The sequence below is a fragment of the Nocardiopsis chromatogenes YIM 90109 genome (genome assembly GCF_000341185.1).
Taxonomy (GTDB): domain Bacteria; phylum Actinomycetota; class Actinomycetes; order Streptosporangiales; family Streptosporangiaceae; genus Nocardiopsis_A; species Nocardiopsis_A chromatogenes.
Genome location: NZ_ANBH01000314.1, coordinates 1 through 54,974, shown reverse-complemented (window position 1 = coordinate 54,974; position 54,974 = coordinate 1). Strand labels below are relative to the sequence as shown.

The window sequence follows — 54,974 nt, the reverse complement described above, 5'->3', positions numbered from 1 at the left end:
AGGGCAGATGCAAGCAGCGCGATCAGAGGCGTCCCCCGCCGCGAACGTCCTCGCACGGCCGCACGGCGGCCCCACCGTCCTGAGGATCCTGCTCGGCACGCAGCTGCGGCGGCTGCGCACTCTCAAAGGGATCTCCCGGGAGGACGCCGGATACGAGATCCGCGCCTCCCACGCCAAGATCAGCCGTCTGGAGCTGGGCCAGGTCAGCTTCAAGGAGCGCGACGTGGCGGACCTGCTCACCCTGTACGGCGTCACCGACCCCGACGAGCGGGAGAGCCTGCTGGGCCTGGCCCGGCAGGCCAACTCGCCCGGCTGGTGGCACAAGTACAGCGACGTGCTGCCGAGCTGGTTCGAGGTCTACGTCGGCCTGGAGGAGGCCGCCTCCATCATCCGCACCTACGAGCTGCAGTTCGTTCCGGGGCTGCTGCAGTCGGAGGAGTACGCGCGGGCGGTGGTGATGCTCGGCCACGGCGAGGCCGCCGAGGAGGAGGTCGACCGCCGCGTGGCGCTGCGGATGAAGCGCCAGCAGCGGCTGACCGGGCCGGAGGCGCCCAAGTTCTGGGCGGTCGTGGACGAGGCCGCGCTGCGCCGCCCGCTCGGCGGCACCGGGGCGATGCGCAGACAGATCGAGCACCTGATCGAGCTGTCCACGCTGCCCAACGTGACGCTGCAGATCGTGCCGTTCGCCAAGGGCGGGCACGCGGCGGCGGGCGGGCCGTTCTCGATCCTGCGCTTCACCGGCGGCGACCTGCCCGACGTGGTGTACCTGGAGCAGCTGGCGAGCGCGGTGTACTTCGACAAGCCGGAGGAGACCGACAAGTACATGGTGGTCATGGACCGCCTGTGCGTGGACGCGGCCCCGGCCTCGGAGACGGCCCGCTTCCTGAGCGCGATCCTGAAGGACTTCAGCTAGAGGCCGGTTCCCGGCCCACGGCGGCCCGCACCCCGAGGGTGCGGGCCGCCGCTCTCGTCTCCGTCGTTCCTCCCTCCGCCGTCCGTCCGGCCGCGGGCGGACGGCGCGTCAGGCCCGGTCGGGCCCCCGGCCGCCGAGGACCGCGAGGTCGATCGACTCCGCCACCGCACGCAGGCCCGCATCGCCCGGGTGCAGATGGTCGCCGGAGTCGTACTCGGGCAGCAGCCGCGCCGGGTCGGCGGGGTCGCGCAGCACCGCGTCGAAGTCGAGTACCGCGTCGAAAGGCCCGTCCGCGCCCCCGCGGATGAAGGCGTTCACCCTCCGCCGGTCGCGGTCGACCTCCTCGGTGCAGTCGCTCCACCCCTTGCAGGGGGCGATGGTGGCGGCCACGACCCGCAGCCCGTGGGCGCGGGCGCGGTCGGCCACCTCCTCCAGTCCGGCGGCCAGCTCGTCGGGGGTGGTCCCCGCCCGTACGTCGTTGACGCCCTGGAAGAGAACCACGGTGCGGGCGCCGGTCTGCGCGAACACGTCGCGGTCCAGCCGGTTGACGGCGGCCACGCCGCCGGTGTCGCTGCTGACCCCGTCGCCCCCGTAGCGGTCGGTCACCACCCGGTTGGCGGAGATGCCCTGGTTGAGCACCCCGTACCGGGGCACCCGGCTCTGCTCCCGGAGGCGGTCGGACAGCACGTCGGGCCACCGGCGGTCGGTGCCGGGGGTGGTGCCGACGCCGTCGGTGATGGAGTCGCCCAGGGCCACGACCGATCCGGTGTTCCCCGGCACGTCGATGCCGGCGAGGAAGGGCCAGGAGTCGACCGGGCGGATGAAGGGCTCCCCCGACGCCGTCCCGGTCAGGTCTCCGGCGCCGGGCTCCGAGGCGTAGTTGTCGCCGGTGTTGGCGGTGTGCACGGGCGCGGCCACGACGCGGCCGGGCAGGTGGATGCTGACCGCGAGGCGGGCCCCGGCGGGCACGTCGAAGGCGACCGGGTCGGAGGTGGCCTGGCCGCCCGCGGGCAGGGTCACCGAGCGCTCCCCGCCGAACGGGACCGGGACGGGCGCTCCGTCGGCGGCGGCCCCCTCGCCCTGCAGGGCCACCGAGACCGCGCCGATGTCGACGGGCCGGGCCGCGAAGGTGTTGTCCAGGCGGATACGGGCCCCGGGGCCGCCTGCGCTGGAGCGGACGACCAGGCGCAGCGTCTGGTCCTCCCAGGGGCCCACGGCGGCGTAGCCGGAGGTGGAGGCGGACCAGGTTCCGGTCCACCCCCGCTCGACGGGCCGGGCCGCCACATCGAAGACGTGCATGCGGGCACCGCCGGACACCGTGGGCAGCTCGATGCGGGCCAGCGGGCGGTCGCGGTCGACCGGCACGGTCACCGCGTACAGCCGGACGGGGGCGCCGGTGGTGCCGCCGCCGGTGTTGGCGTGGTCGAGTTCGACGGCCTTGGTGGTGAGCGGGCCGGTCTCCCAGTCGGGGGCGGTGGCGGTGAAGTCGGCGCGGGTGCCGTCGGCGTAGACGATGCGCCCCTCGCCTTCGGCGTCGCCCCCGGTGGCGGCGGCGAGGAGGGTGACGGCCTCGGCCTTGCCGCGCAGCGGGACGCGCTGGCCGTCGGCCACGACGTTGTCGGGCTCGCCCGGACGGGTGTCGGGCATGGCCAGGCGGGTGCCGTGCAGGGTGAGGTCCTGCCCGGGGCCCCACCCGGCGCGCTGGAGCGCCTGCGCGGACAGGCTGCGGCCCCGGCCGTCGAGGTCGGCGGCGCCGGGGTCGGAGTCGTCGGAGATGCCGCGGTTGTCGTAGAGACCGGCCAGGGGCGGGGCGGGGGCCGCTTCGGCGGGCGGTGCCGGGGCGGCGGCGCCGGCCAGCATCGCCAGGGGCAGCCCGGCCGCGAGGAGGATCCCGACGGCCCTCCCGGGGCGGCCGGACGGGCACCGTTCCCGACGCCTCGGGGAACGGCGGGCGCGGTGTCCAAGGGCGCGTTCGGAGGCGGTCCCGTTCCCGGTGGCGCGGTCGGGCGGCGTGTCCGGGCTCGGTCTGGGGGATGTCGCGGGCATGCGGTCGTCCTCTCCGGAAGGGCGGGCGGCGGACGGGCCGCATTCTCTCCCGGCCGACTCCCGCCCCGGTGGACACCGGGGGAACCACGGAGGAACGGCGCCCGCACGGTCCCCCGATCACCCCGGGGGCCCAGCCCGAGCCTGCGCACCCGCCTTCCCCCCGCTTCTCGGCCGGTTTCCGGCGGCCCAGCCAAGGTTACGCTGCGCATCCTAAAGTCGACACTATGTGAGTGTTATATCCGGGAATCATGCCGATAGGGCCGTTCGTCGCCCGGTGGGTGACAACACACCGTTCGCGAACCGGAAAGGCGGCGACGGCGGGTGCGGGGCGGTCCCGGGCGGGGGTGAGGGCCCATCCCCCGACACCATCGGCAAGGCCGACGCCGATGCCCTCCCCTGCTCATCCCGGGGCGGCGTCCACACGGCGCGCCGCGGCCGTCAGCGCCCTCTCGAACTCCTGCGCCGCGGGGGACGGGGTCCTCCCCTCCGCCGTCGCCGCGTAGACCGCCCGCGCAGGCACGTCGCCCTGCTCCAACGGCACCAGCGCCACATCACCGGCCATCCGGCGGAAGCTCTCCGCCGCCAGTGCCGGGACCAGGGTCGCCCCCAGGCCCGCCGCCACGTATCCGGCCTTGGCCACCCATTCGGCCACGACATGCCCCACCTGCGGGCGCAGTCCGCGCTCGGCGAGCGGCGCCAGCAGGGTCCCCTCCGGGGAGCGCCTGCCCGCGATCCACACCTCGCCCTCGATGTCGGCCATGCCGACCCCGTCACGTCCCGCAAGGCGGTGCCCCGCGGCGACCGCGACGTACATCCCCTCGTCCAGCAGATGGACCAGCCGCACCCCGCGCGGCTCGCGCCCCGCCGTCGAACTCACCACCGCGATGTCCACCTCCCCCTCCCCCAGCCGCCGCTCCAGTTCCGGGGTCCGCGCCTCCTCCGCGGTCGCGTCGACCCCCGGATGCCGCGTGCGCAGCGCCGCGAGCGCCCGGGGCACCAGGCCGATGTTGGCGGTGGGGAAGGCCCCCGCGCGCAGGCGGCCCCCGTCCAGTTCACGCAGGGCACGCAGGTCGCGGCGGGCCTCGTCGAGACGGCCGAGCACCGCCTCGGCGTGGCCGAGCAGGGCGCGGCCCTCGGCGGTGGGTCCGACCCCCCGGGCCAGCCGGTCGAACAGCGGCGCACCCGCCTGCCGCTCCAGGGCCGCGATCTGCCGCGAGACGGCCGACTGGGTGTAGCCGAGGCGCTCGGCCGCCGCGGTCAGCGACCCGGTCCGGGCCGCCTCGCAGAACACCGCCAGCCCGGCCAATGACACGCCATGAGGATCCAGCATGGCTCCCATGCTAGACATTCGCTGGTCACATCGCTCACGGCCCCCTAGCGTGAGCGGCATGTCCGATTCACACACGACGCCCTCCGCCCGCATCGCCTTCCTCGGCCTGGGCGCGATGGGCCTGCCGATGGCCCGGCGCCTACTCGCCCAGGGCGCCCACCTGACCGTCTGGAACCGCACCGCGGCCAGGGCCGAGCCCCTGGCCGCCGAGGGCGCCCGCGTCGCCGCCTCCCCCGCCGAGGCCGCCGACGGCGCGGACACCGTCATCACCATGCTCTCCGGGCCCGGGGCGGTCGCGGAGGTCGCCGACGCCCTGCTGCCCGCGCTCGCGCCGGGGTCGGTCCTCGTCGAGATGTCGGGGATCGGGCCGAAGGCCGTACACGGGCTCGCCGCCCGCCTGCCCGAAGGGGCGCACCTGGTCGACGCCCCCGTCATGGGGAGCGTCGACCGCGCCGCCCAGGGGGCGCTGTCCGTCCTGGCCGGAGGCCCGGTGGAAAGGGTCCGCCCGGTCCTGGAGGCACTGGGGAACGTGCGCGAGTGCGGCCCGCTCGGGTCCGGGGCCGCGCTCAAGCTCGTGCTCATCAACGCGCTGATCGGCGGCGTCGCCGTGGTCGCGGAGGCCATGGAGCTCGCCGACGCCCTCGGGGTGCCGCGGGGGCGCGCCGCCGAGGCGATGGCGGCCACTCCCATGGCCGGTGCGCTGGCGCGGGCGACGTCGCGCGAGGCCGACTTCGCCGTCCGGCTGGCCGCCAAGGACGTGCGCCTGGCGACCGGGGCCGCGCACCTGCCGCTCCTCGAAGCCGTGGGGGCCGCGCTCACCGCCGATCCGTCGATCGAGGACGCGGACCTGTCGGCCCTGCTGAAGGGGGCGGCGGCCACCGCGTGAAGGGGCGCGCACGCGCGCCCCTCATCACCATCGCCCCGCGATCGAAGACGCCTTATCGAAGGCGCCGTCCTGCTCATCGCCGACTCCGCAGCCAGCGCAGGCGCCCCGCGCTTCTCAGGCGCCTGCGTGCGGATCAGCCGCCTATCAACCGCCCACCGCCTCCACCCGTATCGGAGTGAGCCCCCTCATGAAGGCCGAGATGAAGGCCGAACTCGCCGACCCCGAAGGCGCGCCGCCGCCCGCAGGCCCCTACTCGCAGGTCGCCCGGGTCCCGTTGGGTGCCGCCGGGACGCTGCTCATGGTCTCCGGTCAGGTCGCCGTCGCCCCGGACGGCTCGGTCACCGCCCCCGGCGACATGGCCGCCCAGTCCGAAGCGGTCCTCGACGCCCTCGAAGCCGTCGTCCGCGCCGAAGGCGGCACCCTCGCCGACGTCCTCAACATCCGCACCTTCATCACCGACATGGACGCCCTGCCCGCCTACGCAGCCGCCCGGCGCCGCCGCTTCCCCGGGACCCCGCCCACCAGCACCACCGTCGCGGTGAGCGCCCTGTTCCGACCGGGCGCCGTCATCGAGGCCGAGGCCGTCGCCGTGGTCCCCGCGCGCCGGGCCCCCGGCACCCCGGCCGGCGCCCCCGCGCCGGAGTGACGCACGGGACCCCCGGCCGCGAAATAAGGAGGCCGGACGGTCGGTTGGGCGATAGGCGGCCCACGCGGCCGCCCGGCCGCGCCGGTCCCTCCGGCGGCGGCCCCGCCCGACCACATCCTCGGAGAAAGGCCGCCCGCCGTGTCCGAACCACTCCCGCTCTCCATCCTCGACCTGGCGCACATCCCCGAGGGGGGCACCCCGCGGGAGAGCCTGGAGGCCAGCGTCGCACTGGCCCAAGGCGCCGACGAGCTGGGATACCGGCGGATCTGGTACGCCGAGCACCACAACATGGCCACCATCGCCTCCTCGGCCACCAGCGTGCTCATCGCGCACATCGCGGCGCACACCCGCCGCATCCGGCTCGGCGCGGGCGGCGTGATGCTGCCCAACCACGCCCCGCTCACCATCGCCGAGCAGTTCGGCACCCTGGAGACCCTGCACCCGGGCCGGATCGACCTGGGCCTGGGCCGCGCCCCCGGCAGCGACCAGAAGACCATGCGCGCGCTGCGCCGGGACCCCTCCTCGGCCGACACCTTCCCCGACGACGTGGTCGAGCTGAAGGGCTACCTGACCGGGAACTCCGTCATCGCCGGGGTCGACGCCACCCCGGGCAAGGGCACCGACGTGCCGCTCTACATCCTCGGCTCGTCGCTGTTCGGCGCCGGGCTGGCCGCCGCCCTGGGCCTGCCCTACTCCTTCGCCTCCCACTTCGCCCCCGGGGCGCTGGAGGAGGCCGTCGCGCTCTACCGGCGCGAGTTCACCCCCTCCGAGCAGCTGTCGGAGCCCCACGTCATCGCCGGGGTCAACGTGACGGCGGCGAAGACCGGCGAGGAGGCCCGGGAGCAGGCCCAGCAGGCGCGGCGCCGGATGGCGGCCCAGCTCCTGGCCCGCGGACGCACCCTCACCCCCGAGGAGGCCGACGCGGCGCTCGCCTCTCCCGCCGGGCGGCACATCGACCAGATGCGCACCTACTCGGCCGTGGGCGACCCGGGGGAGGTCGCGGCGTACCTGCGCGACTTCGCCGCGCACGCGCAGGCGGACGAGCTGATCGTCGCCTTCCAGGCGGGGGACGACGAGGCGCGGCTGCGGTCCATGCGGCTGACGGCCGAGGCCACCGGCAACGCCTGACCGGTGCGGGCCGGGCGGGCGCGTTCCGCCCGGCCGCCGCCGGGGTAGACCAGGGGGACCGGGCGAGGGGGTGTCCGCCGTGGAGGATCTCGGACTGTCCTGGCTGGCCTGGCTGGTCTCCATCGTCGCGGCGGTGGCGGTCCCGGTCGGAATCATCCTCCTGGTCGTGGGCCTGTTGACCTACGCCCGGCGCGACGCCGAACGCCGGGGCGGGGGGCCGGTCCCGCAGGACGGGGACACGGACGGCGGCGCCCCGGAGCCGGGCGGGGGCGAGGACGACGGGCCGGACGGCGAGGGGGACGACGGCGGGGGGCGCGGGCGGCCCTGATCCCCGCGCATGCCGAGGACGCCGCCGCACCGCCCCTCAGGCGGGCCGGTGGTCCATGGCCACGAGGCCGAATGCGGTTCCGTCGGGGCCGGTCCCCGCGTTCTCCCGGCGCTCGCGGACCACGAACCCCGACGCTTCGTACAGTGAGCGCGCGCGGCGGTTGTCGGCCTTCACGTCCGACACGTCCGACCACACGCCCCGCGCACCTCGCCGCTCGTACGCCCAGGCAGGAACGGCCTCCAGCAGCTCGCGCCCTCGCCCGGTCCCGCGATGAGCGGAGGCGACCACGATCCGGCGCAGCTCCACCGCCCTGTCGCCGGCGCGGTCTGAGCGCCCTTCCCCGGTGCCTGTCGCTCCGTCCACCGTGTGCAGCGCGGTGAGGTGTTCCACATCGGGGGCGGACAGGGCCCGGGTGTGCCACGCCGTCCCCGTCTCCCCCAGCCATGCCGAGGTGTCCGGCTCTCCCACTCAACGGGCCGGAGCAGGTCCTCAGCGACGGTCGGGCGGAGAGTCAGCATGGCGGAACGCTGGCAAGCGTCCGCCTCCAGGGCCTGAGCCCGACCCGCCTCCGCCCGCCGCAGGACCCCTGCGGCGGGCCTCATCGACGGTCTAGGCTGAGGGGCCATGCCCCTCCAGAGAACAGCCCTCGTCACGGGCGCCTCATCCGGCATCGGCAAGGCGGTCGCCCGCCTCCTCGTCGCACGCGGCTACCGCGTCTTCGGTACCAGCCGCGACCCCGGCGCCGTGTCCGACCCCGTTCCCGGTGTGGAGTACCTCGCGCTCGACCTGGCCGACGATGCGTCGATCTCGGCGTGTGCCGAGGCCGCCGGTGAGGTCGACGTCCTGGTCAACAACGCCGGGGAGAGCCAGAGCGGCCCCATCGAGGAGCTGCCCCGCGTCGCCTTGGAGCGCCTGTTCCAGGTGAACGTCATCGGCGCGGTGCGGCTGACCCAGCTCGTCCTCCCCGGCATGCGCGACCGGCGCTGCGGTCGCGTCGTGATGGTCGGTTCGATGCTGGCGAGTTTCCCGCTGGCCTTCCGCTCCTCCTACGTGGCCTCCAAGGCGGCGCTGAAGGGCTTCGCCAACGCCGCCCGGCGCGAGCTGGCGCCCTACGGCGTCGGCGTGACCACGGTCGAGCCGGGCTCCATCAACACCGGCATCAGCGAGCGCCGCACCCAGTACATCGCCGCCGACTCCCCCTATGCAAAGGAGTACCGGACGATGCTCACGGCCCTGAACGCCAACGAGGCGAAGGGCATCCGGGCCGGGGACGTCGCCGCAACCGTGGTCAAGGCGATCGAGGCGCCCCGCCCCAAGCCGTTGTACGCGGTCGGCAGCAACGCGCCCCTCGTGTTCGCCCTGCGGCGGGTGTTGCCCCGCACGGCGGTCGAGCGGATGGTCTACCGGAAGCACGGCCTGTAGGAACGTGGGTTCCTCCCCCGGAAAACCCGTGGAACGCGACGGCCCCGCGCACTAGGGTTCCGATCCGGCACGTCCTCCCCTGGGTGGAGCGCACCACTCCCGCTCAGGGGATTCGTCGTGTCCGGACCACCTGCACCCACGACAGTCAACAGGAGTCGTCACCATGGACGAGCCCTCCACCGGCACGCTCCGCGTCCCCGGCGCGGCGCTGCACTACGAGACCCGCGGGGAGGGCCCCCTGCTCCTGATGCTCCCCGGCGGGTCCGGGGTCGGCGAGCCGTTCGACGGGATGGCCGAGCGGCTGGCCGCGCACTTCACCGTCGCCGTCCTCGAACCGCGCGGCGCCCCGCGCAGCCCCCTCGACGACCCCGACGCAGAGCAGAGCGTCGAGGAGCACGCAGACGACGCCCTGCGGCTCATCGACCTGCTCTCGCCGGACGCCCCCGCGTCCGTGTTCGGGTCCAGCTCCGGGGCGATCACCGCGCTGGCTCTCACGGCGCACCGCCCCGACCGGGTGCGGCGCACGGTCGCCCACGAGCCCCCGGTGGTCGAGGTGCTGCCGGACGCCGACCGGCACCGCCGCATGTTCGACGAGGTCCACCGGGCCTTCCGGTCCGGAGGCGTGGAAGCCGCCATCGCGGTGATGGCCGAGGGCTTCGACGCCCCCGCGGAGGCCCCGGCACGCCCGCCCGGCCCGGAGGCGATGGCCCGCATGCACGCCGGGATGCCGTTCTTCCTGGACCGGATCGTCCCGCGGTTCACCCGCTTCGTCCCCGACACCGAGGCCCTGCGGGCCTCCGGCCGCCTCGTCCCGGCCCACGGGGCGGCCACCCGCGGCCGCCTCCCGGCCCGCCCGGCAGAGCGGCTGGGCGACCTGGTCGCCCACCCGTCCACCGAACTCCCGGGCGGCCACCTCGGCTACACGGCCCATCCGGAGGAGTTCGCGGAGGCGCTGCTGCGCCTGCTGCTCGAGGACGGCCGCTGCCCCGTCGGCACGGACGGGATCACCGACCTGCCCTGACCTCGCCAAGACGATTACAGGCGCGGCCCGGTCCCTGCTTATGGGCAGACTCCGGTCATGCCGAATGAACCCACTACCTGTGAGGCCCAGCCTCCAACGCCGGGCGAAGAGGATGTGCGGCAGTGCCCGACGCCGCTCCAGACCGACTGGCTCCCTGCCGATGTGGGCCATTTCGTATCGAGCGCGCAACACGCTCCTCTGACCCAGAGGACGCACCACGGCATCGCGCTCATCACCGGTGGACCCGGGGTCGGGAAGACGTGTCTGGCCATCCGATGCGCCCACGCATGGGCGAAGTACTTCCCTGACGGACGCCTGATCGTCGACATGCACGGGTTCTCCCCCGGAAACCCGGTGTCCACCGACAATGTCACTATGGCGCTCTTGGAGCAGCTCGGCGAGGCGCGAACGACCGCAGGAGAGAGCCGCGAAGGGCGCCGCATGCGGTTCCTCAGGGCCGCAGAGGCCCGAAGGCTCATCATCGTCCTCGACAACGCCCCGGACGGCGAAAGCGTCCTCCCGCTCGTTCCGCGCAGCGGGAATCAGGTCACAATCATAACGAGCCGCCGCCCGTTGGGCGGATTGATGGCCGTACAGATGCCCCGGAGGAAGGTCGTCCACATCCGACTGAAGCCGCTCTCGGACTCTGAGGCCCGTGAACTCTTCGCGGCCCACCTCGGCGAGGAACGCATGGCCTCCTCCCCCGAAGCGACGGAGATCCTTCTTCGGGTGTGCGGCGGAATCCCCCTGGCCATCACGATATTGGCCGCGCACCTGCGCCTGTATCCGGACGACCCCCTGTCATCGTTCACCTCAGGGCTCTCTGAAGCCGAGGGAAGGCTCGATCTCCTCGATCTCGACGAGCCCCGCTCCAGCATGAGGACGGTCTTCTCCTGGACGTACGAGAGGCTCGACCCCGCCCTCCAAGAGGCATTCGTCCTATTCGGCGCAGCTCCGGTACGGCGCCTGGATGTCAGGGCGGCCGAAGCCCTCTTCAGCACGACGGCCGCCGACAGGCGGCTCCGCCGCCTGCGCGATCTCCATCTCGTGCACAAGGATGCCGACGGCCGGTTCCGCATGCACGATCTTCTCCGCGACTACGCGGTATCGCTCCACCGCGCCGGGCACTTCGGCCGGGCCGGCGAGCAGGGCAACGAGAGGCTGATCCGATACTTCGCCGAGCGGAGCGCACCAACGGCGTCGGAGTCCGAACGGTGGACCGACCCCGATTTCGACGCACTCGTGACGGCCGCCACCTACGCCGCCGACCACGAGCAGGTCAGTGAGGCGTGCATCATCGCGGAGGCGATCACCGAGCCCCTGTGGCGACAGGGGAGGTCGGCCGAGTGCGCGGACATGCTCCGGCACATCATCGACGCCCTATCCCCCTCCACACCTGCGGTCCGCACCGCTCACTTCCTTCGGCAGTTGGCCATCTCCCTGCGCCGGACAGGCCGCTTCGAGGAATCCGCGGAGTTCGCCGAGCGGTCCCTGACCGTCTTGGGACCAGACCCCGATCTGCGATCGTCCACGGAGAGCCACTATGTGCACGCTGTCGCGCTCTCGTACGGCGGCAGGCACGGTGATGCCGTCCCCGCCTACCGAAGGGCCCTCGAAGGGTTCCGACAGACCGATGACCAGAGCAGCCTGGGCGATGCGTTGAACGGCCTGGGGTGGAGTCTGGCCGAACTCGGGGCCCCGTCGGCGGGACTCCCCTACTGCCTCCAGGCCCTCGACATCCATCGCCGATTGAATGACGAGAACAACGAGGCTGCCGACCTCGACAGCATCGCGTGCATCCACGGGCGCCTCGGTGACCACTCGGCGGCGCTCGCGTACTTCGGCCAGTGCCTCGACATCTACCGCCGGATCCGCCACCGCCCGAACGAGGCGCGGACCCTGGACGGCATGGGAGACGCGAGCAGCGCTGGAGGCGACCCTGAAGCGGCGCGCACGTCATGGCTGGATGCGGCCGCCATTATGGACGAAATCGACCGCGATGCCGCGAACGAGATCCGAAACAAGGCCGACGGCACACAGTTTCCCCCATCATCGGAACGCGGTATCCCGTGAGCCGACCGCATTTTGTCGATAATGTCTGCACGCGCAGGCACCATGGCGTAGATTCGAGCCCTCACCGGGCGATTGTGTTCCGCGTTCGGGGAGGTCGACCTGTGCCCGGCACACCGAGAGGGGAGATATGGACGAGCGACGCCCCACCAACCCGAAGAAGCCCCCGAAGAGGGCGTGACCGGCCGGGTGGGGCACCCCTCACCCGGCCTACGACTCGCCCTCGATCTCCCGGAGGAGTTCGAGGGCTTCGACGACCCGTGAGTGCTCCATTCCGACATGCGGTTCGGCCCGGTTCACGAGTTCACGCAGTTCTGCTTCGGCCTCGGCGCCCCGGCCTACCTCCTTCAGCATCCCGGCATAGTCCACCCAGATCTTGAGCGTCACCCTGTTCGCTGAGGTCAGGACCTCCTTGGCACTGAGAAGCAGGGACTCGGCCGCAGCGATCGCCGACTCCCTGTCACCGGCCTTCCACTGCTCCCGGACCTGGCGCAACCTCACGTTGGCAGACCTGTTGTTGAGGTCCGGTTCAGGGACGACGGCCGCCGGAGCCCTGAAGGCCCCGGTCTCGGCGTCCCCACGAGGGAGAGGGCGACACGGTTCCAGAAATGGCCTGGTGAGGTCATACGAGTCCCGCCCCACGAACCCATTCCCCCGAACAGGGATGTGGTCGATCACCCGTTCATAGACCTCCCAGGCATCGCAGGGGCGTTCCTCGGGCTCCTTGAGCAGCATCTGGTCCACGAGTCCGGCGAGTTTCGGCGGAACGCTCGAGTTCCTATCGAGGAGAGGCACAGGGGTCTCTGTCATGTGCGCCGCCATCTCCGCCTCGGTCGACCCCTCGAAGACCGGTCCGGCGCTCAGGGCTCTGTACATCACGCAGCCCAATGAGTAGAGATCGGACGCCTCGCTCACCTTCGCCTTGGCCCTGTTCTTCCTGTCGTAGGACTCGGGCGACCTGTAGCCCACCGTCCCGGGGCTCGGCTGTGACGTCCTCGTCATCCTGGCTATACCGGAATCGGTGGGAGTGGCGATCCCGAAATCGACGACCTTGACAAGACCAGCGCGATCCACCATCAGGTTGTCGGGTTTGACGTCTCGGTGGACGACTCCTTCGACATGCGCCTGAGCGAGGGCCGAACACACCTGAGCCGCGAGACATGCCGTCTCCTCCACGCAGAGTGAATGGTGCTCATCCAGGAGGTCACCGAGGGACCTGCCTTCGACGAACTGCATCACGATGTACCGACGCTTCAACCTCTTGTCGGGCTCATCGGCCACCAGGTCAAGGACTGTGGGGATCCCCGGGTGCTGAAGACGGGCCATGACACCCGCCTCGTACAGAAACCGCTCTTCCAACTCCTGGTAACTCCACCCGGCGTCCGCGAACGTCTCAGAGAAGTCCTCCTCCTTCAAGAGGAACTTCATCGCGACGTCCCGCTTGAACCGTTCGTCTCTCGCCCGCCAGACCTCCGCCATGCCGCCTTGCCCCAGCCGGGACAGCAGCGTGTACCGCTGGTCGGCCGTTCGCTCCCCTCGATCCACAGCACCCTCCCGCTTCAGACCCGGCCATTGACGAGTGGACTCTAGGGCACACGAAGAAGAATCCTGAAATCTTCCGCAAAGCGACCACGACGCGTGGCCACCCATGCCACAATCGCCCACCGGGAGGAACCTTGCCTTACCGTCCAATAGTCCCGAATCACCCAGAACCGGTCATGCGCATATATAGCGGATCCGCATACACCACGAGGGAGGAATGCCCGAAACACGTAGCCGCAAAGGCCGACTACGCCATAAAACGATCGAAACGCCGCGAGTCCCCGCTGCTCGCCGACATGGCCTTCGAGCCGCTCACCGCCGTTCTCGACCTCGTCGAGCATCGTGGGTACTCGGTCGAGGACGCCTGCGCCGCATTGCCCTCACCGGCGGACGGCCCCAGGATCCTCGTGAACGATCGCGTCCGCCCTCCCCATGAAGGCCTGCTGGCGTGGACCCGCCATGCCGCACGGGCGTACCTGGACGCCCTTGCCGCGGATGAGGACAGGGACGGACGGCAGCGAACCCCTGCCGCCGATCCATGGGTCCACCAGTATCTTCCGGGGAACGGTGAGCGCCCGCGCGAACTCTGCGCCTGGGGGCGCCGATACACGTTCCACGACAACGGAGAAACCTTCCGTGAGCTGCGCATCCCGGTCCTGGGCTCGCTCGAGCGGCGCCAAGGCGACAGGACGGCCAAGACCGCTGTCGAGGCCTTCGTCCTCGCGACGGGGACGCCTGTGGACAGCGATGTGCTCGCATCCGAGCCAGGACGGTACTGGGGTGGTGTTCCCTTCCCGATGCGGCACCCCGATGGGCGATCCCCTGAGGCGGCCCCCGGTCCCCGGCGGGTCCGCATCGTCGAAGTCTCCTGCCTGGACTCCGCCGTCTCACCGCCGTTGTTCGAGGGGGATGTCTCCGAGGCGAAAGCGTTCTACGCCGCCGAAGGGCGGGGGAGACTACGCACCGTGGTCCGCGCCGATGCGCGCGTTCCGGGCTCCGACTGTGTGTCCTGCAAGGTGCACCCGGGCTGCACCGCGCTGCCGAGCGTGCAAGGGCTGCTCGGTGTGTCAAGCAAGCGGCGTCCCCGCAGGACATGGTCGGTCACGACCGGGCGCTACTACGAAGACTGCCCCGCCAAGGCGCACTTCCGGGAACTCCGGCTCCCCACCGAGGCCGGCGTGGAATACCCCGCGCCCGTCCGACAAGGCCACGCCGTCCACGCCTGGCTGCAGCGGCTGCATGAACGCCGCCCCTTCCGGCCGTGCACCGCAGACGACCTCCCGGAGGATCCCGGATCCTGGTCCGCAGGCCAATGGCTCCTGGAAGGCGAAGACGCCCGCCGGGCAACCGAGATGCTCGCGGGACACATCGAGGTGTGTCCGCTCAAGGACGTCTCCCCGATCACGGACGTCCGGATGGAGCAGACCCTGGCCGCTGAAGACCCGGAGGCCGACGTCGTCGTCCTGGCCAAGGCCGACATGCTCTTTCACCGCGACGGCTCACTGGTCTACCACGAGCTGAAGACCAGCGGCTCCATCACCCCATTCGGCAGCCGCCGACTGATGTGGAGACATCCTCAACTCGCCCTGGCGGTCCACCTCTTCGCCCGCGGGGTCATCGAACCAGGCCCGATGTCAACGGTGGAACTCGAGACGCTCACACCGAGCGGCCCTGACGTGCGGACCATCGACCCGCGATCAGAATCGGCCCAGGCCCGAGCGGCCGAGGTCGTCCATGGGCTCACCGCCCACTGGTACGGCGAGGAGCGTTTCCCGCCCGCCCCGGATCCCAAGGTCTGCGGCCGCTGCCCCTACCAGCGGTGGTGCCCGTCCGCCGATCCCGGAGAGGATCCGGAAGAGCGGTGAACGAGCCGAGTACCGATGCCCCGAAGAGCACCGCGCTGCAGGACCTCTTGACCGGAGGCCCCTACGACGACCAGACCGCCGAAGAGGTTCTGCGGATGGTCGCCCTGACCGTCGTCGAGCTCGCGGATCTGCCCGGCAACATTCCTCTCGCTCCGCCTTACCCCCGGACGGCGCAGATGGTCATCGACCGCATCTGCCTGCTTGGGGCGTACCGATACCCGGAAGCCGGCCCCGGAGAAGGCGGAGGTGGACGTTATCCGCGCGGTCTCACCGACCTCCTGGCCTGGTGCCGGGACCGCCCCCTGTGCGACTGGACCTTCCTGGAACTGCCCGAGAGGTTCGACGAGGTCACAGAACGGCTCATCGAGACCGGCCCGCTACGCCCCTCGCCGCTGTGCCTGCGGCTCTCCTACGGGGTCGACACGAACACACCCCGCCGTGAGGTGGAGAGGCGGGTCATGCGCGCGGTTCTCGATGCCTACAAGGAGACCGGCAGGGACGAGGGATTCACGGAGTTCCGGAACCGGATCATCGAGTGCCCCGTCCAGTCGGGCCGGGACTACGCCTTGTCGGCGCTGCACCCCATCGGCGGCGTCCACCCCCAGGACCTCCCGATGGACCTCGTCTACACACCGGTCCACGACAAGTACTTCAGCTCCGCGGGGGAGGCCAGCACCTGCCGGTACTGCGGCCTCCTTCTCATCCCCAAAGGCCGCGGCTGGACATGCGAGATCACCTACTGCCGCAGCCGCACACAGGCCGCGGTGGACCGCGTCCTGCACCGCGACGACGGCATGCCGCTCCACGTCGTGCGCCCCATCCGCGAGCTGATCGTGGCACCCGCCCGGATCCACGCGTCGGAACGCGAATCCCCCCATGTCCCCGCCCCCGACCGAGAGCTCTGACCCCGAAGGATCCGATGCGCGATATTCGAGCCCACCTAGAGGCGGCCTCCGGCCATCTGTCCAAGGCAGAGAAAGGCGTATTCCAGAGTCTCCTCAAGCACGGCACCCCTGAGCCCCTCGACTACACCATCGAGCTCGGCCTTCGTGTCCTGGAAAGAGTCGCGTCGCTCTCGGACTCGGCCAGGGAGCTGCGCGCCATCGACGGATGGACCCTCTTCGGCGGGTACCCCTTCGCCCGCGAGGCCGGGATCATCACCGGGCCTCGGTCCGATGAGATCGTCGGGATCCTGCGTGCCGCCCGTCACCACCTCGAAGCCATGCACCGGCGGGCGACCTGGCACTCCGGGCTTGAGCGCTACCTCACGCTCCCCGAGCTCGTCCGCGGTTACTCCATCCCAGACCTCTCCCGTCCGGCCGAATGGCGCTCACCCTCACGCGCCGCGAACCGTCGCGACATCTACGACGTGCTTCTCTCGTCCTCGCCGCCCTTCAGGACGAGCCCTCTGAAACCCGCCGAGCCGGGCCCGCACCGGTTCCGCAGCCCTCGGATCGGAACCGAGAACGTCGTCATCCCCGACGATCTTCCGGACACCGACGTGTCCGAATTCGACCTGACTTCCTCGCCCTCCCGGGCGGAGTTCACCGTTGCGGTGAAGGAACTGGAGGATACGGCGCGCGCCATGGTCGGACTCGACCTCCGGGAGACCTCCGAGGGCGAGCGGAGACACGACGACTGGGAGCGCCGGTTCCACAGCATGGAGCTGTTCACCATGGACGGCTCGGAGGATCGCTTCACAAAGGCCGACAAGCTGGTCGTGGACGGTCTGCTGCACCTCATCGGCATCCCCGGGGTCGGGAAGAGCACTCTGCGCGACATCGTCGCCGCGCACACCGTGGTCGACAGGCACGAACACGTCACCCTGGTCGTCGGAGACGTCTCCGAGGCGCTCCGAGTCGTCGAGCGCTTCAACCGGATGGGGCGAGCCGCCCGGCAGAAGGTCCTCGAAGGCGATGCGCGCTACGAACGGTGGGCCCGCCTGCACGCCGCCCCGATCATCGGTTCGTCCACCCGCGAGCAGCACACCGCCCGATTGCACCGCCGGGTGGGCCAGATCTACGACAGCCCCTTGGCCCATTACGACGAAGCCTTCGCCCACATGAGCACCGCCTGCCCTTTGAGTGCGCTCCGCGGCACAGAGGCGAGCGACCCGCTGCCATTCGCCGATGCACCATGCCAGTCGCTGATCCCGATCAGTAGGCCCGATTCCTCAGGCCCCCTCGCCGAGCCCGAGGAGCTCGGCGTCAGGCGCGGCTGCCCGCTGTGGGGCCGCTGCCCCCGCCACGACACCTCCCGCGACCTTCGGACGGCGACGATCTGGGTGGCCACGCCCGAGTCCCTCGCCATCACCTCCCTGCCCCGGCACCAGAACGCCGAGCGCGTCCGCTACCTGGAGCTGGCCTGCCACACCAGCGGAATGTTCATCGTCGATGAGGCCGACCAGGTCCAGATCCGCCTGGACCAGGTGTTCGCACCGACCGCGACGCTGTACAAGCCCGGGAACGACTCCTGGCTGGACGAGCTCGACCGTCATAAGGTTGCGGAACTGGCGCAGGCGGGGCGCGTCCAGCTCGCCGACGGCGACGTCGACCAGTGGACCTCGGCCCTGGACACCGTCTCCACCACGGCCGATCGTATCTACGCGATGCTCGTCAAGGACGAGCAGTTGAGGACGTGGGTGGGCGCGGACTTCTTCAGCGTGTGGTCCTTGCAGTTGGAGCTGGTGAATCGGTGGCCGACGACCAGATCCTCCGACGACGTGATGCGCGCCGAGAAGGTCGGCACAACGCGGGCGGAGACCGCGCGACTTCTCGACCGCCTCTCCCCGGACCGCGTAGCGGCGCCCGACAGCGAGCAAAGAGAGCACACCACCGGTCCGAGATCGGACGACACGCGACAGGCCGGGCGCAAAGAAAAGCGCGACGAAGTCCTCGCCATTCTGGACGGTTTTAGGGACGATCCGGTCGGTGACAGGGACGAAGCGCTATCCGACGACCCCGAACCGGATCCGCAGTCCCTCCGCCTCGCCGATCTCGCACGCCGCCTGCTCACCAACAGGCCTGGGAACCCGCGCGTCGCCCGAGAACTGGAGGCGGCCCTGTGTGCCCTGACCGGCCTACGCAATCCGGGCACGATCCCTGACGCGGAGTGGGGGAGCGCTGAAGAGCGAAACAACGTTCGGTCCGAGTTCGAACAGGAGCGGCGCAGGTTCGAGTTCACCCTCCTCCTCGCGGTCATGCACGACCGGTTGAACCTGCTGACGATGCTCTGGCCACGGGTGGAGGCGGCACTCAAGCTCGAGGCGTCCGGGAATGAGCTATACCGCAGGTCACCTCCCGACTACGCGCCCCACATCCCCGAGTCCCCGATGGGCAACATTCTCGCCTTCCAGTTCTTGACCGAAAGGTTCGGGGACTCGGCCCATACGGGGGAGCTTCGCTTCTTCCAATGCACCGGAGTGGGACGGGAACTGCTGCGCGCGTTGCCCTCCCTGGGGTCGGCCGACGGCGGCAGAGGGCCGAACGTGATCCTGATGTCCGGAACGAGCTGGGCCGGTGCCTCCACCCGCTATCACGTGGCTGAAGACGTGCGAGCCGTGTTGAGCGCCCGCCCCGACGAGGGTCGGCGGTCGACGGCGAGTGGAAACGCGCTTCCGTCCAGGAACCGCACGCCTGAGGATGCCTCAGGTCCGAGAGTCACCATGCACCCGGCCTTCGTTCTCGGCCGACCTCCCTCGTCCCCGCCTGACGCCCCGAAGCGGCCTCTACGGCTCTCCGGCACGCCCCTCGAAGACCGGAACGACATTCTGCGACAGATGGTCCGCGGGCTCGCGCGCCCGGATCCGGAGAGCACGGACGGCAGGTCCAGGTTCAAAGCAGAGATCGCTCTGCTCCCCCTTCAGCGCAGGCATCTCCTCGTGCTCGTCGGCAGCTATAAGGACGCGCGGCTCGTCGCAGAGGAGATCAACGCCACCGCCGATTGGCACGGCAAGGTGTGCGCCCTGATCTCGGACGACGAGGACCTTCCCACGGACTCCCGATCCTCCGATCCCGACGTCTCTTCGTCCGTACCCGTTCTCCGCCGTGGCGACCTCGCCGGCTTCCGGGACACCGGACGCACGATCCTGGTGGCCCCCCTGCTCTCCGTGGAACGCGGGCACAACATCCTCAACCGGAGCGAGGAGGCGATCTTCGGGTCGGTCTACTTCCTCTCCCGCCCCTTCCCCCAGCCAGGGGACATCGGAGTGCTCGTGCACGCGCTCAACGACCTCACCGTACGGCGGACACTTCCGGGCGGCCGGTTCGGCGACGTCGTCCAGCAGCACGAATACCTCGACGATGCCGGGCTGGCCTGGCGCCGCGAGGCCCGGCGGGAACTGCGAAGGCTCGCCAACCGCCAACTGTCCTGGAAGAGCCTGTCCGAGGAGGACCGCGAGTATCTGACCTGGGACCTCCTCGTCGTCCTGTGGCAGGTGATCGGCCGCCTCACCCGAGGCGGGGTGGACGCGCGGGTGCACTTCGTCGATGCGGCCTTCGCCCCGAACATGGCCGAAGGCGGAGCAAAGGACACCGCCCGGACCAGCCTTCTGGTGAGCATGCGCGACGTGCTCGCCCCCTATTTCGGAGACGCTCCACCCCGGACCAGAGGCGGAACGCCACAACACCGCCTGCCGGTGCGCCCTTCCACCGAGTATCTGGCCGGTGCCCTCTACCGGCCGCTGTACAACGCCCTGGTCGAGCTTCTGGGCCGACCGTCGCCCGCTACCGAGCGCAGCGCACGAGGAGCACGTTGACGTACAAATCCATCACGCTCACCGCCTACCTGCCGTCAGCGGAGCGGGAACTCGTCCATCCCTTCCACGTCCTCCCCCTACCGGGCACCCTCCGGGAAGCCTTCGCCGAGTTCCACCGCACCAGGTTCAGCAAGCCCGATGAGCACCTGAACGAGAGCTTCCCCATCAAGCGGTTGAACAGCGTTCTGGCTGCGGCCGCACCGGACATCATCTCCGTCGCCGCCCCCGTCGCCGTCGAAGATGACGCACCGTGGTTGTTCGCCCACAGGCCCGTGGATCAGTTACTGATCAGCGGCATTCTCAAACTCTGGCTGAACCGGACGAAGCCCGTCAGTTCCGGTGCGATCGATCCCACGGACACGTTCGACCTCATCGATGCCACTCCTCTCACCTGGGAGGAGCAGCACATCGACCTGAGGAAACAGACCGTCAACGCCCAGTCGACCGCCGAGCCCGCTCCCCGCCTCTACCACCTGCTCCCTGACTTCCTGGCACGGCGCATCAGGGCCGCCGGCCCCTTCATCGGTGGCAACGGCCAGGCCCACCACTTCCTCGAGACCCCGGGGAGTACGCGGCGGGCCGAGCTCGTCTCCTGGCCCCCGGCCGTCGACGAGGCCGGTGGGACCGGGGCCCGCTTCTCCTACGTCATCACTATCAGCGTTCAGACCATCCCCTTCACCGACCGGTTCCGCGTCCATGTGCGGACCGGCGTCCGTCGATGGATGGACACGCCCGGCCCCGGCGGAACCCTGTACACCGGAAGGCGCTCGGTCTCGGTCCATCTGCTCACCCGCTCCCCGTTCACAGGGGCCTCCGTCGAGCGCGACCGCATCGCCGTGAACCGATTGCGCTACCGGTCGAAGGAGGGGGCCCACGTGTGGAGTATCACGGACGGTCCCGATCTTCCCCCCGGGGCCAACGTCCTGCCCCGCATGCCCGACGCCCGGGAACTGGTCACCGATCCAGGGCGGTGGCTGGACGGCGTCGACGGAGTGTTCGCCGCGATCCCGTACAACACCGGCATGGGGTCCCATGCCATAGGCGCAGGGCTGATGGCGGGGGACCGAGTGCCGCTGATGGAGCTCATCGACGACGCCCTCGCGCCGCTCATGGAACGTGCGCCGGTGTGCAAGCGGCTGCCCGTGCCCAATCACCCCTCCAACCACCCAGGCACACCGGGGGGCGCCAAGGCGGACACCCCTGAGTGGAGTGTGGAGGTTCGGGAACGGCGTGATCGCCTCCGCGAGTTCGCGGGAGATACGCCGTTCGTCGTACGCGTCCATTGGCAGGAACAGGAGACCCGGGACGCCCTCGTGTCCGCGCTGCGCGAGCTGTTGGACCTCCCGCCGGAGGAGTCTGCGGGCGACGACCTCTCCTGGAGCCTTCCCGGTCTGGAGCTTCGCGTCCAGCTTCGCCCAAGCGGCCCCCTGGCGTCCCCGCTGGACATCGGCGCCCGTACCAAGATCAGCAAGGAGGACCTGCGGAAGGCCATCGGTCAGCGCCGCGGTGAAGCGGAGGCGACCATGGGTGACGGCCCGAAGAAGGACACGATCCTTCCTACTGTGGCCTTGGTGGAGATCGAGGCGGAGTTCAAGGACGCTCGAACCGACCCCAAGTTCGCCGTCCGGCTCGGCTGTGCCGATGCCGGAGCCGTGACCCAGTTCATCCAGACGGCCGAGACCTCGGACCTGAAGAAGAATCGCGCATACCGCGCGCGGGCCTGTTGGCTGGACGCCTTCCGGCAGCTCGGAGTATCCCGCGTCCCGCTCCACACCTTCCGTGACAGCCTCCCCCCGGATCTGCAGTACGTGTCCGTGTGGATGGCGAAGCGGCGGTGGGACGGTCCCACCCGCACACCGACGTGGCGGTTGTTGGCCCTACGTGTCCGTCCTGAGGACGGTGTGAACGCTGTGAGCGGGTGGCACTCTGATGAGCGCCGCTGGGTGAGTTACCCGGAGTACCTGCGCTGGCTGGCATCCGGGGCCGATCCGGAGGAGGTCGCCGACATCCAACTCGGCGCGTCCGAAGAGGAGCAGGCGGCCGAGGAACCCACCGCGCCCGAGCGCCAGACCTCCAAGCCCCGCAAGGAGACCCGTTGGGAGAGGCGCCTACGGACCAACGCCCTTCTGCGGCCCATGGTCGCCCAGTTGAAGGAGCGGCCCACCTTGCTGATGACGCATGCGCAGAACCTTCGTGACAGTTGGACCTGGCTCCGCAACGGTGACGTCGAACGTGATCGGATCAGGCTCGGGGACGCCGAAGAGGAGACCGTCCCCATCGAGCACTGGGGAGGGGGGCTGCGGCTGATCCGAGTCCGGGACAATGCCGAGGATGAGACGCCCCAGTGGTACGGAACCGGGCGCGACAACGGGCTCCCCGCCGGGATCTGGCCGCTCGTCGATGCGCCTGACCAGCGTGTCTTTTACAGCAGCACGGACCGTCCGGTCACCTACTCCAAAGCCTCGGTCGCGGCGAGGCGAGAGGGGAAGCGGACCACCGAGCACGGGAACGTCTCCGACGCCAAAAAGGATGCCAGGAACCCCAACCTCCTGGAGATCGCGGTCTTGGCCTGCCGCTCGGGGGCCGGAGCGGACGACCCCCATGAGTGGGCCGCCTGCGCGCACCAGATGCGCTACGCGCCGGACCTCCAAGCCCCGTTGACCCTCCCCTACCCTCTGCACATGGCCAAGCTGGCCGCCGAGTACGTGCTCCCGACCAGCGAGGAATGACGCGCTCCGGCGTCCGGCCGGGGCGGCGGACGAAGCGGCCGCAGCCCCGGTCACGCCCTGGCAGCATCAGCCAACAGGGCACCGAACACGCCGACGTCCCTGAGAGCCGCCTCATCGACGGACCCGAATCGGACGGCGGCTCCGGTGGGGTCAGGGCTTGCGGGCCACTCCGCAGAACTGTTCCACGTCGCGGAGCTCGCCGACCTCTGCGGGGATCGGGCGCCAGCGGGTGGCGCTGACGACGCCCGGCTCAAGCAGCTCCAGGCCGTCGAAGTAGCCCGCCAGTTCCTCGGTGGAGTGGGCCCGGTACGGCAGTGCCGCGCCCTCGTTCCAGCGGCGCAGTGCCTCCTGTTCGGCCTCCCCTTCCGGCAGGACCAGGTCGCACAGGGCCAGGAAGCTGCCGGGGGCGAGTGCGTCCATGTACCCGTGGACGATGCTGCGCGCCTCCTCGTAGGAGGTGACGTGGCCCATCGTGCCGAGCACGGTGAGCGCCACCGGCCGGTCGAGGTCGAGCACCTCGGCGGCGGCGCGCAGCACCTGGTCGCGGTCGTGCAGGTCGGCGTCGACGAACGAGACCAACCCGTCTCCGGCGAGCAGCGCCCGGGCGTGCGCGACCACCATGGGGTCGTTGTCGACGTAGACCACGCGCGCGTCCGGGGCGGCGCGCCGGGCGACCTCGTGGGTGTTGTCGTGGGTGGGCAGCCCGGTCCCGATGTCGAGGAACTGCCGGATCCCCTCCGCGCCCGCCAGGTGGCCGACGGCCCGCCGGAGGAACTCCCGGTCGGCGCGGGCCCCCTCGACGATCTGGGGGTAGGTCTCGATGATGCTGTCTCCGAGCGCGCGGTCGACGGGGTAGTTGTCGCGCCCTCCGAGCCAGTAGTTCCACACCCGGGCGGAGTGCGCCACGGTGGTGTCGATGCCGGACGGTGCGGGCGGGTCGGCGGGGGTATGGGCCATGGGGGGCGCTTTCCGTTTCCAACGCGGCGGGCGGACCCTTCGGACACTACCGCGCGAGAATGCGGAACCCCTTACGCCCCAGGGCTTTTCGCTCGCTCAGAACACATCGGGAGGTCACAGCAGCCGCATCTGCCGGGGCGCCTCGGCACGGTCCGCACGGTCCGCGCGCCCACCTGCGTGTGTGCGCTGCCGGTGGCCGCCGGAGCCCCCGCCGGAGGCCGCCCCTGCGCTCTCCCCTCTCGCCGGTCGGCNCCGCCCGCCGATCCCGTACCGGCGGGCCGCCTCCCGCACGCGGGCCGCGACCAGTTCCCGGTAGGCGGCGGGCGCATAGGAGCCCTTCCCGTACAGCTCCCGGTAGAGCGGGACGAGGCGGGGGTGCTCGCGCGCGAGCCAGGCGGCGTACCACTCCCGGGCCCCGCCGGGGCGCAGGTGCAGGACGATCGGCGTGACGCTGCCCGCCCCGGCGGCGGCGATCGCGGACACGGCGGCGTCGACCGCCTCCGGCGAGTCGGTCAGCCCCGGCAGCACCGGCGCCATGAGCACCGAGCAGCCCAGCCCCCGGTCGGCCAGGGCCCGGACCGTGTCCAGGCGGGCGCGGGGCGTGGGGGCGCCGGGCTCGACCGAGCGGGCGAGGGGCTCGTCGACGGTGCCGACGGACACCGCCAGCCGCACGTCGGTGACGCGGGCGGCCTGTTCGAGCAGGTCGGCGTCGCGCAGGATGAGGCGCCCCTTGGTCAGCACGGAGAAGGGGTTGGCGGCGTCCCGCAGCGCGGAGATGATCTGCGGCATCAGCCGGTAGCGGCCCTCGGCGCGCTGGTAGGGGTCGGTGTTGGTGCCCATGGCGATCGGCTCGCCCTCCCAGGAGGGGCGGGCCAGCTCGGCGCGGAGCAGTTCCCCGGCGTTGACCTTCACCAGGATCTTGGTATCGAAGTCGCGCCCGGCGTCCAGGTCGAGGTAGGTGTGGCTGCGCCGGGCGAAGCAGTAGACGCAGGCGTGGGCGCAGCCGCGGTAGGGGTTGAGGGTCCAGCGGAACATGGGGGACTCGCCGGGTACCCGGTTGATGATCGAGCGCGCGCGGATCTCCACCGCCACCGGCTCGCCGTCGCCTCCGGCCACGGGGCCGCCCCCGGGCGCGCCCAGTCCGGCGCGGCCGGTGCCCCGTTCGGGTGCGGGGGCGATGTCCTCTCGGCCGAACAGGGCCTCCCCGTCCCGGTCCCCTCGTAGGTCCTCCCAGCGCATGACCGTAATCCGAACATGTATTCGATGGATTGTCCAGTCCGTCGCCCTCCTTGCCCGAGAGGCCGGACGGCCCCTATGACTGGTGCACCACCCCTTGGAGAACGACGTTGAGGACGCGATGAGCGGACGCAAGAAGAAGAGCAGGCCCCGGAAGGGCAGAGGCGGTAAGGGATCAATGGAGATCCGCCGCGGCCCCACCCGTGACCCGGGCGGCACCGGGAACGTCGGGTGCATGATCCTCGGAGCGGGCCTGGTGCTGGTCGCCCTGGCCGTGGCCGCCCTGGAACTGTTCGGCTGAACGCGGGACGGCCGCCCGGGGCGCCTTGCCCGAACGGACGGCCGTCCCGCCGTCACACACTTGAGAGCGCGCGGCGTCCTCAGTCGTCCAGTCAGTCGTCCAGGACGTCCTCGGCGACGTCCTCCCACTCGGCGTAGGCGAAGCCCGTGGCGTCACCGCGCCCCGGGGAAGGCTCGGCCTCGCCGTCCTGGACGACGATGAGGCCCTCGTCATAGTCGTCGCCGACCGGGCGGCTCACCACCTCCAGGCCGTCGGTGTGCTCGACATCCTCCACGGAGAAGGAGCCCGCGTAGGCGCCGTCCTCGCGGTCGTACAGGGCGAAGGTGTCGTCCCCCTGGCTGGACGCGACCACGTGGCCCTCCCCGTCGCCGTCCCGCTGGAGGGTGACGCCCTCGACGTCGGCGGTGAGCACGTCGCCGCCCTCACCCGGGTCGGCGTCCCAGTCCACGACGCACTCCTCGTCCCGGTCGGCGTCGTAGGTCCAGGGCACGCCGAAGGAGCGGACGCGGTCGACCTGCTCGGCCTCGCCGAAGCCCGCGCCGGTCAGGCCGATCCGCCACAGGCCGACCGCCTCCTGCCCCGCGTACAGGGCGCCCGCCTCCGCGTCGACGACCATGCCCTCGACATGCGGCCGCTCGCCCGGGTCGGTGCACGGCGCCCACCGGGTGCCGTCGGAGAGGGCGAAGGAGGAGGGCAGGTCGACGGTGTCGACGTGCTCGTAGCCGACCGCGCCGCCGCTCTCGGTCAGCCGCAGCAGGGCCAGCGTCGTCTCGTCGGCCCGGCTCACGACGGCGTAGGACTCGCCCCTTTCGGTGAAGGCGGTCAGGCCGTAGGCGGTGCGCTCGTCGGCGGCCCCGGCGTCGTCGGCGGAGAAGACGGTGGGCATGCCGGAGCCGGTGACGTCGCGCAGCGGCGGACGGCCGTCCTCGGCGGCGTCGGCGTCGATCGCGAAGAGGCGCACGCGGTCCTGGCCGCGGTCGCTGACCACGGCCAGGTCGGTGGCGCGCCCGCCGACCGGGAAGCCGCGCACGATGTCGACGTTGTTGAAGCGCCCGGCGGGCCGGTCGCCCTCGGCGGCGGGGGCGCCGACGTGCTGGACGAGGTCGCCGTCGAGGTCGTAGACGTCCAGGCCGGCGTTCTTCAGGGTGCCGATGACGAGGCTGTCGTCGGTGTCGTCGGGGTGGACCCACACGGCCGGGTCGTCGGCGTCGGCCTCGGCGCCCTCCTCGTCGTCGTACACGGGCGGGGTGCGGTCCTCGGCCTCGATGACCGGGACCCCGCCGGTGCGGGAACCGTCGGCGGGGACCGCGGGAGCGGCGTGGGCGGTGGCACCGGCGAGGAGCAGCGGCGACGCGAGCACCGAAGCGCAGACCACGGGGAGGGGGCGGATCACGGACTCCTCCAGAAGTCGGGGGATCAGGACCCGGGAAGGCTAGGGAGCCGAAGTGAACCGCCCATGACCCGGAATCGAATGCGCGGAGTGCCCTGCCGTGGGACCTGCGGCGCGGCGCTCAAGGGTGGTCCGCGCCACCCCGGCCGGGCGCGTCTCCCGGGGCGCGTCCCGGGCCGGTACCGCGCGAACGCCTGAGGCGTCGCCCCCCAATGCGGTAGAAATCCGGTGTGGACATCGAACTGGTGCAAGGCGACATCACTGAGCAGCACGTCGACGCGGTCGTGAACGCCGCCAACTCGTCACTGCTGGGCGGCGGGGGCGTCGACGGCGCGATCCACCGGCGGGGCGGTCCGGAGATCCTGGCCGAGTGCCGCCGCCTGCGGGACACCCGGTACGGGAAGGGACTGCCCGCAGGGGAGGCGGTGGCCACCACGGCGGGCCGCCTTCCCGCGCGCTGGGTGGTGCACACCGTGGGACCGGTGCACAGCGCCTCCGAGGACCGGTCCGCCGTCCTCGTCTCCTGCTACACACGTTCGCTCGAGGTCGCCGACGAGCTGGGGGCGACGTCGGTCGCCTTCCCCGCGATCTCGACCGGCGTGTACCGCTGGCCGATGGAGGACGCGGCCCGTATCGCCGTCGAGACGGCACTGGGCGCGTCGACGGGTGTGCGGACCTGCCGCTTCGTCCTGTTCGACGCCCCGGCCTACGCGGCGTTCGAGCGCGCTCTGTCCGCGGGACGGGGGTGAGGTGCGGCCCCCGCCCGGGCCCCGGGACCCATCAGGAGGAGAAGTCCTTCCGATGGGCCCGCGCCCACTCGGCGAAGGGGCGCGCGGGATGGCCGGTGACGCGCTCGACCGTGTTGGTGACCGGCGCCGGAACGCCGACGGCGGCCGCCTCGGCGTCCAGGAGGACGTCGAGGACCTCCGCGGGCATCCATGCCTCGCGCCGCGCCATCGCCTCCTCCCGGCTCGGGACGTCGATGGGGATCGGGGTTCCGACGGCGTCGCCGACGGCGTCCACGATGTCGCGCAGCCGCATCGACTCGGGACCGGTGGCCACCTGGAACCGGGCGCGGTGGCGATCCCGGGTGAGGAGGTCCGCCGCCACCTCGGCCACGTCGTCGAGGTGGACCGGGTTGACCTGCGCGTCCGGGTAGGGCAGCGCCACCCGGCCGCGCTCCTTGATCTGCCCGGCCCAGTCGCGCTGGGCGTTGCCCGCGAGCCAGGCCGGGTACAGCAGCGTGGACGGCGGCCCGGCCTCCTCGACCGCCTCCTCCGCAGCGCGGTGCGCCCGGCCGATGACGCGGTCGTGCTCTCCGGCCTCGTAGGAGGCCGGAGAGGACAGCAGCACGAGGTGTTCGACCCCCGCCCGGCGGGCCTCCTCCAGGAATGCGCGCAGGTCGCCGCTGAGTGTGGCGGCCGCGTACAGGAACACCGTGCGCACCCCCTTCAGCGCCGCGTCGGCGTTCCGGGGATCGGCGACGTCCAGCTCGACGGCCTCGGTTCCGGGCGGCGCCGTGAGCGCGCCCGTATCCCTGGCGGATGCCCGGACGGGGTGCCCGGCCGCGGCGAGCGTTCCCGCCACCCGTCGGCCGATACTCCCCCGGACCCCGGTGACCAGCACGGTCATTGCACGTCCCTTCCGCCGGGCGCCGCGACGGCGGCGCCGGCCCCGATAGACTCGTGCCCGCATCGAAAATATTTGCTTTAGAAACAAAACTAGTTTGGGAGCAAATATATTGTCAACGGAGCACGGCCCCGGCGAGGGCGCGGACGGCCGCGCCGCGGACGACGGACTCACCGCGGACGAGGGGGTCCGGACCATGCTGCTGCTGATGCCCCGCCTGGTGGGCCGCGCCAAGCGCACGCCGGTCCCGGAGGCGCTGCGCTTCCTCGACCTGGCGCCGCGCCACCTGTCGCTGCTGGCCTTCCTGCTCTTCGAGGGGCCCCTGACCGTCAACGGGCTCGCGGCACGGCTGGAACTGGCCCCGACGACGGTCAGCCTGATGGTCGGTGAGCTGTCCCAGAAGGGCGTCGTGGAACGGGGCGAGGACCCCGCGGACCGGCGGCGCACGATCGTGTCCCTGGCCGAGGCCAACCGGCGGGCCGTGGACGACTGGCTCGCCGTCGGGGCCCGCGCCTGGTACACGGCCCTGGAGCCGCTGAGCCCCGCCGAACGCCGGACGGTGGTCGAAACCCTGCTCACCTACGAGCGCGAGGTCGCCCGGGAGGGCTGACGCCGGACGACGCCCGGGGCCGAAACGGTGCTTCAGGCGCCCGGTTCATTGCCGTGTTCGGTTCTTTGCCGTGTTCGGTCCTTTGCCGTGTTCGGGTGTCCCGGGGCTCTGGTTGGATCCCGGCATGGACATGACCGAGGCCGCCGCCGTATTGCGGCAACAGTGCGTGGACGACTTCGGGGAGGCCATCGGGGGGAGCCTGGCCGCGATGGCCACGCCCGGCTTCGAACTCACCGACGCCGCCCCGGACCGCCCCCGGACGGGATCCTGCCGGTTCGGCGGTTCCGCCCTGCTGGAGCCCGGCACGGTGTGGCCGGAGTACGAGGGCCTGCCGCTGAGCCTGTTCGCCGTGCTGGACACCGGCGCGCTCGCCCACTGGTCGGGCGAACACCACGGACCGGGTCCAAGACTGCTCAACATCTTCTATTTCGAGACCCCCGACGACTCGTTCCGCCCGGCGCAGTGGTCTCCGTGGGAGGGCTGGGCCGATCCGCGGGTAGGGGACGCGAAGGCGTCGTGCGCGGTGATCGCCGCCCGCCCGGAGCGCGCCGAGGAGGCCCACACCCCGGAGATGGCCACGGTCTTCCCCTCCACCCCGCAGCACGCCGCGCCGATGCTGATGACTCCGGACGAGTGGGACGACGCCCTGGGATACCTGGACCTCCATGCGATACCCGAGTTCGCCGCGGCGAGCGCGTTCGAACGGGACCATCCGGAATCCTTCCTGTCCCGCCACTTCCGCTGCGGGCCGGGCCGTCTCGTGCGGCCGGACGGCGACGGCGAGGATCCCGGCCCGAGCTCGGCGATCGCCTTCGGGTGGCCGCGGTCCCTGTCCGGGGGTACGTACACCGACGGCGGCCGGGACCGCCCACTGCTCCAACTGCCCACCAACGACCTGTGGAGCTGGTCCGAAGGCGGCTCCGTCCACATCATCCTGCCCGGCGAGGACCTGGCCGCCGGTGACTACACCGAAGCCGCCGCCTACGTCGACGGATGGTGAGGGCCGCGAGGGAAGCGGATCCCCCGCTTCAGGTCGGCCCGGGGTCCTGCCCGCTGTCCGTCGAGGCGAATCCCCCCGAAAGCCCCATAGAATCCCCGCATGGCACGGCACGGGATCGTCGCCTTGGCGACCGCCTTTACGTTCCTCATCCCCCTCAGTGCCTGCTCCTTCTCCGAGGAACCGTTGAACCTCGACTTCGAAGCGACGGCGATCAGCCCTGACAAGCCCTTCACCTGTGACGGCGAGGACGACTGCGACGAGCCCGGCACTGTGCGGTGGTCGTTGCCCCTGGAGGGTGACTACTTCCTGCACTGGTCCCGGTCCCGACAGGCTTCGGCGCCTTCCCTCTTCGCCGAATTCCTTCTCATGGACGACCCCTCCTATCCCGACCGCCCGAACGGGATCTACAGCAAGGGTGTCTTCTACTTCATGGAAGGGGACCGCATCACCGCCGTCGACACCGGCGAACCGGCCGTGCAGTGGACCGAGGCGGTCGACCCGGACCGGTTGAAAGTCATCACCTACCCCCACATGGTCGGCGACTCCCTCTTCTTCGTCGATGACAGGCTCGACGAGGACGAGACCATGTACACCGTCGACCCGGGCCCCTCGGGGGTCGAGTGGCACCGTGTCGGCATCTCGGGGAGGTATCACTCCGACCCGTTCCTCCGCGATGACGGCAGGCATGTTCTCGTGAAGCCCAGCGTCGTCGGCGACAACCTCATCGTCGACGCGGAAGACGGCTCCGTCGCATGGTCGGGGTACTTCGAAGAGTCCGACGGCGCAAGCGAGGTACTCTCCGATGGCTCGGCCGCCATCACGGACGATGCCGCATACACCTTCATGAGAATGCCGGTCAGGGGTCACTTCACCCGGATCCTTCGATGGGACACGAGTACGGGCGAACTCGCCGAGACGATCAAGCTCGGGAACGGCGTCGACATCCCCACGAACGCCGCACTGGTCGCCGCGAACTCCGAAGTCCTCCTCGCATCCACCGGAAACTGCGAGGCGACCCCCTGCTCGTCACCGGGAGGGCTCTGGGGGCTCGATCCGCGGACCGGCGAACCGCTCTGGGAACGTTCCGAGGGGTCCGACGAGGAGGCCACCTTCATCGCCCTCGAAGACGGCGAGCACGGAGATACCGTCATCGTTCTGGGCCTGGACGGCGCCCCTTTCGCGCTGGATCCGACGACCGGTGAAGAGGTCGACACCGCCGTCGCCCCCCGTCATCTCCCCCATGTGTTCGGGGCGAGGCACACCGCCCGGGTCGGGGCACGATTCCTGTGGTCCGACACGCGCCCCGACAGGCAGGAGCGGATGTCGGCCCCGCTGCAGGTGAGAGGTCCCGGCTTGCGGGGCGGGGAGGAGGTCCTCATCGACATGGCGCTGGGGACGCGGTACCTGACCTCCTACACCGAGGACGGCAGGATCATCGGGGTCTTCCTGGCCTGTGCCCCTGACGGCCTGAAGGCGGTGGACCGCAGCGGCATAGACGCCACCGAGCAGTGCACATCCCCACGGCTGTTCGCGGTGGACTACGGCATCTAAGCGGCCGACGGGCCACGGCTCGCCCCCGGACCCCTCTCCCGAAGCGCGAAACCCCAGCACCATGGCACACAACGCCCATGGCCTGGGGTTCCTCGGTGCGCGGTCGTAGGGAGGGCGGGGCTCGAACCCGCGACCCAGGGATTATGAGTCCCCTGCTCTGACCGGCTGAGCTACCTCCCCGCGTTCCCGGTGGACGGCCCGTCCCGCCGGTTCCGGGGCCTCAGGGCCTCCGCGCGCCGTCATCTTACAGGGCGTCGCTGCGCGACCGCAGCGACGGGAGCGCCGGACGGCCCGCTCCGCCGGGGTTTCCGGAACGCGACACGTCGAATCGGCGGGACGACGGGCCGGGCGCGGCGCGGGGCGGGCGCGCGTACGGGCCGCGACCATGGGCAATAGGGTGGTCCCGCGCCCGCGGGTGCGCTCCGGCCGTTCGGGCCGGGGGCGGCCGGGCGGGGCGGCGGGCCGCGAGGTAGCATCGCGGGTCGCACACACGTCACCAGGAGAAGAAGAAGGTCATGGCCCAAGTACCCGTCAATGTCACCGTCACCGGTGCCGCCGGCCAGATCGGCTACGCGCTGCTGTTCCGCATCGCCTCCGGGCAGCTTCTGGGTCCCGACACCCCGGTCAAGCTCCGCCTTCTGGAGATCCCGCAGGCTGTGAAGGCCGCCGAGGGCACCGCGATGGAGCTGGACGACTGCGCCTTCCCGCTGCTCAAGGGCATCGACATCTTCGACGACGCCCGTCAGGCCTTCGACGGCGTCAACGTCGGCCTGCTCGTGGGCGCGCGCCCGCGGTCCAAGGGGATGGAGCGCGCCGACCTGCTCGAGGCCAACGGCGGGATCTTCAAGCCCCAGGGCGAGGCGATCAACGCCGGCGCCGCCGACGACGTGCGCGTGCTGGTGGTCGGCAACCCGGCCAACACCAACGCGCTCATCGCCCAGGCGCACGCCCCGGACGTCCCGGCCGAGCGGTTCACCGCCATGACGCGCCTGGACCACAACCGGGCCCTGACCCAGCTCGCCAAGAAGCTGGGCGTGGGCATCACCGACATCAAGAAGATGACGATCTGGGGCAACCACTCGGCCACCCAGTACCCCGACATCTTCCACGCCGAAGTCAACGGCACCACCGGGGCCAAGGCGGTGGACGACGAGGCGTGGCTGCGCGACGACTTCATCCCGACGGTCGCCAAGCGCGGCGCGGCGATCATCGAGGCCCGCGGCGCCTCCTCGGCCGCCTCCGCGGCCAACGCCGCCATCGACCACGTCCACGACTGGGTCAACGGCACGCCCGAGGGCGACTGGACCTCCGCGGCCATCCCGTCGGACGGCTCCTACGGCGTCCCCGAGGGCATCATCTCCTCCTTCCCGGTCACCTCCCGCGGCGGCACGTGGGAGATCGTCCAGGGGCTGGAGATCGACGCGTTCTCCCGCGAGCGCATCGACGCCTCCGTCCAGGAGCTGGTCGAGGAGCGCGAGGCGGTTCGCAAGCTGGGCCTGGTCTGACCCGGTCACGGCTCTCGTTCTCAGGGCTCGAGGGCGCGCCCCCCAGGGGGCGCGCCCTTTTCGCGTCTCAGGGGGCGAGGGGTCTCAGGATGCGGGCGCGCGCGGGGGGACGGGTGCCGGAAGAGATGCGGGAGACCGTTCACGCGAATGCACACGCCGGAACGGTCGGCCGACCGTGCGGTCTCGTGCGGCCGCCGTGCGGACTCACTCCGGCGGGGGTGTGAGGCCCCGCTCGACGCCGTCGAACGCCTCGGCGAGGACCTCCGACATGTCCCGCTCCTCGGCCGCCCCCTGCCACACGTTCACGGCGACGTGCACCGCCGTCACCGACACGGCCGCAACCAGCCGCACGTAGGGGTCGTCCGCCCCGCGCCCGGTGCGCTCGCCCAGGCCGTCGCGCAGGGCCAGGTTCAGGGTGCGCGCCGCGACCATCCCCCGCTGGAGGACCTGCGGGTTCGCGCGCAGCAGCGCCGCCTCCTGGCGCCACGTGTCGCCCGCCACCGCCCGTGCGATGGACTGCTCGACGACGGCGCGCACCGCCCCAAGCGGCTCCTCCTCCGGCGGCCGCGCGCGCACGCGCCCCGCGACCTCCTCGTGGGTGTCGCGGGTGAACGGCAGGAGGGTCTCCTCCTTGGCGTCGAAGTAGTTGAAGAAGGTCCGGGGCGAGACCCCGGCCTCGGCGCAGATCTCCTCGACGGTGACCGAGGTGGGCCCCCGCTCGGCGAAGAGCCGCACCGCCGCGGTGCGCAGCGCCTGCCGGGTCATCCGCTTCTTGCGCTCGCGCAGTCCGGCGCCCTCGTCGGCCGTCGTCATCGTGCGCCCCGCGCCCCTCACCTCGTCGCTCCCGGATCCGCCGGGCACGACTGTACCGGCGCAGGGCGGCGGTCCGGGGCCACACCGGTTCACAAATAATTACACTAATGCATTTTTGCAATAATGCATGTTTTCGCCTACCGTGGAGGACTCCCCCCGTCCGTCCTGCGGCGCCCCTCCCCCGCCGCGCCCCTGTCCGCGCCCCCGTCCTGCCCGAGGTGACACGTGCCCAACGAGACCGCGACGTCGCCCGGCGGCGCCTCCCGCGCCCTGGAGACCGCCCGGACCCTGGCCAACGCCCTGTGGTTCCCCGTGCTCTTCGCCGCCGGCTTCATGTTCTGCTACCTGCTGCCCTTCCACAGCCCCGCCCCGCACGACCTGCCGGTCGCGGTCCAGGGCGAGGAGGCGGCGGCCGCGGTCTCGGTCGCCCTGGAGGACGCCTCCCCCGGCGGCTTCGACGTCGTCCCCACCGACGACCCCGAGCGGGTGGTGCTGGACCGGGACGCCGTGGCCGCCTACGACCCGGCCCACCACGAGCTGTACGTCGCCGGGTCGCTCGGCGCGGCCCTGGAGCAGACCGCGGTGTCGACCTTCACGCCGGTCGCCGCCCAGGACAGCTCCGGGCTGGAGGTCACCGACGCCGCACCGAGCGCTCCCGGCGACGGCATGGGGATGTCGCTCTTCTACCTGGTGCTCACCTGGACGCTCACCGGCTACATCTCGGTGATCATGCTCGCGGCGCACGCCCCGCACCTGCGGCGCCGCGCCAAGGTCCTCACCGTGGCCGGGTTCGGCGCCTTCACCTCGGTGTTCTGCTACACCGTCGCCGACGTGATCGACGCGATCCCGCACGACCTGTCCGTCATCCCCATCGCGTTCCTGCTCACCCAGGCCGTCTCCTGGACCTGCCTGGGCCTGGCGCCGTTCGTCACCAAGTGGCTGCCCGGCGTCGCGATGACCGTGTTCGTGCTGCTGAGCATGCCCTCCAGCGGCGGCGCGATCCCGCTGCCGATGGTCCCGGAGTTCTTCCAGAACCTGCACCCCGTGCTGCCCATGGGCCGCGCCATCGACGCCATCCGCGCGGTCCTGTACTTCGACGGCGCCGGTCTGTGGCCCGCGGTGGCCGTGCTCGGAGGCTGGCTGGCGCTGGGCGCCCTGCTGCTCGCCGCGGCCACCGTGCGCGAGCGCTCCCGTCGGCGCGCCCCCGGCGCCCACGCCGGGGGCGCGGCCCGCGCCGCCTCGGAGGAGGCCGACGACGCGGCCGGATCAGGGCCCGGGACCGACGCCTCGCCGTCCCTGATCGGCCGGGTCACCGACACCTCGGGGCGCCCCGTGGCCGGCGCGGTGGTCAGCGTGGTCGACCACGCCGGTCGGCACGTCGCCGCCCTGGAGAGCGGGACCGACGGCGCCTACAGCGGCATGGGCCTGCCCGGCGACCGGCTGACCCTGCTCGCCTCGGCCCCCGGCCACTCGCCCCGGGTGGCGCGGGTGACGCTGGATCACGGCGGGCTCGTCCACCTGGACTTCGCGCTCTACCCCGACGACGCCGCGGTCCGGGCGCCCGAGTCCGGCGTCTCGGAGGGCTTCCTGCCGGTGTCGGGCCGACGGGTTCCGCTCGGGCGCCGCGTGCGCGAGATGGACGGCGGCGGGTCCGCCTGACCCCGGCGGGCCCGTACCCCCGCGGCCCCGTCCCCGGCGCGGTTCTGCGCAGGGGCGGGGCCGTCCGCCTCCCCACGGGCACTCGTCCACAGGGGCGAGTGCCGTGAAGAAGGCAGTGCCATGGAGAAGGCAGTATGGAGAGCGTGAGTCTCCTTGAACAACTTCCGGCCCGGCCCGAACCCGACACCGTCTTCGAGGCGTTCGCCTCCTGGGCCGAGGAGCGTGGCCTCACCCTCTACCCGCACCAGGAGGAGGCCCTGATCGAGGCCGTCTCCGGCAGCAACGTCGTCCTGAACACCCCCACCGGCTCCGGCAAGAGCCTGGTCGCGGCCGGGGCGCTGTTCGCGGCGCTGTCGCGGGACGAGTGCGCCTTCTACACCGCGCCGATCAAGGCCCTGGTGTCGGAGAAGTTCTTCGACCTGTGCGCGATCTTCGGAACCGACAACGTCGGGATGATGACCGGGGACGCCAGCGTCAACGCCGACGCGCCCATCGTGTGCTGCACGGCCGAGGTGCTGGCCAACATCGCCCTGCGGGACGGGGCCGACGCCGACATCGGCACCGTGGTCATGGACGAGTTCCACTTCTACGCCGAGCCCGACCGCGGCTGGGCGTGGCAGGTGCCGCTGCTGGAGCTGCCGCAGGCCCAGTTCCTCCTCATGTCGGCCACGCTGGGCGACGTCAGCCGGTTCGAGGAGGACCTGACGCGGCGCACCGGCCGCTCGACCGCCGTCGTCACCTCGGCGGAGCGGCCCGTGCCGCTGTACTACTCCTACCGGAAGACGCCCCTGCACGAGACGCTGGAGGAGCTGCTGGAGGGCCGCGAGGCCCCCATCTACATCGTGCACTTCACCCAGGCCCAGGCGGTGGAGCGCGCGCAGTCGCTGACCAGCATCAACATGTGCACGCGGGCGGAGAAGGACGCGATCGCCAAGGAGATCGGCAACTTCCGCTTCACCACCAAGTTCGGACGCAACCTGTCCCGGTACGTGCGCCACGGCATCGGCGTGCACCACGCGGGCATGCTGCCCAAGTACCGCAGGCTGGTGGAGCGGCTGGCCCAGGCCGGGCTGCTCAAGGTCATCTGCGGCACCGACACCCTGGGGGTGGGCGTGAACGTGCCCATCCGCACGGTGCTGTTCACCGCGCTGAGCAAGTACGACGGCACGAAGGTGCGCCGCCTGAGCGCGCGCGAGTTCCACCAGATCGCGGGCCGGGCGGGACGCGCCGGGTTCGACACGGTCGGCAACGTGGTCGCGCAGGCGCCCGAGCACGTCATCGAGAACGAGAAGTCCCTCGCCAAGGCCGGGGACGACCCCAAGAAGCGGCGCAAGGTGGTGCGCAAGAAGGCGCCCGAGGGGTTCGTCGGCTGGGACCAGTCCACCTTCGAGAAGCTCATCGCCGCCTCCCCCGAGCCGCTGAAGTCGCGGTTCAAGGTCAGCAACGCCATGCTGCTGAGCGTGATCGCCCGCCCGGGCGACTGCTTCGCGGCCATGCGGCACCTGCTCACCGACAACCACGACGACCGGCCCTGGCAGCGCAAGCACATCCGCGAGGCGATCGCGATCTACCGGTCGCTCATCGACGGCGGCATCGTCGAGAAGCTGGAGGAGCCCGACGGCGACGGGCGCACCGCGCGCCTGACGGTCGACCTGCAGCCGGACTTCGCGCTCAACCAGCCGCTGTCGACGTTCGCCCTGGCGGCGTTCGAACTGCTCGACCGCGAGTCGCCGACCTACCCCCTCGACGTGCTGACCATCGTGGAGGCCACCCTCGACGACCCCAGGCAGATCCTCGGCGCGCAGCTGAACAAGGCGCGCGGAGAGGCCGTGGCGCAGATGAAGGCCGACGGCGTCGAGTACGAGGAGCGCATGGAGCGGCTGGAGGAGATCGAGTACCCCAAGCCGCTGGAGGAGATGCTCGACCACGCCTACGAGGTGTACCGGCGGGGGCACCCGTGGGTGGGCGACCACCCCCTGCGCCCCAAGTCGGTGGCCCGCGACCTGTACGAGCGTGCGATGACCTTCACCGAGTACGTGTCGTTCTACGAGCTGGCGCGCTCGGAGGGGCTGGTGCTGCGGTACCTGGCCAACGCCTACAAGGCGGTGAGCCAGACCGTGCCCGAGGACGCCAAGACCGAGGAGCTGCACGACCTCATCGAGTGGCTGGGCGAGCTGGTGCGCCAGGTCGACTCCAGCCTGCTGGACGAGTGGGAGCAGCTCACCAACCCGCAGGAGGACGAGGAGCCGCAGGCCGCCCAGGAGGAGCGCCAGCGCCCCGTCACCGCCAACACGCGGGCGTTCCGGGTGCTGGTGCGCAACGAGATGTTCCGCAGGGTGGAGCTGTCGGCGCTGCGGCGCTACGACGAGCTGGGCCGCCTGGACGGCGAGGACGGCTGGGACGCCGAGGAGTGGGAGGAGGCCCTGGAGGGGTACTTCTCCGAGCACGACACCATCGGCACCGGCCCCGACGCGCGCGGCCCGAAGATGCTGTCCATCGAGGAGGACGGGGAGCACGCGGTGTGGCGGGTGCGCCAGGCGTTCGAGGACCCCGAGGGCGACCTCGACTGGGGCGTCTCGGCCGAGGTCGACCTGACCGCCTCCGACGAGGAGGGCCGCGCCGTGGTCCACGTGACGGACGTGGGCCGCATGTGACGGCGTCGCCCCCGCTCCCCTGGCCGGGGCAGCGGGACCCCTGGCGCAGATGAGGCCTCGAAGCCGTGCGGGACAGGGCGCGCACGATCGGCCCTCCGGCGGCTGGGACACCCCCATCCGGGTCTGACGGTCCCGGCCCCCGCGGGGATACGATCGCCGCGTCCGCGTTCCGACGCCTGCCCCGAGGGGGTCCGCCGTGGCCGGTCGCCGTGTCGCCTTCACCAGCCGTGCCGCAGGGTCCGGAGGGGCCGCCCGATCCGGTGCCCCTGCAAGCGCGTCCTCGGCCGCCGGGGAACCGGACGCCACGGGCGCGGGTGCCTCCGCCGCCACCGCGGCCGCGGCCGAGCGGTCCGCGGAACCGGGGCGCCCCTCCGGCCCGGTCGTCCTCGTCGACTGGGACGGCGTGGACCCCGCCTACCTGGAGGCGCACCTGGACGGCTGCGCGCCCGTGCTCGCCGGGCTGATGCGAAGCGGGGCGCACGCCGTGATGGAGTGCACCTACAAGTCGGTGTCCAACCCCAACCGGGCGAGCACCGCCACCGGCGCCCGCCCCGCGGTGCACCGCAACACCGCCTATGTGCTCGACCCGGCGACCGGGAAGGCCCGGGGGCAGACGCGGGCCATGCGGGCCGAGACCCTGGCCGAGGCGCTGCGGCGGCAGGGCCGGACGGTGCTGTCGGCCGGGTGGTACATCGTGGAGGACCGCGGCACCGCCTACGGCGACCCCGAGGCCCTGTACACACAGGGCAGGACGTGGGAGGAGAACGTCGATTCGGTGGTGTCGGCGCTGCGCGGCGACCCGGTCGACTCGGGCGGCACCCCGGTGCGGCTGCCGCGGGTGCCCGACCTGATCGCGGCGTACTCGGCCGACATCGACACGATCGGGCACCGGGAGGGGCCCCGATCACCGCGCATCCCCGAACGCCTGAGGGGGCTCGACGCGGGGCTGGGCCGGATCGTCGCCGAGGTGCGCCGTGTGGGCCTGCTGGGGCGGACCACCTTCGTCTTCGTCTCCGACCACGGCATGACGGGCTACACGCGCTCCCTGGAGCCCGAAGTGCTCGGGGCGATCGCCGGGGCGGGGTTCACGGCCGAGCGCCTGTACTCGGGGCGGACGCCCGCCCCGGCGACGGAGGTCGTGCTGACGGCGACCCCCCGCGCGGCCAACGCCTACCTGCGGGGCCCGGCGGCGGCGCCGGACGGACGCGCTCGGCTGCTGCGCGCCCTGTGCTCCCTCGACGAGCTGGAGGCGGTGCACACCCGCGAGGGGCTCGACGCCCTCGGCGCGGCACCGGAGGAGGGCGACCTGGCCCTTGAGGCCCGGCCGCCCTACGCCTTCGTGGACCCGGACGCGCTGGACGGTACCGAGCGCGGCGGGCACGCGAGCCTGCGCGAGGGCCGCGCCCCGCTGGCCCTGTCCGGCGCGGCCGTGCGGGCGCGCGCACGGCTCCTCGCGCCGGGGGTGATCGACGTCGCACCGACGGTCTGCCGCCTTCTGGGCGCGGCCCCGCCGGCGCACGCGCAGGGGCGTGTGCTGGAGGAGGCGCTGGTCCCGCGCCGGTAGCGGGCGGGGGCGGCGCGGCACCGGGACGCTAACCTGTCCGCCATGGACCGTCCCTACACCATCCTGAGCTGCGCGGTCTCGCTCGACGGCTATATCGACGACGCGAGCCCCGACCGCCTCCGGCTGTCCAACGACGAGGACTTCGACGAGGTCGACGCCCTGCGCGCCGAGTGCGACGCGATCCTCGTCGGCGCGGGGACGGTCCGCAAGGACAACCCGCGCCTGCTGGTGCGTTCCCCCGCCCGCCGCGAACGGCGCCTGGCCGCAGGGCGCACCGGCGACCTGGTCAAAGCGGTGCTGTGCGAGAGCGGAAAGCTCGACCCGTGTGCGCGCTTCTTCGTCACCGGCGACGCGGACAAGGTCGTCTACACGGGCGCGAGCGCCTACCCGGCCGCCGAGCAGCGCTTCCTGGGCGCACCGGGGACCTCGGTCGTCGACGCGGGCGACCCGCCGGCGCTCGACGTGATCCTGGCCGACCTGGCGCGAAGGGGCGTGAAGAGGCTCCTGGTCGAGGGCGGGACCCACGTGCACACGTTGTTCCTGACCAGCGGGCTGGCCGACGAGCTGCGCCTCGCCGTGGCGCCGTTCTTCGTCGGGGACGCGACGGCCCCCCGGTTCACGGGTCCGGGGGTCTTCCCCGACGGGCCGGGGACGCCGATGCGCCTGGAGGAGGTCCGGCGGCTGGGGGAGATCGCGGTGATGCGGTACCGGTCCGCAAGAACCGGGGACCCCGGCGCGGACGGCGGGGCGACCGGCGGAGCCGCTCCCGGGGCGGCCCGATGACCGGCCGGCCGGGGACCGGCGGCCCGGCGTCCGCCGACGACCGCGACCGGGCGCTCCTGCGCCGCGCCATCGAGCTGTCCCACCGGTGCCCGCCGTCGGCGACGGCGTTCTCGGTCGGCTGCGTGATCGCCGACCGGAACCGCAAGGTGATCGCCGAGGGGTACTCACGCAGGGACGACCCGCACGACCACGCGGAGGAGACGGCGCTCAGGGGCCTGGCCCCCGATGACGGCCGGCTGGCGGGGGCCACGCTCTACAGCTCCCTGGAGCCCTGCGGGAGGCGCGCGTCCCGCCCGCACCCCTGCGCCGAGCTGATCCTCGCGACACCGATCCCGCGCATCGTCTACGCGTGGAGCGAGCCGAGCCTCTTCGTCGAGGCGACGGGGGCGGCGCGCTTGGCCGGTTCCGGCCGCACGGTCGTCCGCGCCCCGGATCTCGAAGAGGAGGCCAGGGCCGCCAATGCGCATCTCCTCTCGTGAGGGATGGCGCCCGTCGACCGACCTTCGCCATGTTTGGCTTCGAAGGAGCCGTCCCACCGAACACCGGTCACTCTGAGCGAAGCGAATGCCGCCCCGTCGGGGTAGAGCGCGGACACGGCCGGGTACACCGTTCCATGAGCAGGGCTGCCCTTCACCCGCACCGGTCCGGAGGGCGCGCAGCGACGAAGTTCTCCGGAGGGATGATCACAGGGGGTGACCTTGGACGAGGAGTAGCGGCTCACGAGTATGCACGACACGAGAGACGCACGGGAGCGAGCCCCACAACTGCGACGCCCGCTCCCTCAACAGGCACAGCAACCCATCAATCCTCGTCCACGGATGTCACTCTCTCTATTCATCATGAATCACCCATAGGCCCACTGGAGTCCACAGACGTCGTCTCGGACATCCATGAAGTCGTGGGAGTAGAACACTCCCCCGCTGCCGATGATCTCGTTGCGGTGGTCCGGTTCGCTGAATTCGACCACGGACTTCCGCCCCCGGAACCAGTGGACCGTACGCGGTACCCTACAACGCGGGTAGAGCAGCCGGAACCCGACGCGCCCCACCCCGGTCGTGCTCCCGAAACTGACCCTGGGCACCGCTTCGGCGGCGCTGTCGACGCGCAGGCTGTATCCCAGCCTGTATCCGTCCTCACCGGGATGGATGTCGTGATCGAGGCGGAAGACCGCGACCACCACGCCGATACCGCTCTCCTGGAGGCGCTCCACGGCGCACCCGTGCCCGGCTTCGACCCGGATGACCCCCCTGCGCGGATCGGTCGGATAGGCGAACCTGCGGGTGAACAGCGAGACATTCGGTGCCATCGCCGAGATCATCTCCACCGTGTGGACCTCCGCAATGACCCCGCGGTCGTCAATGCAGTAGAGGGACTCCTTCTCATGAATCCAGTAAGTGGAGGCGATTTCCTCCCGGGGGCTTTCGGCGGTCACTTCCTCCACGGGTTCCACGTCCCTGGGCCCACCTCCCCGCCTCCGCGCCTCTCCGGCCGCCTTCGCCCGCGCATAAGCCGACAGCACGCGCGCCCGGTCGCACCCGAACCTGTTCACGTAAAGCAGGACGAATTGTCGCGAGGGCATCACCCTGCCGTTCTCCGCGTTGGATACATGCCCCGATGAGAACCCCGGGACCTGACGTGTCGTGGCCCCGGCCGCGTTGCGGGCGGCCCGGAGGAGCTCTCCCAGGATTCCCAGCTCGGGGGTGTTGGGCTCGTGGGCGGATCCGGCCATGGGGGCTTCCTTCCGGGTGACCGTGCCTGCTTGCTTGCCCGCTTCCCGTGCTTGCTCGCACGGATTCTGTGTATCGGCAAGCATTCCCTCCATGTGCTCCCCTGATGGTGGCCGGACGGTCCGGGGTGGCCGAAGGCGGCCACCCCGGGCGGCGGTCCGGTGGGTCGGTCAAGGGAGGAGGACGGTCCATGGCCGTTCTGTTCACCGCCCTCGCCTGCTTCATCGCGGGGGCGATCACCGGATGGGTCCTCACGTCGAACCACGCCACCTGGTCGATGGACCGCATCGTTGCCCGCCAGCAGCGCGAGATCCACTACCTGCGCGAACTCCTCGTCGAATCCGAGACGGCGGCGCGCCGGGCCGCCGCCGACGCCGCCCGCCACGTGCGGGGCGCGGACCAGTGGGGCGGCGACCGGATGCCGTCCCGGAGGAGCGTCGACAAGGACGTCGACGGCGTGCACTGAGACCGCGCACGAAACCGATCGGCCGGCCGTCCGGCCCGGACGGCCGCAGCCTTCGCAGGCTCCCCACCGGGGGACCCCGGCCCCGGTGGGCGAGTGAGCGGTGCGGGGCGATGCGCCCGCGCCCCTCCCCGGACCGTGATCCGGGCCCTCTCTTCCCAGCGCTCTTTTCACGTCCGCCCGCCTCGGTCCCCGACACAACGCGCCGGTGCCGTTCGGGTCTGGTCAGACGCCCCGGGAATGGGGACGATCGGCCTACAGAGCGGCCCCGCCCCGCCCGCCGGTCCGCGCGGGCGGGGCACGGGGCGGTACAGCGAACGAGGTGATCCCCATGCCCGTGGAGAACGGCGCGCCCGACACGGCGGCGCCGCTGGGGACCCGGGGCACCGCCTGGTCCCCCGAGACCCGGCTGTACACCGACGGCGTCGCCGAGGGCGCCGACGGCTCCCCACTCGCCGTTCCGCCGCACTCGGACCGCCTGCGCGTGCCCGGGACCGCCCTGCTCGACCCGCGCTGGCCCTCGGAGGGCGCCGCGCCCGCCGACCCGGCGGCCGTGTCCGCCCGCCGCGCCGAACTCGCCTCCGCCTGGATCCCCGGCCAGTCGTCCCGCTGGTGCGACATGGCGCGCACCGCCCTCATCGACATCCGGGCGCTGCTCTTCCCCAACGGCGCGATGGTCGCGGCCGCCAGCCCCCACTGGCGGTACGTGTGGCCGCGCGACGCCTCCTACTGCGCCGTGGCGCTGGCCCTGTGCGGGCTGCGCGCCGACGCCGTCCGCGTACTCGCCTACCTGGAGCGGGTCCTTCCCCATTCGGGCCCATGGCAGGCGCGGTACCTGCCCGACGGCTCCGGGGACGTACCCGACGGCCGGGGCGTCCAGCTCGACGGCGCCGGATGGGTGCTGTGGGCGGCCTGGGTCGTGGAGAGGTCGGGCGGCGGCCCGCGCCCGCAGTCCCCGACCGCCCCCGTCCCGCCGCTCGACGGCCCACCGACGGGCCCACCGGTCGGGCGCGACGCGCTCACCTCCTCCCCCGAAGCGGCCACGGACTCCCTCCACATCGGGCCGGGGCGGCCCAAGGAGCCGGAGCGCGACGGGACGGGCAGGGGTCCGGCGGCCGCCGACCTGGCCGCCGTCGAACGGCTCGTCCCGCGTGCCCTCGCCGTCGTCGAGGAGTCCCTCGACCCGCGCACCCGCCTCCCGCGCCCCTCCCCCGACTACTGGGAGAAGCGCACCGGCGACCTCACCCTCGGCACCGCCGCGCCGTTGGCCCTCGGCGCCCGCTCCGCGGCCGCCCTGACCGGGAACCCGACCGCCGCCGACCTCGCCGAAGGGCTGCAGGAGGCCGTCGAGGCCGGGTTCGCCCCGCACGACTACCCGCGGGCCGTCCCCGGGGCCTCCGGCGGCGCGGCGGGCCGGGACGCCTCCGTCGCCTTCCTGCTGCCGCCCTTCGCTCCCGCACGCCCCGGCCCGCACGCCGCGTGGCTGCGCACGCTCGAAGCGCTGCGCGTGTCCAACGGCGGGCTCCGCCCGGGCGAGGACTGGCCCGACCCGGTCACCGCCTGGACCCCGCAGGTGTCCCTGTTCGCGATGGCGGCCGCCTGCCTGGGCGAGCGCGCCGTCGCCGCCCGCCTGCTCGACTGGCTGGACGCCCGCCGCACCCGCCTGGGCTCCCTCCCGGAGAAGGTCACCGCGGCCGGGCGTCCGGCCGCGGTGGCCCCGCTCGCCCTCACCGGGGCGTGCGTGCTGGCCGCCCTCGCCGCACTGGAGGGCCGCCCGCCGCCCGTCCCGCCGATCCCGCCCCGCTGACCCGGCCGCGCCACGACCGGCCGCCGCCCCACGGAGGTGCCGATGCCCGAGCCGCGCCCCCACCCCCGCCCCGAGCCGTGTCCCGACCGGCGCCCCGGCTCCGCCCGCCGGGTCCGCCCCCGGCCCCCGGCCCGCGCCGTCGGCGCCGCCGCCGCGGCGCTGCTGCTCCCCCTCGCCGCCTGCCAGGCACCCGAGGACGACGGCGCCCTCGTGTTCTGGACCCCGCATGTCACCCCCGACCGCCTCGCCCAGCAGGAGGCCACCGCCGCCGCGTTCACCGAGGAGACCGGCATCGGGGTGGACGTGGTGCCGATGTCGGCCGAGGACCAGAACCAGAGCATGGCGGTCGGCTCCGCCTCCGGCGACGTGCCCGACGTGGTGCTGCTCGCCCCCGACCAGGCCGCCGCTTGGTCCGCCCAGGGCGTGCTCGACACCGCGACCGCGGACGCGGTCGTCCAGGAGCTCGGCCCCGGCACCTTCAGCCGCAACGCCCTGGACATGGTCACCTTCGAGGGCGTTCCGGCCGCCGTGCCCAGCGACGGCTGGGGCCAGGTGCTCGTGTACCGGGCCGACCTGTTCGAGCGGGCCGGGCTCGACCCGCCCGCGACGCTGGAGGACGTCGCCCAGGCGGCCGGGAAGCTCGACGGGGACGGCCGGGCCGGGATCGTGCTCGGCACCCGGCCGGGCGACCCGTTCACCACCCAGACCGTGGAGGCGCTGCTGTTGGCCGGGGGCTGCGAGCTGGTGGACGGCGCGGGCGAGGTGGCCCTGGAGTCGCCCGCGTGCGTGGCCGCCCTGGACGCCTACGCCCGCATGGCCGAGGCGTCGGTGCCCGGGGACCAGGACGTGGAGACCACCCGCGCCGCGTACCTGTCGGGGGAGGCGGCGATGCTCTTCTGGGGCTCGCACATCTACGACGAGCTGGCCGGGCTGGCCCCCGACTTCCCGCCGACGTGCCCGGAGTGCTCCGACGACCGGGGGTTCCTCGCGGAGAACTCCGGAACGGTGGGCGCGCTGACCGCCCCCGACGGGTCGCCCGTGCAGTACGGGCTCACCCTCAACCTGGGCGTGCCCGTCGGCGCGGACACCGCGGACGCGCGGGCGTTCGTCGAGTACCTGATGGGGCCGGGCTATGTGGAGTCCCTGGAGGTCTCCCCCGAAGGGCGGGTCCCGGTGCGGCCCGGTACGCCCGAGGCCCCGGACGTGTACGCCGACGCGTGGTCGGAGCTGCCCACCGGGGAGGACGACGACACCCGGGCACCGCTGTCGGAGTTCTACGGCGAGGCGGTGATCGGGGACATCGTCGAAGGCGCGCAGTCCTTCCGCCGGTGGGGCTACGGCACCGAGCACGCGGCGTTCGCGGGCCCGCTGGCCGCGGAGAACACGCTGGCCAGGGAGGTCGGGCCGCTCTTCGAGGGCGAGGAGCCCGCGGTGGTCGCCGCGTCCATGGCCGACGCGGCCCGCGCGGTCCAGGCCGACACGGGTTGACCTCCTCCCCTGCCTCAAGGCAGGAGACCCGGCGGTCGCCCGCTGGGTCTCCTGCTTCCCCGACGACCGCCCCGCCCGGGAGGATTCCCGTTGAGGTCTGACACCGTCTCCACAGGCAGACGCGGCCGACCCGGCCCGAACGTTGACCGCCGCGTTCGCGTCGCGGTCATGGGTGGTGCCGTAGACGAGGCGCACGCAGCCGGACGTGCGCGACGGCTCCGCCGCCTGCTCGCCCCGCGGGCCCAAGCCTCACATGTCGCCGGGCGCCGGACCGCCCGGGCGGCGATTCGGCGTTTTCCGCCCTGCTCCGCAGGGGCTTCGTCCCCTCTCCGGCCTGATGGCCGGGGTTTCCGCCAAGGAAGGCCCTGATGGCCGGGCCGTCAGGCGGTGCGGGGACGGACGGAGATGTGCCGAGGGCCGCCCCTGACCGGCGCCCCCGCCGCGGAGATCGCCGCCGCGGCCTGACCCGTCGTGCGCGTGAGGAGCTGCACGGGAGGCTGCTGGTCGCCCCCACCCTGCTCGTGGTGGGTGTGGTGGTGCTGCTGCCGTTCGCCGCCGTGCTCGTGCTGTCGGTGCAGGAGCTGCGGCTGATCGAGATCCGCACGCTGAGCCCGTCCGACCTGGGGGTGTCCCTGGCCAACTTCGCCGGGGTGGTCACGGCGTCCGGCTTCTGGGCGGCGGTGCGCACCACCTTCGTGTACGCGGCCGCGACCACGGCGGGCTCGCTGGCGGCCGGGCTCGCCCTGGCCCTGGCCCTGCGCCGCCCCTTCCGGGGCCGGGGCCTGATGCGGGGCCTGGCGCTGGTGCCGTACGTGCTGCCGGTGGTGGCGGCGGCCACGATCACCGAGATGCTGCTCGACCCGCAGTACGGGGCGGTGAACGAGGCGGGCCGCCGCTTCCTCGGCTGGGAGGTGCCGATCGACTTCCTGACCGAGCACCGCATCGACGTGGCCGGGCTGCCGGTCCCGGTGGCGCTGAGCGTCGTCGTCGCGTTCGAGGTGTGGAAGTCGTTCCCGCTGGCGTTCCTGTTCCTGACGGCGCGCCTGCAGGCGGTGCCCCGGGACGTGGAGGAGGCGGCGGTGGTGGACGGCGCCTCGCCGCTGCAGGTGTTCCGGCACGTGCTGCTGCCGCAGCTCGCCGGTGTGCTGGGGGTGCTGGCGCTGTTCCGGTTCATCTGGTCGTTCCAGAACTTCAACGACGTGTACCTGCTGACCGGCGGCGCGGGCGGCACCGAGGTGGTGGCCGTGCGGGTGTACCGGGAGCTGGTGACCAGCGCGGACGTGGGGTCGGCGGCGGCGCTCGGCGTGCTGATGACGGCCGCCCTCGCGGTGCCGCTGCTGTTCTACCTGCGCCAGGTGCGAAAGGGGCGGCTGTGATGATCCCCCCGGCCGAAGCGAGGGGTCTCCCGGCCCGAAAGGCCCCTCCGGGCGTCGGACCGCCCCGGCCCGGTCCCCGCCCCGCGCCCGGCGCCTGCGCGGTTCACGCGCCGAAGGGCCGGTACCCCGCGCGGTCCGACGGCCACCGGTATCCCATCCGGTGGGCCGGTGCGGGGTCCGGAACCGAAGCCTCTCCGGTACGGAACGGGGTCGGGGCCGTCGGCGCCGACCCCCCTGTGCACCCCGCCGTCCGGGGCGGAGGACACCCGTGACGGCCCGGCGCCGGTGGGACCGGCACACGGTGGAGCGGCGCGTCCTGGGGGCGGCCCGGGTCGTCGTGATCGCCNCGCCCGCCGGTCCCCTCCTCTACGGGATCGTGCTCTCCGTGCGCCCCTTCGCCGCGTTCGTCGCGGACCCGCTGGCGCTCCCCTCGCTCTCGGAGATCGACATCGGTTCCTACGCCACCGCCCTGCGCTCGGAGGAGGACGGCGGCTTCGGCCTGGCCCGGTTCATGCGCAACTCGGCGTCCGTCGCCGCCTGGACGACGGTGCTGACCGTGGCCTGCAGCGTCCTGGGCGCCTATGCCGCCGTCCGGCTGCGCTTCTTCGGACGCGACACCGTCAACGGCTTCTTCCTCGCGGTCTACCTCTTCCCCGGCATCGTGCTGGCCGTTCCCCTGTTCGTCCTGTTCAGCCGGGTCGGCCTGACGGGGACCCTCACCGGGCTGGTGCTGATCTACATGGCGCAGACGGTGCCGGTGGCGCTGTACATGCTGCGCGGCTACTTCCAGGCGGTCCCGGCCGGGGTGGAGGAGGCCGCCGAGGTGGACGGGTGCAACCGGCTGCAGGTGATCGTGCGGGTGGTGCTGCCGATGGCGCTGCCCGGGATCACCGCCACCGCGCTGTACGTGTTCATGATCGCCTGGAACGAGTTCCTGTTCGCCCTGCTGTTCCTGGTCGGCGACCGCGAGCGGTGGACGGTGTCGCTGGGCATCGCCCGGCTGGGCGACTTCGCGGTGCCCGCGCCGGTGCTGATGGCCGGGTCGATCGCGATCACCGTGCCGGTGGTGGCCGGATTCCTGCTGGCCCAGCGGCTCCTGGTGTCCGGCCTGACCGCGGGCGCGGAGAAGGGGTGAGCCGGGCGGCGCGCGGCGGGCGCGGAGCGCGGACGGGGACGGGGAGGGAGACGGNCCGTGACCTGCTCCCTCCGGGCGGCCGCAGGCCGCCCGACGGTGTCGGGCGCACGGACCGGAGCCTGACCCGGCCGTGGTCGGCCCGGTCGGGGCGACCACGGCCGGAGCGCCTCCCCCCGGCAGGTCCTCAGAACGGATAGCGCTCGATGTCGGCCTGCATCGTCACCCACTGGGTCTCCGTGAAGGCCTCCATGTTCGCCGCGGTCCCGCCGAACCTCGACCCCGTTCCCGAGGCCCCCACCCCGCCGAAGGGCGCGGTGGCCTCGTCGTCCACGGTCTGGTCGTTGATGTGCACCAACCCGGCCGGGATGCGCTCGGCCAGCTCCATGCCGCGCATCGGGTCGCCCGTCAGCACCCCCAGCGACAGCCCGTACTCCCCCTCCGACGCCAGCGCGACCGCCTCGTCCTCGGTGTCGAACGCGATCACCGGCGCCACCGGCCCGAACACCTCCTCGGCGTAGGCGGGTGCCTCCGGACCCACCCGGTCGAGCACCGTGGGCCGGTAGAACAGCCCGTCGTAGGCGCCCCCGGCGCGCAGCCGCGCCCCCGCCTCCACGCTCCGCGTCACCAGGCCGTGCACCCGGTCCCGCTGGCCGGTGTCGATGAGCGGCCCGAGCGCGGCCGGGTCGTCCGCCGGGTCCCCCACCGCCAGCGCGTCGGCCTTGGCGGCCAGCCGCTCGGCGTACTCCTCGGCGATGGAGGAGTGCACGATGTGCCGACCGGTGGTCATGCAGATCTGCCCCTGGTGCAGGAACGCCCCCCAGGCCCCGGCGGAGGCCGCCGCCTCCACGTCGGCGTCGCCCAGCACCACCAGCGGCGAGTTGCCGCCCAGCTCCAGGTGGACCCGCTTGAGGTGGCGCCCGGCCGCCTCGCCGACCTTGCGCCCGGCCGCGGTCGACCCGGTGAAGGACACCACGCGCACCCGGGGCTCGGCCACCAGCCGCTCGCCCGCCTCGGCGCCGCCGGGCAGCACGTGCAGCACCCCTTCCGGGAGCCCGGCGCGGCGGAACACCTCGGCGACCACCGCCCCGCCGCACACCGCCGTGCGCGGGTCGGGCTTGAGCACCACGGCGTTGCCGAGCGCCAGGGCGGGCGCCACCGACCGCATGGCCAGGATCAGCGGGAAGTTGAACGGCGAGATGACCCCGACCACCCCGGCGGGCACCCTCCGGGACATGCTGAGCCGCGGCTTGGCCGTCCGCAGCACCTCCCCGGCGGGCTGGGAGGCCAGCGCCGCCGACTCATAGGCCTCGGTGACCGCCAGGTGCGACTCGAACGCGGCCTTGCCCTGGGCCGACCCGGCCTCGCGGACCAGCCACCCGGCGATCTCCTCTGCGTGCTCCTCGAAGAGCGCACCGGCGCGGCGCAGGACGGCGGCGCGTTCCTCGAAGGACGTCGCCGCCCACCCCCGCTGCGCGTCGGCGGCGCGGGCCGCCGACGCCGTCACATCGTCGGCGTCGGCCATGCCGATGCGGGCCAGCTCCGCGCCGGTGGCCGGGGAGGTGGCGGGGGCGTCGCCGCCGCGCGGCTTCGTCCAGTCGCCGGTGAACACGCGTCCGCCGAAGGCGGTCGGGTCGAGCAGGGACATGCGGTCCTCCAATGGGAAAGGGCGGTCCGTCCGGACAGGACGGGCGGCGGGCGGGCCCGGAGCGGCCCGGCCCCGGCGGCCCGTGGGGCCGGGACGGGAGCCGGGGCCCGGCCTGCCCTGTACAGACGCGGTCATGGGCGGAAGTCGGGGTCGGGGGCCACGGCGACGTCGAGGACGACGGGTTCGGTGCGCTCGCGCAGGCCGGGCAGGACCGCGCCGAGCTCGGCCTCGACCTCGTCGGCGGTGGCGGCGGTGCGGGCGGGGCAGCCGAGGCCGCGGGCCAGCGCGGCGACCGACACCTGGGGGAAGCCGGGCCAGGGCGCCTTGCCGCCGTGGCGTTCGGCGAGGCGGTCCATGACGGCGTAGCGCCCGTTGGACAGCACGATGAACAGGACCCCGGCCCCGTAGCGGGCCGCGCTCCACAGCGCCTGCACCTGGTAGAGCGAGGACCCGTCGCCGACGACCGCCACGACCGGGCGGTCCGGGGCGGCCATGCGCACCCCGGTGGCGGCGGGGAGGGCGAACCCGAGCCCGCCCATGGCGGCGGACAGGAACCCCATCGGCCGCCGGACGGGGACGATGCGGTGCAGGTCGGGGCGGCTGGAGGGGGTCTCCTCGACGAGGACGGTGTCCGGGTCCATCCGCGCCGCGAGGGCGGCCAGGACGCGGGCGGGGCTGAGGGGTGCGACCGCGCCTCGGGAATCGGGAGGGCCGACCGCCTCCGGGGGTGGCGGAGGCGTGCTCGCGTGGGCGGCCGACGCGCCGCCGTCGGAGGGGGCGCGCCCCCCGGAGGCGCGTGGTTCCCGTTCTTCACGGTCGGCGCGGACGCCGCCGGGGCCCTCCGACCGGCCGGGGGCGGCCTCCAGGGCTGCGGGGACCGCCCCTCCTCTCCTCGGGCGCGATGGCACCTGGGACGCCAGCAGCCTCAGCGCCGGTCCGATCGGCGCGACCACCGCCACCTCGACGGGGGCCCGGTGCGCCTCCGCAGGGTCGTCGGTCAGCAGCGCCACGCGCGTCCCCTCCGGGACCAGCGGCCCCTCCGCGTAGGGGTACTGGCGGAACACCGGCGCCCCCACCGAGAGCACGGCGTCGCACCCGTGAAGCCGCTCACGCAGCCCGGGCCGGTCGGCGGGCAGCACCCCCGCGTACAGCGGGTGGTCCTGCGGGAACCCGGCGCGCGCCCCGAAGCTCTCCTGGTACACCGGGGCCCCGATGCGCTCGGCCAGCGCCCGCAGCGCCGTCCACCCCTCCTCTGAGTCCGTCCCCGCGCCCGTGACCAGGGCGGGCGCCGACGCGTCGGCGAGCAGGGCGGCGAGCGGCTCCACGTCGGCGGCCTCGGCGGTGGCCGACCGCACCACGCGGGCGGGCGCCGCGTCGGGGTGGCCGGCCCCGCCCGCCGGGGCGGACCAGTCGCCCTGCGGCACGACCACGATGGCCGGTCCCCGCCCGTGCTCGGCCTCGAAGCGGGCCCGCGCGATCGCCCCGGGGACCTCCTGCGGGACCGCCGGTTCGCACGTCCAGACGGGGTACTCGCCCGCCAGTCCGCGCAGGTGCCCGGTCAGGAACGGTTCCAGGGCCAGGTGGCGGCGGTCCTGCTGGCCGACGAGCACCACCAGCGGCGCCCGGTTGACGCGCGCCGTGGCCAGGGCGCCGACGGCGTTGCCCAGCCCGGCGGTGGTGTGCAGCTGCACCAGGGCGGCGCGGTCCCGCGCGATGGCCCACCCGGTGGCCATGCCGACCACCGACCCCTCGTGCAGGGCCAGGACGAAGCGCAGGTCGTCGGGGAGGTCGGTGAGGAAGGCGACCTCGGTGGAGCCGGGGTTGGCGAAGATCGTGGTGAGCCCGTGGGCGCGCAGCACGGCGACGGCGGCGTCGCGGACGGTGCCCTCGGCCGCCTCCGGAGCGTTCACCGCGGGCCGCCGGTGGTGGTGGGCGTTCGCTCGGGGCCGTCGGCGCCGCCCGTGCCCTTGTCGGCCTCCGGGTCGTCCGGGTCGGCGGCCCCGTCGGCCTCGGCCCCTCCGGTACCGGCCCCGTCGGCACCGGAGGGGCCGCCACCGTTCTTGGCGGTCTGGATCTCCCGGTACACCTGGGCCCGCAGTTCGGCGAAGCGCGGCGCCGAACGGGTGGTGAGCTGGTCCCGCTCGTCCGGCAGGTCCACGCGTACGTCGTCCTGCACCACGGTCGGCGAGGCCGACAGCACGATCACCCGCTGCCCCAGGTACACCGCCTCGTCGATGTCGTGGGTGACGAACAGGACCGTCATGGAGAACCGCTTCCACAGCCCCCGGATCAGGTCCTCCAGGTCGGCGCGGGTCTGCGCGTCGACGGCGGCGAACGGCTCGTCCATCAGCAGCACCCGCGGCTCGTAGGCGATGGCCCGGGCGATGGCCACGCGCTGCTGCATCCCGCCGGACAGCTCCCACGGGTGCCGTGCCCCGGCGTGCGCGAGGCCGACGGCCTCCAGCGCCCCGTCCACCAGCTCGCGGCGGCGGGCCTTGGGCAGCCGCTTCTCCTTGAGGGGCAGTTCGACGTTGCCGCGCACGGTCAGCCAGGGGAACAGGCTGCGCCCGTACTCCTGGAACACCACGGCCATGTCCGGCGGCGGCCCGGTGACCGGGCGCCCGTCGAGCGCGACGGTGCCCGCGGTGGGGCGCATCAGCCCGGAGACGCACTTGAGCAGGGTCGTCTTGCCGCACCCGGAGGGACCGACCAGGCAGGCCAGTTCGCCTTCGCCCAGGCGGAAGGTCAGGTCGCGCACGGCCTCCACCTCGCGGCCCCGGCCGCTGTAGGTCTTGCGCAGCCCGTCGACGTCGAGCATGGGGATCCTTCCTCTCATTCCCCGCGGGAGGCGGCGCGCAGCCCGCGGTGCCAGGCCAGGGCGTGCCGCTCCGCGCGGGCGAAGACGGCGGAGAGCGCCACCCCCAGCAGGCCCAGCAGCACGATGCCGCTCCACATCTCGGGGATGGCGAAGCTCCGCTGGAACTGGACCACGGCGTAGCCCAGGCCGCTGGAGCTGGCGAACATCTCGCTGATGACCATGAGGATGATCGCGATGGACAGGGCCTGGCGCAGGCCGGCCGCGATCTGGGGGCTGGCCGAGCGCAGCACCAGCACCCCGAGGCGGCGCCGTCCCCGGATGCCGTAGACCCGGCAGGTGTCGGCCAGGACGGGGTCGACGGCGCGCACCCCTTCCACCGTGTTGAGCAGCACCGGCCATACGCACCCGGACACGACGACGGCCGCGCGCATCGAGGTGTCCAGGCCGACCAGCAGCATCAGCAGCGGCACCAGCACCGGCGGCGGCACGGCGCGCAGGAACTCCAGGACGGGTTCGGCGGCGGCGCGCAGCCGGGTCGACATCCCGAGGGGGACGCCCACCCCGATGCCGAGGACGGCGGCCAGGGCGTAGCCGGTCAGCAGCAGGCCGACACTGGGCAGTACGTCGGTGAGGAAGCGCTCGGAGATCCACACCTCGGCGAAGGTGGCGGCGATGGTGCCGGGGTCGGTGAGGAAGAAGCTGCCGGAGGACGCGGCCGCCCACCACCACAGGGCGATGAGCACGGCCGGGAGCCCCAGCACCCTGAGGGCCGACGCCGCGCCCTTGCGCGCGGTCGCGGTCGCATCGGCTTCGGCGCTCATACGGCCGCCTCCCCTCGGACGGAGCTGTGCCAGCGCAGCAGTCGGCGCTCCACGGCGCGGACCCCCGTGTTGACCGCGACGCCCAGTAGCCCGGTGGCCACGATCAGGGCGTACACGAGCGGGGCGGCGCCGCTGGACTGGGCGACGGAGATCTCCTGGCCCAAGCCGGGGGTGCCGATGGTGAGCTGGGCGGTGATGGTGAGGATGAGCGCCACCGCCGCCCCCAGCCGCACCCCGGTGAGCAGGTAGGGCAGGGCGGTGGGCCACACCAGGTGGCGCAGCCGGGCCCACCGGCCCAGCCCGTAGGCGCGGGCGGTCTGCTCGGCGACGGGGTCGAGGTCGGCGACCCCGTAGAGGACCTGGATGTAGATCTGCCAGAAGGAGGCGTAGACGACCAGCAGCAGCGTGGAGCGCAGGTCGCTGCCGTACATCAGGATCGCCAGGGGGATGAGCGCGACCGAGGGGATGGGCCGCAGGAACTCGACGGTGGAGGCGGTGGCGGCGCGCAGCGCGGGGACCGACCCGATGGCCAGGCCCAGGGCGACGGCGGCGGCGAAGGCGATGGCCAGGCCCAGTGCCCAGGCGGAGACGGTGGCGCCGACGGCGCTCCAGAAGGCGCCGGTCGCCGACCGTGCGGCCAGGGTGGCCAGCACCTCGGAGGCGGGAGGCAGGTGGTCCGCGGACACCGCGGGGGTGCGCGGGACCGCCTCCCACACCAGCAGGAACGCGGCCCCGCCCGCGACCCCCAGGAGGGCGTCGCGCCCGGGGAGGGGGCGGCGCGGGGCCGCGGCGGCGGGGCCGGGCCCCGCGCCGGTCCCGGCGGCGGGCCGTGCGGCGGGGGCGGCGGTCATCCGGCCTCCGCGAACAGCGCGTCGACGTCGGGGGTCTCCTCCACCAGCCCGTCCTCCTCCATGAGGTCGGCGATGGTGCGCACCGATTCGCGGTCGGCCTCGGGTGGGAACGCGGGCAGCCGGATCTCCTCGATGACGGCCGGATCGATCTCGGTGTACTCACCGAGGATGCGCCGCACCTCCTCGGGGTGGGCCTGGGCGTAGGCCAGGGCCTCCTTCATGGCGGCGGTGAAGTCGGCGACCAGCTCCGGGTCCTCGGCCAGGACCTGTTCGGAGGTGAAGTAGGCGGCAATGGTCAGCTTCGGGTGGGCGTCGGCGAAGTTGGAGGCCACTTCGGTGGCGCCCGCCTCCAAGGAGGTGGTCAGGAAGGGTTCGACCACCCAGGCGGCGTCGACCTCTTCCTTCTCCAGGGCGGCGGGCATGTCGGGGAAGGGCAGCTCCATGAACTCGACCGCGGACGGGTCGCCGCCGGCCTCGCGGACCGAGTTGCGCACGGTGGTGTCGCCGAT

44 protein-coding genes, 1 tRNA gene and 1 pseudogene are annotated in these 54,974 nt (G+C 72.7%); 28 read left to right on the top strand and 18 right to left on the bottom strand.

The features are described from left to right. Positions 1 to 7: 7 nt before the first annotated feature. A complete protein-coding gene (locus tag D476_RS0127870; protein WP_026123930.1) occupies positions 8 to 913 on the top strand; it encodes a helix-turn-helix domain-containing protein in 906 nt (301 codons plus the stop codon). Positions 914 to 1,021: 108 nt separating this feature from the next. Here the strand turns inward: D476_RS0127870 and D476_RS0127865 are convergent, their stop codons facing one another. Then, positions 1,022 to 2,959, bottom strand: a complete 1,938-nt coding sequence (locus D476_RS0127865; RefSeq protein WP_239648845.1) for an SGNH/GDSL hydrolase family protein — start codon at positions 2,957 to 2,959, stop codon at positions 1,022 to 1,024. A 400-nt stretch (positions 2,960 to 3,359) separates the two neighbouring features. Then, complete coding sequence (locus D476_RS0127860) at positions 3,360 to 4,289, bottom strand: LysR family transcriptional regulator (RefSeq protein ID WP_239648844.1); 930 nt, start codon at positions 4,287 to 4,289, stop codon at positions 3,360 to 3,362. Between the two features lie 58 nt (positions 4,290 to 4,347). On the opposite strand from D476_RS0127860, the gene D476_RS0127855 reads away from it, so the two are divergent. The 4 genes from D476_RS0127855 to D476_RS0127840 all read left to right on the top strand — a co-directional run bounded on the left by D476_RS0127855 (position 4,348) and on the right by D476_RS0127840 (position 7,277). After that, complete coding sequence (locus D476_RS0127855) at positions 4,348 to 5,175, top strand: NAD(P)-dependent oxidoreductase (protein WP_017627175.1); 828 nt, start codon at positions 4,348 to 4,350, stop codon at positions 5,173 to 5,175. Between the two features lie 187 nt (positions 5,176 to 5,362). Then, entirely contained in the window at positions 5,363 to 5,821 is a 459-nt protein-coding gene (locus D476_RS0127850; RefSeq protein WP_017627174.1) for a RidA family protein, read from the top strand. A gap of 138 nt (positions 5,822 to 5,959) precedes the next feature. Next, positions 5,960 to 6,949, top strand: coding sequence for an LLM class flavin-dependent oxidoreductase (locus D476_RS0127845; RefSeq protein WP_017627173.1), 990 nt, complete (start codon positions 5,960 to 5,962; stop codon positions 6,947 to 6,949). 79 nt (positions 6,950 to 7,028) lie between these two features. Next, on the top strand, positions 7,029 to 7,277 hold the full coding sequence (locus D476_RS0127840; RefSeq protein WP_152529455.1) for a hypothetical protein: 249 nt from the start codon (positions 7,029 to 7,031) through the stop codon (positions 7,275 to 7,277). Positions 7,278 to 7,313: 36 nt separating this feature from the next. Here the strand turns inward: D476_RS0127840 and D476_RS34810 are convergent, their stop codons facing one another. Next, positions 7,314 to 7,745 carry a GNAT family N-acetyltransferase gene (locus tag D476_RS34810; protein WP_017627171.1) on the bottom strand — a complete coding sequence of 144 codons (432 nt, stop codon included), beginning with the start codon at positions 7,743 to 7,745 and terminating at the stop codon, positions 7,314 to 7,316. Positions 7,746 to 7,901: 156 nt separating this feature from the next. Between D476_RS34810 and D476_RS0127830 the strand changes: the two genes are divergently transcribed. The 3 genes from D476_RS0127830 to D476_RS0127820 all read left to right on the top strand — a co-directional run bounded on the left by D476_RS0127830 (position 7,902) and on the right by D476_RS0127820 (position 11,793). Further along, positions 7,902 to 8,699 carry an SDR family oxidoreductase gene (locus D476_RS0127830; RefSeq protein ID WP_017627170.1) on the top strand — a complete coding sequence of 266 codons (798 nt, stop codon included), beginning with the start codon at positions 7,902 to 7,904 and terminating at the stop codon, positions 8,697 to 8,699. A gap of 163 nt (positions 8,700 to 8,862) precedes the next feature. Then, positions 8,863 to 9,720 (top strand): alpha/beta fold hydrolase, encoded by an 858-nt coding sequence (locus D476_RS0127825; RefSeq protein ID WP_017627169.1) that lies wholly within the window; start codon positions 8,863 to 8,865, stop codon positions 9,718 to 9,720. A gap of 57 nt (positions 9,721 to 9,777) precedes the next feature. Then, on the top strand, positions 9,778 to 11,793 hold the full coding sequence (locus D476_RS0127820) for a tetratricopeptide repeat protein (RefSeq protein WP_083939669.1): 2,016 nt from the start codon (positions 9,778 to 9,780) through the stop codon (positions 11,791 to 11,793). A 207-nt stretch (positions 11,794 to 12,000) separates the two neighbouring features. Here the strand turns inward: D476_RS0127820 and D476_RS34805 are convergent, their stop codons facing one another. Next, positions 12,001 to 13,440: a serine/threonine-protein kinase gene (locus tag D476_RS34805; RefSeq protein WP_083939668.1), complete on the bottom strand. Its 1,440-nt coding sequence runs from the start codon at positions 13,438 to 13,440 to the stop codon at positions 12,001 to 12,003. A 68-nt stretch (positions 13,441 to 13,508) separates the two neighbouring features. On the opposite strand from D476_RS34805, the gene D476_RS0127810 reads away from it, so the two are divergent. Genes D476_RS0127810 through D476_RS0127795 form a run of 4 tightly spaced genes read left to right on the top strand, consistent with a single transcriptional unit; the run spans position 13,509 to position 22,682 of the window. Next, on the top strand, positions 13,509 to 15,197 hold the full coding sequence (locus D476_RS0127810; RefSeq protein ID WP_083939667.1) for a PD-(D/E)XK nuclease family protein: 1,689 nt from the start codon (positions 13,509 to 13,511) through the stop codon (positions 15,195 to 15,197). Continuing rightward, positions 15,194 to 16,102 (top strand): pPIWI_RE_Y domain-containing protein, encoded by a 909-nt coding sequence (locus D476_RS0127805; protein WP_017627165.1) that lies wholly within the window; start codon positions 15,194 to 15,196, stop codon positions 16,100 to 16,102. Before D476_RS0127810 ends, D476_RS0127805 begins: the two co-directional genes overlap by 4 nt. A gap of 14 nt (positions 16,103 to 16,116) precedes the next feature. Next, the gene (locus D476_RS34800; protein WP_017627164.1) at positions 16,117 to 19,953 is read left to right on the top strand and encodes a pPIWI_RE_Z domain-containing protein; all 3,837 of its coding nucleotides are present in this window, start codon (positions 16,117 to 16,119) and stop codon (positions 19,951 to 19,953) included. Further along, the gene (locus D476_RS0127795) at positions 19,950 to 22,682 is read left to right on the top strand and encodes a pPIWI_RE module domain-containing protein (protein WP_017627163.1); all 2,733 of its coding nucleotides are present in this window, start codon (positions 19,950 to 19,952) and stop codon (positions 22,680 to 22,682) included. The genes D476_RS34800 and D476_RS0127795 overlap by 4 nt, the downstream gene beginning before the upstream one ends. A 150-nt stretch (positions 22,683 to 22,832) precedes the next feature. On the opposite strand, the gene D476_RS0127790 is transcribed toward D476_RS0127795, so the two are convergent. Next, positions 22,833 to 23,639: an SAM-dependent methyltransferase gene (locus tag D476_RS0127790; protein WP_017627162.1), complete on the bottom strand. Its 807-nt coding sequence runs from the start codon at positions 23,637 to 23,639 to the stop codon at positions 22,833 to 22,835. A 114-nt stretch (positions 23,640 to 23,753) separates the two neighbouring features. Continuing rightward, on the bottom strand, positions 23,754 to 24,878 hold the full coding sequence (locus tag D476_RS0127785) for an Rv2578c family radical SAM protein (protein ID WP_017627161.1): 1,125 nt from the start codon (positions 24,876 to 24,878) through the stop codon (positions 23,754 to 23,756). 175 nt (positions 24,879 to 25,053) lie between these two features. Here D476_RS0127785 and D476_RS0127780 point away from each other — a divergent pair, with 175 nt between their 5' ends. Further along, complete coding sequence (locus tag D476_RS0127780; RefSeq protein WP_017627160.1) at positions 25,054 to 25,176, top strand: hypothetical protein; 123 nt, start codon at positions 25,054 to 25,056, stop codon at positions 25,174 to 25,176. 91 nt (positions 25,177 to 25,267) lie between these two features. Here the strand turns inward: D476_RS0127780 and D476_RS0127775 are convergent, their stop codons facing one another. Beyond that, positions 25,268 to 26,569 carry a phytase gene (locus D476_RS0127775; protein ID WP_017627159.1) on the bottom strand — a complete coding sequence of 434 codons (1,302 nt, stop codon included), beginning with the start codon at positions 26,567 to 26,569 and terminating at the stop codon, positions 25,268 to 25,270. Between the two features lie 227 nt (positions 26,570 to 26,796). Between D476_RS0127775 and D476_RS0127770 the strand changes: the two genes are divergently transcribed. Next, positions 26,797 to 27,315 carry an O-acetyl-ADP-ribose deacetylase gene (locus D476_RS0127770; protein ID WP_017627158.1) on the top strand — a complete coding sequence of 173 codons (519 nt, stop codon included), beginning with the start codon at positions 26,797 to 26,799 and terminating at the stop codon, positions 27,313 to 27,315. Positions 27,316 to 27,346: 31 nt separating this feature from the next. On the opposite strand, the gene D476_RS0127765 is transcribed toward D476_RS0127770, so the two are convergent. Then, on the bottom strand, positions 27,347 to 28,198 hold the full coding sequence (locus D476_RS0127765; RefSeq protein ID WP_017627157.1) for an NAD(P)H-binding protein: 852 nt from the start codon (positions 28,196 to 28,198) through the stop codon (positions 27,347 to 27,349). 109 nt (positions 28,199 to 28,307) lie between these two features. Here D476_RS0127765 and D476_RS0127760 point away from each other — a divergent pair, with 109 nt between their 5' ends. The 3 genes from D476_RS0127760 (at position 28,308) to D476_RS0127750 (ending at position 31,356) form a co-directional block, all read left to right on the top strand. Further along, on the top strand, positions 28,308 to 28,805 hold the full coding sequence (locus D476_RS0127760; protein WP_017627156.1) for a MarR family winged helix-turn-helix transcriptional regulator: 498 nt from the start codon (positions 28,308 to 28,310) through the stop codon (positions 28,803 to 28,805). Between the two features lie 124 nt (positions 28,806 to 28,929). Beyond that, positions 28,930 to 29,805: a DUF1963 domain-containing protein gene (locus D476_RS0127755; protein ID WP_017627155.1), complete on the top strand. Its 876-nt coding sequence runs from the start codon at positions 28,930 to 28,932 to the stop codon at positions 29,803 to 29,805. A 99-nt stretch (positions 29,806 to 29,904) separates the two neighbouring features. After that, a complete protein-coding gene (locus tag D476_RS0127750) occupies positions 29,905 to 31,356 on the top strand; it encodes an outer membrane protein assembly factor BamB family protein (RefSeq protein WP_017627154.1) in 1,452 nt (483 codons plus the stop codon). A gap of 106 nt (positions 31,357 to 31,462) precedes the next feature. Here D476_RS0127750 and D476_RS0127745 read toward each other — a convergent pair. Next, positions 31,463 to 31,536 (bottom strand) — tRNA-Met (locus tag D476_RS0127745). Between the two features lie 335 nt (positions 31,537 to 31,871). Here D476_RS0127745 and D476_RS0127740 point away from each other — a divergent pair. Further along, on the top strand, positions 31,872 to 32,861 hold the full coding sequence (locus D476_RS0127740) for a malate dehydrogenase (RefSeq protein ID WP_017627153.1): 990 nt from the start codon (positions 31,872 to 31,874) through the stop codon (positions 32,859 to 32,861). Positions 32,862 to 33,065: 204 nt separating this feature from the next. Here the strand turns inward: D476_RS0127740 and D476_RS0127735 are convergent, their stop codons facing one another. Beyond that, a complete protein-coding gene (locus D476_RS0127735) occupies positions 33,066 to 33,674 on the bottom strand; it encodes a TetR/AcrR family transcriptional regulator (RefSeq protein ID WP_017627152.1) in 609 nt (202 codons plus the stop codon). Positions 33,675 to 33,899: 225 nt separating this feature from the next. Here D476_RS0127735 and D476_RS0127730 point away from each other — a divergent pair, with 225 nt between their 5' ends. The 5 genes from D476_RS0127730 (at position 33,900) to D476_RS0127710 (ending at position 40,813) form a co-directional block, all read left to right on the top strand. Next, positions 33,900 to 35,333, top strand: a complete 1,434-nt coding sequence (locus D476_RS0127730) for a carboxypeptidase regulatory-like domain-containing protein (protein WP_017627151.1) — start codon at positions 33,900 to 33,902, stop codon at positions 35,331 to 35,333. Positions 35,334 to 35,467: 134 nt separating this feature from the next. Further along, on the top strand, positions 35,468 to 37,987 hold the full coding sequence (locus D476_RS0127725) for a DEAD/DEAH box helicase (protein ID WP_017627150.1): 2,520 nt from the start codon (positions 35,468 to 35,470) through the stop codon (positions 37,985 to 37,987). A gap of 196 nt (positions 37,988 to 38,183) precedes the next feature. Beyond that, the gene (locus tag D476_RS0127720; protein WP_017627149.1) at positions 38,184 to 39,551 is read left to right on the top strand and encodes an alkaline phosphatase family protein; all 1,368 of its coding nucleotides are present in this window, start codon (positions 38,184 to 38,186) and stop codon (positions 39,549 to 39,551) included. 42 nt (positions 39,552 to 39,593) lie between these two features. Beyond that, a complete protein-coding gene (locus tag D476_RS0127715; protein ID WP_017627148.1) occupies positions 39,594 to 40,334 on the top strand; it encodes a RibD family protein in 741 nt (246 codons plus the stop codon). After that, positions 40,331 to 40,813: a deaminase gene (locus tag D476_RS0127710; protein ID WP_017627147.1), complete on the top strand. Its 483-nt coding sequence runs from the start codon at positions 40,331 to 40,333 to the stop codon at positions 40,811 to 40,813. The genes D476_RS0127715 and D476_RS0127710 overlap by 4 nt, the downstream gene beginning before the upstream one ends. Positions 40,814 to 41,178: 365 nt before the next feature. Here the strand turns inward: D476_RS0127710 and D476_RS0127705 are convergent, their stop codons facing one another. After that, complete coding sequence (locus D476_RS0127705) at positions 41,179 to 42,063, bottom strand: helix-turn-helix domain-containing protein (RefSeq protein WP_017627146.1); 885 nt, start codon at positions 42,061 to 42,063, stop codon at positions 41,179 to 41,181. A 188-nt stretch (positions 42,064 to 42,251) separates the two neighbouring features. Between D476_RS0127705 and D476_RS0127700 the strand changes: the two genes are divergently transcribed. The 3 genes from D476_RS0127700 (at position 42,252) to D476_RS0127690 (ending at position 45,819) form a co-directional block, all read left to right on the top strand. Further along, positions 42,252 to 42,527, top strand: a complete 276-nt coding sequence (locus tag D476_RS0127700; RefSeq protein WP_017627145.1) for a hypothetical protein — start codon at positions 42,252 to 42,254, stop codon at positions 42,525 to 42,527. Between the two features lie 328 nt (positions 42,528 to 42,855). Beyond that, positions 42,856 to 44,331: a glycoside hydrolase family 15 protein gene (locus D476_RS0127695; protein WP_017627144.1), complete on the top strand. Its 1,476-nt coding sequence runs from the start codon at positions 42,856 to 42,858 to the stop codon at positions 44,329 to 44,331. Between the two features lie 42 nt (positions 44,332 to 44,373). Next, on the top strand, positions 44,374 to 45,819 hold the full coding sequence (locus D476_RS0127690) for an ABC transporter substrate-binding protein (protein WP_017627143.1): 1,446 nt from the start codon (positions 44,374 to 44,376) through the stop codon (positions 45,817 to 45,819). A 33-nt stretch (positions 45,820 to 45,852) separates the two neighbouring features. On the opposite strand, the pseudogene D476_RS39430 reads toward D476_RS0127690, so the two are convergent. Beyond that, positions 45,853 to 46,005, bottom strand: a pseudogene (locus tag D476_RS39430) (RNA-guided endonuclease TnpB family protein); the annotation flags it as partial. Between the two features lie 182 nt (positions 46,006 to 46,187). Between D476_RS39430 and D476_RS0127685 the strand changes: the two are divergent. Together D476_RS0127685 and D476_RS0127680 are read left to right on the top strand one after the other, a co-directional pair. Beyond that, positions 46,188 to 47,195 carry a carbohydrate ABC transporter permease gene (locus D476_RS0127685; RefSeq protein WP_051061859.1) on the top strand — a complete coding sequence of 336 codons (1,008 nt, stop codon included), beginning with the start codon at positions 46,188 to 46,190 and terminating at the stop codon, positions 47,193 to 47,195. Positions 47,196 to 47,706: 511 nt separating this feature from the next. Further along, a complete protein-coding gene (locus D476_RS0127680) occupies positions 47,707 to 48,330 on the top strand; it encodes a carbohydrate ABC transporter permease (protein WP_449289417.1) in 624 nt (207 codons plus the stop codon). A gap of 184 nt (positions 48,331 to 48,514) precedes the next feature. Here D476_RS0127680 and D476_RS0127675 read toward each other — a convergent pair whose 3' ends face one another. From D476_RS0127675 to D476_RS0127650, 6 genes are all read right to left on the bottom strand, one after another. Then, the gene (locus tag D476_RS0127675; RefSeq protein WP_026123925.1) at positions 48,515 to 49,975 is read right to left on the bottom strand and encodes a benzaldehyde dehydrogenase; all 1,461 of its coding nucleotides are present in this window, start codon (positions 49,973 to 49,975) and stop codon (positions 48,515 to 48,517) included. A 131-nt stretch (positions 49,976 to 50,106) separates the two neighbouring features. Beyond that, positions 50,107 to 51,885 carry a thiamine pyrophosphate-dependent enzyme gene (locus D476_RS0127670; RefSeq protein ID WP_017627139.1) on the bottom strand — a complete coding sequence of 593 codons (1,779 nt, stop codon included), beginning with the start codon at positions 51,883 to 51,885 and terminating at the stop codon, positions 50,107 to 50,109. Next, positions 51,882 to 52,793, bottom strand: coding sequence for an ABC transporter ATP-binding protein (locus tag D476_RS0127665; RefSeq protein WP_017627138.1), 912 nt, complete (start codon positions 52,791 to 52,793; stop codon positions 51,882 to 51,884). Before D476_RS0127665 ends, D476_RS0127670 begins: the two co-directional genes overlap by 4 nt. Positions 52,794 to 52,807: 14 nt before the next feature. After that, the gene (locus D476_RS0127660; protein WP_017627137.1) at positions 52,808 to 53,614 is read right to left on the bottom strand and encodes an ABC transporter permease; all 807 of its coding nucleotides are present in this window, start codon (positions 53,612 to 53,614) and stop codon (positions 52,808 to 52,810) included. Further along, positions 53,611 to 54,465: an ABC transporter permease gene (locus D476_RS0127655; RefSeq protein ID WP_017627136.1), complete on the bottom strand. Its 855-nt coding sequence runs from the start codon at positions 54,463 to 54,465 to the stop codon at positions 53,611 to 53,613. Before D476_RS0127655 ends, D476_RS0127660 begins: the two co-directional genes overlap by 4 nt. Beyond that, positions 54,462 to 54,974, bottom strand: a 513-nt coding sequence (locus tag D476_RS0127650) for an ABC transporter substrate-binding protein (RefSeq protein WP_017627135.1), incomplete at its 5' end; no start/stop codon positions are given. The genes D476_RS0127650 and D476_RS0127655, both read right to left, overlap by 4 nt.

Bases quoted from the DNA above. Each gene is read 5' to 3' on its own strand.
- D476_RS0127725 (WP_017627150.1), top strand. From the start codon at position 35,468: ATGGAGAGCGTGAGTCTCCTTGAACAACTTCCGGCCCGGCCCGAACCC.
- D476_RS0127820 (WP_083939669.1), top strand. From the start codon at position 9,778: ATGCCGAATGAACCCACTACCTGTGAGGCCCAGCCTCCAACGCCGGGC.
- D476_RS0127825 (WP_017627169.1), top strand. From the start codon at position 8,863: ATGGACGAGCCCTCCACCGGCACGCTCCGCGTCCCCGGCGCGGCGCTG.
- D476_RS0127655 (WP_017627136.1), bottom strand. From the start codon at position 54,465: ATGACCGCCGCCCCCGCCGCACGGCCCGCCGCCGGGACCGGCGCGGGG.
- D476_RS0127830 (WP_017627170.1), top strand. From the start codon at position 7,902: ATGCCCCTCCAGAGAACAGCCCTCGTCACGGGCGCCTCATCCGGCATC.
- D476_RS0127870 (WP_026123930.1), top strand. From the start codon at position 8: ATGCAAGCAGCGCGATCAGAGGCGTCCCCCGCCGCGAACGTCCTCGCA.
- D476_RS0127675 (WP_026123925.1), bottom strand. From the start codon at position 49,975: ATGTCCCTGCTCGACCCGACCGCCTTCGGCGGACGCGTGTTCACCGGC.
- D476_RS0127700 (WP_017627145.1), top strand. From the start codon at position 42,252: ATGGCCGTTCTGTTCACCGCCCTCGCCTGCTTCATCGCGGGGGCGATC.
- D476_RS0127705 (WP_017627146.1), bottom strand. From the start codon at position 42,063: ATGGCCGGATCCGCCCACGAGCCCAACACCCCCGAGCTGGGAATCCTG.
- D476_RS0127715 (WP_017627148.1), top strand. From the start codon at position 39,594: ATGGACCGTCCCTACACCATCCTGAGCTGCGCGGTCTCGCTCGACGGC.
- D476_RS0127850 (WP_017627174.1), top strand. From the start codon at position 5,363: ATGAAGGCCGAGATGAAGGCCGAACTCGCCGACCCCGAAGGCGCGCCG.
- D476_RS0127735 (WP_017627152.1), bottom strand. From the start codon at position 33,674: ATGACGACGGCCGACGAGGGCGCCGGACTGCGCGAGCGCAAGAAGCGG.
- D476_RS0127755 (WP_017627155.1), top strand. From the start codon at position 28,930: ATGGACATGACCGAGGCCGCCGCCGTATTGCGGCAACAGTGCGTGGAC.
- D476_RS0127765 (WP_017627157.1), bottom strand. From the start codon at position 28,198: ATGACCGTGCTGGTCACCGGGGTCCGGGGGAGTATCGGCCGACGGGTG.
- D476_RS34800 (WP_017627164.1), top strand. From the start codon at position 16,117: ATGCGCGATATTCGAGCCCACCTAGAGGCGGCCTCCGGCCATCTGTCC.
- D476_RS0127695 (WP_017627144.1), top strand. From the start codon at position 42,856: ATGCCCGTGGAGAACGGCGCGCCCGACACGGCGGCGCCGCTGGGGACC.
- D476_RS0127865 (WP_239648845.1), bottom strand. From the start codon at position 2,959: ATGCCCGCGACATCCCCCAGACCGAGCCCGGACACGCCGCCCGACCGC.
- D476_RS0127810 (WP_083939667.1), top strand. From the start codon at position 13,509: ATGCGCATATATAGCGGATCCGCATACACCACGAGGGAGGAATGCCCG.
- D476_RS0127660 (WP_017627137.1), bottom strand. From the start codon at position 53,614: ATGAGCGCCGAAGCCGATGCGACCGCGACCGCGCGCAAGGGCGCGGCG.
- D476_RS0127750 (WP_017627154.1), top strand. From the start codon at position 29,905: ATGGCACGGCACGGGATCGTCGCCTTGGCGACCGCCTTTACGTTCCTC.
- D476_RS0127860 (WP_239648844.1), bottom strand. From the start codon at position 4,289: ATGCTGGATCCTCATGGCGTGTCATTGGCCGGGCTGGCGGTGTTCTGC.
- D476_RS0127690 (WP_017627143.1), top strand. From the start codon at position 44,374: ATGCCCGAGCCGCGCCCCCACCCCCGCCCCGAGCCGTGTCCCGACCGG.
- D476_RS0127780 (WP_017627160.1), top strand. From the start codon at position 25,054: ATGGAGATCCGCCGCGGCCCCACCCGTGACCCGGGCGGCACCGGGAAC.
- D476_RS0127680 (WP_449289417.1), top strand. From the start codon at position 47,707: ATGCGCAACTCGGCGTCCGTCGCCGCCTGGACGACGGTGCTGACCGTG.
- D476_RS0127855 (WP_017627175.1), top strand. From the start codon at position 4,348: ATGTCCGATTCACACACGACGCCCTCCGCCCGCATCGCCTTCCTCGGC.
- D476_RS0127685 (WP_051061859.1), top strand. From the start codon at position 46,188: ATGGCCGGGCCGTCAGGCGGTGCGGGGACGGACGGAGATGTGCCGAGG.
- D476_RS0127740 (WP_017627153.1), top strand. From the start codon at position 31,872: ATGGCCCAAGTACCCGTCAATGTCACCGTCACCGGTGCCGCCGGCCAG.
- D476_RS0127710 (WP_017627147.1), top strand. From the start codon at position 40,331: ATGACCGGCCGGCCGGGGACCGGCGGCCCGGCGTCCGCCGACGACCGC.
- D476_RS34805 (WP_083939668.1), bottom strand. From the start codon at position 13,440: ATGGGTGGCCACGCGTCGTGGTCGCTTTGCGGAAGATTTCAGGATTCT.
- D476_RS0127790 (WP_017627162.1), bottom strand. From the start codon at position 23,639: ATGGCCCATACCCCCGCCGACCCGCCCGCACCGTCCGGCATCGACACC.
- D476_RS0127665 (WP_017627138.1), bottom strand. From the start codon at position 52,793: ATGCTCGACGTCGACGGGCTGCGCAAGACCTACAGCGGCCGGGGCCGC.